This is a genomic window from Gracilibacillus suaedae, assembly GCF_017599345.1.
GTDB lineage: Bacteria > Bacillota > Bacilli > Bacillales > Amphibacillaceae > Gracilibacillus > Gracilibacillus suaedae.
The window spans coordinates 57,672-114,146 of record NZ_JAGFVL010000063.1 but is presented as its reverse complement, the minus strand read 5'-3'; the positions used below and the strand labels follow the sequence as shown (position 1 = coordinate 114,146).

Here is a 56,475-nt window from a genome sequence, read left to right as displayed (position 1 = left end):
TTGGTTATGATTCCCTGACATTTCTGCAATGACAAACGGCTCATATTCTGTACCAATTTTTCGATTGTGGATCGTTACTTCCTTCATTGGGTTCCCCCTTTCCAATCTTCCTTAAGCAAACCTAGTGCCCACACATCATAATATTGACCTTCTTTGTTAACATGTTTACGTAAGATACCTTCTATTTTAAAACCAAGCTTTTGATGAAAGTGAAAGCTTGGTTTATTAGTTTCCATTACTTCCGCACAAACTTTTCGTATACCCTGATCAAAAATGTGAGCAAATGCTAAAGAAGCCATTTTTGTTCCGGAACCTTTTGGTGCATCTAGTTCTCCAATATAGAACCCCCAGTAACACCGCTGATGCTGCTTCTGTTTATCAAAAAATTGTACAAGTCCAAGTGGTTTGTCATGTTGGACATAAATGAAAACATCATAATGAGGATCAGTGGACACTTTCTCATACCACTTTACATGTTCCTGCCAAGTAATCTCTTTACCAGTATACATATACTGTTTAATATGTTTACTATTTCGCCAAGCTAACACTTGTTCCAGATCATTTACTTCCAGTTTTCTCAAAAAACTATCAGTCATCAGTTCCCTCCTTCAGCATAAAACGTGAAACAGAACAATGATCAACATTTTCTCTGAAGTTTGCTAGCCGGTCTGTCATTCGCTGTAATAGTTCAGGTGTATCGCTTAATCGCCTTAATGCTTCTTTTATGTCTACAGGTTTTACCTCTCTATTTTTACCTAAATGATACACAAACCCTTTGGTATGCAAATGATGTAATATTTTAGATTGATTATCCGTTACCTCAAGGGTGATGGCAGGTAATTGCATATAACATCTTTCCCACGTTGTTGTTCCTCCTGCACCAATTGCGATATCCGCTTCCGTCATTAATTCTGCAATACGATTGGTTTGTTCATATAACTGAATATTTTCATGCTGCTCGACAAAATGCCGTAGCTCTTTGATTTGTTGGTTGGACGTCCCCGTAACTGCATCTATCTGCCAACGCTCATCACGAAGCTGCGTGATAGCCTTTAATGCTTTATACGTTTCATTAGTTGGATCACTCCCACCAAAAGAAACAAGAATACGACCTATGGTACTTCTTTTCCTCTCATGTAGTTTCGTCATCACAAATTCTTCTCTTAATAAAAGGTATCGGGGACCCAACAGCAGATCCGTATTTGGTGGAACCAATTGTTGATAGCGTTTCTCTTTGTTTGGAAGCAGATTTTGATCTAGCAAACTGTCACAGTAATGTCTACGGTTTGCTAGATCATCAATTACCATCAATTGGTCTACAAATGCTTTTACTGCAGCCTCCCATCGATAATCTAAATCATAATGATCTACTACAAAGTAATCAAAACAAGGATTTTGTCGAATGAACTCAATCGTTTCTTCTGCATCCTTTCTCCAATTTGCTCGCAAATTGTCGATCGTCGTAGAATGGGATAAAACATGGACTGGGAACCCTTTCGCTTCAATATGGCTAATTAAATTTCCTGGGAAATGGTAACAAAAGAAAATAATCTCTACACCATGTGTTCTTAACTGTTCTGCTAATACTAAACAACGCATGACATGACCAGTACCAATTTGATTAGATGCATCAGCACGAATACCGATTCGCATAAGTTATCTCCAGCCCTTTTGCTTAATGTTCGCATTGATTGTTAGCCAATCTGGATGATTCTCTAATAATTTAATTATATCTTCTAACATATAATATTGATTTTTCGGTTCTAGTGATTGGATGATTTTTTTGATTAATCGAAAGTCTTCTATGGTGTCGACAGTTAAACGGTAGTTACTATAATCAGCATGATGAAGAACATTAACGATATCAAATTGTTCTGGATGATCTCTGATATAGGTAGTAACATGTTCACGATCACTATTACGGCAAGCTACCTTGTTTATTTTCTCTAATGTTTGCCTCGTAAACACTTCGATATCATAGCCTCTCGGATATGTCCTCTCGAGAACATTTGCAACATAATCGACATGTTTATTTGTTACAAAAGCTTTGATAACATGATCGATTGTTTGCGCATCTATGACCGGACAATCAGCAGTTAAACGAACAATTACATCAGCTTCTGTTTTTTTCGCTGCTTGATGATAACGGCTCAACACATCTTTTTCCGATCCTCGGAAATAATGAAGCTTCTCTGACTTGCAAAAATCTACAATAACATCATCTTTTCTGTTGTCAGTTGTCGCAATCACGACTTCATCCAAATAAGACGAATGTCGAATCCGGTCTACCTGATACTTGATCATTGGCTTTCCAAGTACTGTTCGTAAAACCTTTCCTGGTAGCCGGGTAGAACCCATTCTAGCTTGAATGATCGCTACAATTTTCATAATGGCACCTCGTAATGAGATAGGACTTTCATCACAGCAGCAATCACATCATCTACATCCTCGTCAGTCATTTTTGGAAAGAGTGGTAAAGTTATCGTGGCTTGATACAACGTTTCTGCATGCGGGCACAGGCCTTTTTGGTACCCTAACTGTTGATAATAAGGGTGAAAATATACCGGAATATAATGAACATTTACACCGATATTTTCTTTTTGTAATGCTTGAAAAATTTCTGTTCGGGTCGCTTTTAGTTTATCCAATTGTAGTTGCATGACATAAAGGTGCCAACTCGAGTTAGTATCAGCTAACTGGTAAGGTAAAGTAATCTGATCAACCTCACGAAAAGCTTCATTATATTTCAATACAATAGCTCTTCTTTTTTTTAAAAAGCTATCAATTTTATTCGCCTGACTTAACCCAAGAGCTGCTTGCAAATCTGTCATTCGGTAATTAAATCCTGGAGACTGCATTTCATAGTACCAAGGTTGATCTGAAACCGCTAATCGTTTCTGATCCCGTGTTATACCATGGTTTCTAAAATCTCTGAGTTTTTGATAATAAACAGGATTATCCGTCGTAATCATGCCACCTTCACCTGCTGTAATATGCTTTACTGGATGAAAGCTAAACATCGTCATATCAGCTAACGATCCTACCTTTTGTTTATGGTAACTTGCACCAAGAGCATGAGCAGCATCTGAAATAAACGGAATAGAATGCTTATCTGCAATCGCCCGTATTCGGCCATAGTCTACTGGCTGACCGGTAAAGTCCACCGTTATAATCGCTTTTGTATTCTCTGTAATTTCTGCCTCGATTTTCTGAGGAGAAATGTTGTAGGTGTTGGGATCAACATCAGCAAATATCACATTGCCACCCTGATAGAGAATGGTATTCGCTGTAGCAGCAAAAGTAAGGGGGGTCGTGATTACTTGATCATTGTGTTGAATCCCTACTGCAAAACATGCTCCATGAAGTGCAGCCGTCCCACTCGAAAAGGCAACGGCATATTTAGCACCAACATAGTCTGCAATCTTCTGTTCAAACAGCTCGATCGTTGGGCCAGTTGTAAGATAGTCGCTCTTCAAAACTTTTAGAACTGCCTGTGCATCAGAGCTATCTATCCATTGCGTCCCATAGGGCAAATAACTTTCTCTAACTGGCTTTCCACCATAGATTGCTAACGTACGCTCAGACATAAATCATCCTTCCCTTTAAATAAGATTTGTTGATTGAATCCATTCTTCTGTTTTCTGAATCCCCTCTTCCAAACTGAACATTGGCTGCCAACCTAATAATTTCTTCGCCTTATCATAGTTACATAGTAATTTTGGGATCTCGCTTTGCGGATGAATATGGGTTACATGTTGTATGCGGCTTTGATCTTTAGTAATTAATAGTGCCAGCTCATTGATACTGATATCTTTTCCTAATCCTGCATTGATAATTTCGCCATTCGTTTCATCTGCATAACCCGATTCCACTACAAACCGAGCACAATCTTCGACGTAGAGTAAATCTCGTGTTTGTGTTCCATCTCCGAAAATGGATAAAGACTTGCCAGTTAATTTATTTTTTATAAAGATCGCAACTACCCCACCTTCGCCACCTGTTTTTTGGTAGGGGCCATACGTGTTAAACGGACGAATCACTGTTACTGGCAGACTGTAGGCGTAATAATAAGATAACACCATATTCTCAGCAGCTAATTTAGAGCCCGCGTATGGAGAAGCTGGTTTTATCAGGTTGGTTTCACTAATACCGTTGTCATCACTCGCTTTATCATAAACCATACATGTGCTCATAAACACGATTTTAACGGAATATTTTCGGCATGCTTCCAAAACGTGAAACGTGCCTATCACATCATTATGAAAAGTCGTTTCTGGATTATCAATACTGTCCTGCACATTGATACTTGCTCCTAAGTGGTAACATATATCAAATTGTTCCTTAAACAGCTCCTCCAATAGCTGCTTATCTTTGATATCACCTTCTATTAATCCATGAAAATGTGGATGTTGCTCAAACTCCATTACATTTTCCTTTCTGCCGTTAGACAAATCATCAAACACCCACACATGATGTTGATCCTCTATTAGTTTGGCTACCACCCAGCGACCGATAAAGCCTGCTCCGCCTGTAACGAGAATATTCAAATTCATCACCTTCCTTCAACATTTAAGGAATCATATCCAACATTGGCTTCATTTTGTACTGTCATAAAACATCAATTTTTGCTAAGGAATTTTTAGTTGCTTTAAAAACTGAAGTTAATTCTTCTATCGTTGATCCATCGCATTAGCTGGTTCTTCTCGTTGAAAAATTGACTTCAACTGATCCGTTTCAATAGGAAAAATTCCGAAAGAACACTTGCTGATATCGGAGAAACAGAATACTCCAGTCCATTGATCGTTTCGAAAATATCCTGTTGATCGTCCATCCTCAGCTAAAAGCAAACTACGCAAAAACCAAATATATACGTGTAATCGAAAGTCCTACGTGTAAATCAATATTCTTATAAAAATCTAATTTACCTGAGCCACCTGATAAGTCAATGACATCAATCGATGACTCTGGCCATTTCTCGACATTTGTTACCGTTTCTAGAATAACTGGATAAAATTAATAATTCATTTACAAACTTCCATCATTACTTCAATGGATCCATTCAGACCGTATGAAACTATTTCTTCTTGAAAATACGCAGTGTATAATTGGGTAGTTTGATGCTTTCGCCGGTTGATTCTTCCATTTGTTTAAAACCTAACCCTTCAAATATGTCACGATAATTACGGGGAAAAATACGCCAATGTTCATCAGTCTCCGCTTCAAGTGTGATCAAATAAGATTTAGTTATCCTAGCTATATGATTAAATATCCATTCACTGTCTGGATGAATATGTTCCAGAACTGCCATCGTAAAAACAAGGTCATAATGATCTTTCTCCATATGCTTTAAAACAGATTCAACAGGTGCATGAATAATATCTGTATTTTCCGCTAGTTTTGGATAAACTCTATGGAGCTCTTCTACTGCTTCCTGACTAATTTCAATACCTGTTAACTCTTGATAATCATTTTCGAATAAATGATGCAAGTTTCTCCCTACATTACATCCAATTTCCAAAATACGTTCGTTTGGTTGTATATACTTCTCAACATAACTTAATAAAAAGCTACTTCGCTCTGTTTTTAAATTGTACTTTTCTGGATGACTATTTTGCTTCCAGTACTCATGAATTTCGCTTAATGATTTTTTCACTTTATATCTCCTCTCCTTAATTGGTCCACTAAATCTCGCAGTCGTTGACTTGAAGAACTTTGATCTGGATAGGCATAAGCAAGAAATTGAGTTTGATTCTTTTGGACAAATTTTTGCCATTTAGCCTGTTTGAAATACAATTGAATCATGTCTGCTAATTTCATTGGATCGTGATGGACTTGCGAATGTACCTTGTTGTAATATCCCGTATAACTTGGTAGCTTTGTATGCAAAATAAAGACTGGCTTTCCAAAAAGCATCGCTTCTAATGCAACCGTAGATGCATAAGAAACAACGGCATCAACATTTGGAAGAACATCGTAAAGTGTAAGGTTTTTGGTAGATTTTATTGTAGAATAATCGAGTAATAATGGATGCCGTTCATCATTCGGAAAATCTCGCAATATGAGATTAAGATTTAATGTTTCTTCTAATTGATTTACTACCATTTTCCACTCCTCTATATCGCGTTGACCTCGAACAATCAGCAGTAATGTTTTTTTTCGTTTATCTAAGTCTAAATGTTCCATCATTTGCGCTTTAGTAGTAGCAGGTTTTTGTAAGCTTTGGTCAAATCTTGGATGACCGATTATTTTTACATCACCTTTCGGAACTCCGCTTTGCACGTACCAATCTTTTTCAAACTGACCATAAACAGCATCAACTGTTGCTACTTTTGGTAAATAACCGAACTCATTGCCAATAATGCCATGTTGCATACAGATTGTAGGAATGCCATGCTTTTTCGCTACAAAAGCCATCACTCTGCCAAAATGATTCGGACTTGACATAACTACAACAGAAATAGTAGTTTTTCTAATCAATTTTTCCATCCTATCTATTTGATCGATGACAAAGTTGATTTTTTTATGAAACATATATTGAAACACCTGATCCTGATAGAGATGGTGAGCCGAGAATCGCTGCAAGAACGTTTGTATTTGCTGTTTAATTTTTGCTTTGGGTTTATCTATATGACGTGATAAAAAATCCTGCAAATAGTAGATATTTGATTGAGCTTGATCATGAGGATATTTATAGGTTTTTATAAATATAGTTTTGTCTTTCTCGAAATATCTCTCATATGCTTCCGTTGGTATTCGAAGTAGTGAATCTGCTAAGAAAGCGATCTGCCCATTTCTCACCTTCTGTGGTGTCTGCCATGTTGCTAGATAATTGGTGAAAACAGCTTGCACTTGCTCACGGTTTGTTACATCATGATGCAATACTTGTTTGAAAGATTGCTTTGACATTCTCCCCCATATATCTGTGTGATGACGGATAAGACTAGGAAAATGAACGAGATAAGATAGTCGATAGCCTCGATAGACTATTTCTTTAAAATCCTCGACAAAGTCTAAATATAGCGACCAATAATTTTCCCTGTAAATATTCATCCATTATCCTTCCTTTACTATTATCCGATTAACTAATTCATTCAGACGATCGATCGATTTCTGCGTACTTGGATAGGCATGGTGAAGAAATTCTATTCGCTTTTTCTCTGCGTAATGCCGGGAGTCAGCTTTTGTAAAATACGCAATCACTTTCTCAGCTAACTGTTGAGGCTCATATTGCATAAGGTCTCCTAGTCCTTGATAATAACCAGTTGCTCCAGGGAATTCTTTGTTCAGCACAAAAGTTATCTTATTACTTAACATAGCTTCTAAGCCTACCGTTGAAGAATAAGTTATCACAGCATTCACATGTGGGAACAAGTCGTAGATTCCAAAACCTTTCGTATCAAAGACATTAGAAAACTCTTTCGTTAATTGATGTGGTTGCTTACTAGGATAGTTTTTAATGAGAATATTAAACGTTTGCTTATTATTTAGAGTTTGAATTAATTTCTGCCATTGAGCAATATCATCATTTCCCCTGACAGCAATCATAATTGTTTTTCGATTATGGTTTAAACCTAATTGTTGATAAAATAAATTTCGTTTTATTCTAGGTTGTCTGTATTTTTGATCAAATCGGGGGTGGCCAATGATCTCGAGCGCATTTTCATCTATTCCAAGCTGTTGATACCAATCTTTCTCATATTGGCCATATAGCGCATCTACGGTAGCGATTTTGGGAATATAACCTAGCTCGCTTGATATAATACCATGCTGCATACAAATCGAAGGTATGCCTTTACTTGAACCAACAACCGCCAGAATCCGACTGATGAAACTATGCGTAGTCGATACAACAATACATGAGATTTTCACCTGTTCCAGCAACTTTTCTACCTTTTCCATATAGATGATGACAGATGAAATATTTTGCAGTAACCATTTTTGAAAAGTAGATCTGCTGTATAATGGATGGTCTTTATGATTAGCTAATATCTCTCTCGCTTTTTGCTGTACTTGTTTGATTTCTAACTCTACATTTACTTCCATTTCACCAAAATAATATAACGGGATGTGTTGAATTTGAGTTATCTTATTTCTTTGTTTTGTCATTACTACTGTTTGGTTGAGTGGTCGAGCACGAATTTTCTTTTTTGCAGAACGTTTTTTATTTTTCTGATTGGATCCATTCGTTATCATAATCGTATTAGCCGGTGAAAATTTTTTTTGTAAACTTAAGTTAGGAAACCGGAGTAATTTATCTACATGTATTGCAATTTTACCACCGGATCTAGGTTGGTTCGCTTTATGCTTTGCCGTAAAAGCATTAAATTTATCTTGAATATCTTTCGATGACATCACTTCTCGTTTCGCATATTTTGTATAGAAGCCCTCTTTCAGTTGATTCATTAAATTTTCGTTAGGCAAGACATAAGCTGGCAAATGACAAAAATGAACAATCTCATAATCTCGGTAAGTTAAGGATTCAAAATCATGAAGAAAATCGAGATACATTGACCAATAATTCTTTAGGAATTTGTCCATGATTTCCTCCTCTTAAATCAGATTTGCTCCAGTTAACAGTTGATAAAGCTCCTCTTGACTTATTACCTGCTGATCTGCAGAACTGTAGGTACCTTGTTTTGTTTTTTTTGCATTGACATAGCTGACACCTGTATCTATCGGAATCACAAACATATTAGAAAATTCCCATGCGTGTAATGATTCTTCATATGTCATAAGTTCTTCATACATTTTTTCACCTGCTTTTAAACCAATAATTTCAGTCGTCACTTGTTGCTGCGATTGTTTGATTAATATTTCAGCTAAATCTCCTAATCGAATAACAGGCATTTTCAAAACAAATATTTCTCCTCCTTTTGCTTCCTTTAATGCCTTAATGGTCAGTTTAGTTGCTTGTGATACAGTCATCATAAACCTTGTCATATCAGGATCGGTTACAGTTATTTTCTGATGTGACCGTATTTGTTCCTGAAAAAGTGGTATAACTGAACCTCTTGATCCCATTACATTACCAAAACGGACACTTGCAAAAACGGTGTTACTTTCTCCTGCTGCTGTTATTAAACGTTCACCAATTAGTTTAGTAGCACCATATGCATTTGTTGGAGAAATCGCCTTATCTGAACTGGTGAAAATGACTTTTTTCACTTTGTTTGCTATCGATGCTTTCATTACATGGTAGTTTCCGATAATATTCGTTTGAACAGCTTCGATTGGATTTTGCTCACAGGCATCAACTCTTTTCATTGCAGCTAGTTGCAGCACATAGTCTACATTTGTCATTACCTCTTCTACTCGATCTTCATCTCGAACGTCTCCGATTACAAATTCAAGTGTGTTATGATGGTTGAATTGTTCTTTTACGACATTTTGCTTGTATTCATCGCGACTAAATATTTTAATTTTTTTTGGTTGGTCTTTTAACAGTTCTGCAATTATACTTGTTCCAATTGTGCCAGTACCTCCAACAACTAAAATCGTCCTATCTTTAAAAAACACAGCTGTCCCTCTTTCCTATTTACATAAGGCTTTATTAAATGGTACTTGTATATGTATATTGAATAGTCGGAAAACAGTAACGACCGCAGCCTATTCAGAACTACCCATTTATATAATAGCTAGAAGAAGAGCGCCCGCTTAAAAACGTAGCGGCTTTAGAATCAACTGAGATAAAGGAATCACTGAGAAAAGCGTACCGATGATGACTTTCACCTAAAGGTATAAGTGCGACTAAGCCTCTGGTTTAACCAATCGGCAAGTCTTCTTTATCGTAGGGCGATTCGTGAAGTCGCCTAGTTTTTGGCACTCGAAGCTGGACGCGGCTAAACAGGTTGCCTACATGTTATCCACATCCGAAAAATTTATAATTTCCTGGTAATATTTCCGAACTAGCCAGGGAGCATCAATATAGAACAATATGCGAGGGGCGTATCATCCGGTAACGTTACCTAATAAAAATATAAATAAAGCAACCCGGCAAGTTGCTTAACTATTATGTAATTTTTTCCATAAGGTCAAGCTTATTCGGCATGCCTAAAAACATAAAATTAAATATATATTTACTATTGACATAGTACGGCTAGACAACAAAAAAGAGAGGGTTATTCCTCTCCTTTTGTCTCTGTTGCTTCTTCATTTGTTGGGGCTTCTGAGTGAGTTGCTTCATTTAATAGTTCTTCATTTAATGTTAATTCCTGATTTGTTAGTTCATTTGACTCGTCTTCAACAGCCGTTATTTCGTTTGATTCCTGTATGGTATGTGTCGTTTCTTCTACTGATTGTGGTTCTGTGCTCATCATTCCGAGCGAATTTTTATTACTTGGTACATGTTTTTTCTTTTTACTTATTTCAGGCTCTACTGCAGGAAAAACAACTGGGCATTGTGCCGGGATCGTTGGTGTTGGGCAAGGCGGAACTGGTAACATATCACGCGGCTGACAAAAATCAGCTTCTAACTCAATTGTAACCTCATGTGTTGATTGAATGCTTTGACATATCCGAACTGTTATTGCCACATTTAATTCATCGATTTCCGTCGTTGTACCTGTATCACAATTTACCGAACACACAAAACAATTTAAGTCTGTATAGGATACATTAATATCTGTTCCTTCTGGTGCACAAAGTATCACTTGCTCACAACGCGAAAAAGTAGCAGTACCAATTTCAATTGCTCCCCCACCAAGCTCTGGTATCAATTGTGCATACACGATGACATCAAAGCATTTACGGATGTTCACAACTTGTAAAGTGACTTCTGCTCCGTCTATTATAAATACTTGATCTTCACGATCTAACACAACAATTGAATCTTCCTCCGCTGGAATAACCTCACAAGATATGGTATTTAGGTTAATATCGTCGCATTCTAATTGGGCACCAGTCACCGTATTAATTGGCAACTCCAATCCATCTATATTTAAATCAAATGTTGCCTCATTTAGAACCCAGTCATATACTTTTTCGGTATTGATACACAATAACTCCTGCCCACCCATTATGTGGTTAATTGCCATTTCACTTTCACACCTCCATATGATCGTCATCTCCCTATAGACTATGAAACTAATAGGTAAAACGTTAATGTTATTTCACGGTTTATCGAAAGCATCATACATTAGATATTAGGCGATAATCACAAAAGGAGGTTTCAAAAAATGAACGAAAAAAATGATCAATTAGATATCGAAAGCCTAAGCGAAGTGCTTGTGGAACTACAACAAGAGGTACAGTCCATTAAAGGGGACGTGGAGAAATTACGAATAGCGAAATTGATTGATAGGTTAGAGCTATTTATTAATGAAATGAATGGTGTCAAACAGAACGTCGATCAGCTACAGAAAGGCTTAACCGAGATGAGAAAACCAGCAACATCTAAAAAGACAAATTATCAGTCATCAGAATACAGTAAGTTGCAAAGAATGCTCCAATCAGTTCAAAAAGATAGCTCTAACCATACAAATAGAAAGTGGAATAACCCAACGACTGAGATAACAGCTATTCACAGTAATAAACGATAAATACCTAGTTTTTCGCCAACACTTTCATTCGTCCAAACCTTTTTTAAAACATACCAATATACTGAAATGGACAATAAATAAAGGAGATGTCTTAATGAAAGCTAAACAAATCACAAAAAAAGTAGGCAATTATTTTAAATCATCAAATGAACCAATCGTGATCACCTCTCAGATTAAAAGAAAAGCTATAAGAAGAAGCAAAGGCGGCTGCTGTATGAAATAATTCATATTGGTTTAATATGGAAGAGATTTCGCGAAATTTGCTTGATCGTCCGCTTTGGCGATTGATCCTCTATATCATCTAACTTTTGATAAAAGGATGTAATTTCTTCTACAGACAATGAAAATTTTCGCTTTTGCTTTCGAAGGTTTTTTTTCTGTTGAATCTTATGATTCGAACGGCTATCAGGTGGTGATGGCAACGAAATCGTATTACATAAATCTAAAATATGATCAACAGCATAACTATTTTTTTCCCAGCTACAATAATGATACAACCTATCATCACCTGGAATAACAGCTTGATGATCTAATAGCTGATCAATGTTATCACGTAACTCAGTCAGACTTGTTGCCTTAAAACCTAATAGATTTGGCAGCTCTATCTCATTTGTTTCAAAAGGTTGATAGACAATCACTGGCTGATCCAGAAGAAATGCTTCAATACCCGATGTACAACCATTATGGATCACGAGTTTTGCTGCTAATATCCATTTAATAATGACGCCTTCATGAACCACATGTACATTTGATATATTTCGGAACTCTCGACGATACGAATTAAAGTTTTCAGCTGGGTGAGGACGAATAACTAAATTCACATGAGGGAAATCTCTTGCAGTCTGATGAATCATTTTTAAAAAAGCTTCATAAAGTGCTTTGATATGTTGGGCAAAGAACGTATTGTTTTTGCCTTTTACGGTATTATATAAAGAGAACCTGGTGTTGATTAAAATAAAATCTCCATAATGTTGTTGCAGGCTTTTTACATCATCCTGATACAGAGATCGAAATTTAGGCTTTAGTAGATCAAGTCGTGGATTACCTACAACATGACATTTATCAGCCATATCAGGATATGTATCACTAATGATTTGTTTTTGGTGCTCACCCCAGCAATATTCTTGTTCTACAAGCTTTAATGTATCTTTTCTCATTCGGTCACGTATATATTGATTTTTTTCAATTAATAATCCTTCTTCATCCAGTTCGACAACAGTTTGGCCATGTTCAATAGCATTGGTGACCATTCGTTTCCGAAATCCTTTTGGTCCACCTTTTGCGAAATAAATGCCTGACGGATTATTAGCTGCTGCTTTCGCTACTAATAGAAGGTCACCAATAATTACTTGATAGCCTTGGCGTACTGCGTAATAAGAAAGAAGTAATTTGGCATCCAATTCACGCACTTTCACTTCTATCGGTAAATATAACCATCGATTAGTCATTTTCGCTACTTCCTTGTACCCGATCTTTTAATAATTGAATCAATTCTTCATAACCTTGACGATTTTCTTCAATATGACGATCTAATATCTCCGTCAGCTCTGATAAATTAACATGAGTACTATCGATATGTTTACTGTTATTATTCATAAACAAAAACATGAGCAGCATATGCAATGTTTCGTTTTCCAAATATACAAAACTATTATTCTTTTTATAATCCTCCTTATGGATACGGTCGATATAATCTTTCATATATTGGCTTATTATTTGGTTGATATCGAATGATTGTTGGTCTCTTTTACTTTTTTTCATGTAGATCGCCCTCCTGTTGCCGATCTGCTACCGAACCGTTCAAGTTAATCTGATTCAATGCATTCACACCATCAGGTAACTCATTACCATAAGTGAATCCCTGGATCGTTCCTGAGTATTTACCTGTTGGAATCCATTTAATTTGGAAATTGGAAAATGTTAATGTCTCACCTGGTTCAATTGTCTGTTGTTGGGTCGGCCTTAGCCAAATTTCATTTTTGTCAGATGGTTCATTAATTCGCTCCCATGCATTTGAGAGCATTCTTGCTTGTTTGGAATTTTGGTAGAGGTATTTTCCCGAAAATTGAAAGTCAATGTTGGCTGTGATCTTCAGTCCTATATGTGGGTTAGTTAAGGCTTTATTTCCAACATTCTGAACATGAAAGGAACCTATGCCATAATTCTCTCTATCCTCTTGGTGTGCCAGTTGAAAAGAAGAGGTAAAATAGCAAATAATCTTTAAATGTTCCGTAACACCTAAATCTTGAATTAAACCTTTTATTTGGTCTAAATAAGATGACTGCTCCTCTTGCCAGTCAATTAATTTTTGTTGTATTTCCTGATGATCAGACATAAATACACCTCTTTCGTATGCCTTTCTGGTTGAGAAAAAAAAAGAAAGAGAGGATTTTCCCTCTCTTTATCCCTATGTCGTTGAATTATCCGTTATTCCCGTTACTAGGGAAAACTACAGGGCATTGTGCTGGAATAGTTGGTGCTGGGCATGGTGGGAATGGTAAAATGTCACGTGGTTGACAGAACTCTGCTACAAGTTCTAATGTTACATCAAAAGTAGATTGGATACTTTGGCATAGACGTACAGTTACCGTAACATCTAATTCATCTGCTTCTGTAGTAGTACCTGCATCACATGCAGCAGTACACACAAAGCAATCTAGATCTGTATACGATACATCTATGTCTGTTCCTTCTGGTGCACAAAGAATGACTTGCTCACAACGAGTAAATTCTGCCGTACCAACTTCTACCTGAGTACCACCAAGTGCTGGTACCAAATTAACGAAAACAGTTACCTCGAAATTTTTACGAATGTTAACAATTTGTAATGTTACTTCTTCATCATCCACGATAAATACTTGATCTTCTCGGTCCAATACAACGATTGGATCCGTTTCAGCAGGAGCAACTTCACAAGTTACTGTGTCTAAGTCAATATCATCACATTCTAGCTGATCACCTGTAACAGGGTTGATCGGTAATTCTAAGTCTGGCAAATTCAAATCGAAAGTTGCTTCGTTTAAGATCCAGTCATATACCTTCTCTGTATTAATACACAGAAGCTCCTGCCCTCCTGTAAGATTATCCATTTGCATCGAGCAAACACCTCCAAATAAGATTACTGTCCATATAGCCTATGACAACACACCAAAAAATGTTTTAGTGAATTTGCGGAAATATCATGATATTTGGGAAGTTAGGCGAATATCATATGATAAAAAGAGTCCGCAATCGCAAAACAAGTGTGAGTTTCATCAGTAACAGTTATAAAATCTGAATAAAACAGCACATTTGTCACGAATTGGTGTTTCACCAATATTATATTAATGTGCAGTAAAAAGGGTGAATCGTCATGTATCAATATAGGCTCTATAATTATGAAGAAATTGAAAAATTAAATCGTGATCTAGAAGTTTATAAAAAAGCAATAGAAACATGGAATCAAAGTGAATCCGTTTTATATATGGAAGCCCAGCAAGAGCTAGAAGCAACGAAGAAAGAATTAGCTAAATATAAAGGAGAAATGAAGGCTATGGAAGAAACCTATCAAAAGCAAATACAAGGTTATGCACAGAAGGAACAGAAAATAGCTGCTCAAATTCATGCAATTAACCACTCGATCCAACAATTAAAAAAAGACGTTCACAGTATAAAGGATGATGTGAAAGAAATACGTATTAATGAATTACTCGAAAAAGTAGATCAAATAATCGGAAATACAGATACAGAATTACATGAAGTAAAAAAACAAATAGATGAGCAGCAAAATATATTTACTCAAGTTAAAAATCAGCCGCAACCTGAAAAACAACAGCAGCGAACAAGAAGACATACGAGTGAATACCGGCGATTGCATAACATGTTGAAAGCAGCAAAGCCCAAAAGCCATGTAACTCCACCACCAAGTAATAGTACGATGACAAACCCAAAACGGCGCCGTCCATCTGCTGATACGAATATGATCACTGTCCAGAATGGTAAGAAGATATTCCACAATGCCAAATACGAACTAAACAAAAATATCATTGTCAAAAAGAAAACAGCAAATAAGGAACCAAAAAATGAAACGAAAAATAAAGAAAAGGTTAAAGAAGAAAACGAGAATAAAAATATAGTCGAAACTGAAGAGAAAAACATCCTCCTACAAGATCAGCAAGTAGAAGAACAAAAAACAAGAGTATCCAATCTTCCTTCTGAACCAAAAGCGCAAGAATCAGCCGGTTCTCAAGAGCCAAAAATACAAGAGCCAATTGTTGAGCCTAAACCAAGTAAACCAGAACCAGCCACAGTTGAGCCAGAACCAAAAAGTGTTTCACACAAACAAGAAACAAAAACTACTCAAGAAGAAAATAGCACTCCAAGCGGCATTAAAAAAACATGGTTATTAGCAAAATCATTATGGAAAAAATAATTACTTTACCAAGTAGCCTCTATCAAGCGTTGATTGTAGAAGGAGAAAGTCAGCTACCTTATGAAGCATGTGGACTATTAGCTGGTTTTCAAAAACAAGTAACGTCATTTTGGCCATTGCAAAATCAAGTAAAATCAAGCAGTCGTTTTTTTGTTCCTAAAGAAATCGTTACTTCAACAGTTAAGAAGATTCAAAACAGGAAGGAACAGGTTTTAGCTATTTTCCATACCCACCCTTCAACTAAACCTGTTCCTTCACAATTTGATTTAAAACATCACCCAGATGACGAAGTTGATATGGTGATAATATCCTATAAATATGGCATACCACAATTAAAGTGGTATCAGATTCGACATAATACCTACACTGCATGTAAACTTGTTATAAGTTAATGACTAATTAAAAAGTATGTGCAAGGAAATCATCTTTTTTCTAAAAAAGGTAACCCATATATACAGCGGATAAATGATGTAGGTAGTTATTTAGTATCCGTTTGATTTATTTTAACTAATTCCTTCAGTACACGGTGGATATTTTGCAGGCTGATTAAAATTAAGCCTAACATCACAAAAGTGACTATTTCACCTGTTACAATCGATATGATTCCAAGCACCAAAGCGTACAAGACATATGGCCAATTACTCAATTGTATTCACCTTCCTTTTAACGACTGTTAAGTTTTAATTTTAAGCCTTCATGTGTTGCTTTGAAACCAAGGTTTTCATAGAACCTTAAAGCATCTGTTCTTGTTTTATCTGTTGTTAGCTGAACCAAGTGACAATTTCGGGTTTTGGCATGCTCAATTGCCCATGTAATCATCTTCGTTCCGATCCCTTTGCCTCTTACAGACTCATCAGTCCGCACCCCTTCAATCGTTGCTCGCCATCCACCTTGATGAGTTATGTAAGGTATAAATGTAATTTGTAATACGCCAATAATATCTTCTTTCAAAACAGCTACAATTAGCTCGTTATTTGGATCTGATTGTATCGCTTCAAACGCTTTAATATATCGATTTGGTAGAGGATGTCTATAATTTTCACGTGTTTTACCTAATGGATCATTCGCTAACATTTTTACAATTTTATCAACATCTTTTTCTTCTGCTTTCCTGAATAACAATTCATTTTTCAATACACATCAAACTCCTTTTATTCATTGCAGGTTAAAATAGTTTCCATTTTCTTCACGTGAAAATCGTCTTGTCACTCAAGATAAATTTTAATTCTTTTTTCACCATCATGATCGCCTCTTCCGTTAACCACGCTTTATTTATATGCTCTTCCTTACCATTATTCTGCACCAATAAAAACATATCGTCCATCTCCACTATACGCTCAACGTTAAGAAATTCAATTTTTATTCTGGTTAACAAATTTGGTCGGTACAATGAGATATAGTCTTCTTCCAACCGTAAATATACTTTATTTGGCATTTTATAATAAAACATAACCCGAGTTATACCGAATAAAATAATTAACAATTGCAAGATAAGGACGATAATTAACTGGATAATGCCTATCTCTAACATGTTAGAAAATGTGCTCACCACAGTCACAACAACCGCGATTACATATAGAAACCAATTGACACTGTATTTCTTCCATTTAACATCAGGATTAAATGTAAACTGCAACTAATCCCCCCTAAGCTTAAGTTTTGTTGGAATAGTCTCCCCCATTATTATACAGTTCTTCTATATTTTCAATAATCTTATATTAGATTATAATGAAAAGTATTGATTGAAATTTACATACTTATTGAGGTGCAATAAAATGAAACAAATTTATACAGATGTGATCCAATTTCGTGGTTCGCATTATGATCTAGGGTATATGCAAGGTCAAAAATTAAAAAACTCTTTTCTTGTGCAAAATCGAAATAGACAATGGAAAGTAAGAATTCCTCGATTTCGGATTGACGAGAATGCAACAAAAGCCATATTTAGACGTTTTAATTCCTCTATTTGGGACGAAATGGAAGGGTTAAGAGATGCACTTGGCTGGCCAATGGAACGCGTTTTGTTAGAGTTTGGCGGCTATCGCTTGAAAGTACAGCAATCCGGTTGTTCTATTTTTGTCGGAAAAGATTATATGATCCGTAATTATGATTATCACCCGAAAACCTATGATGGACGTTACGTAGTATATCAACCAACAGATCATGGTTATGCGACAATCGGTGTCAGTCAACGTGTTTCAGGAAGATCGGACGGAATGAACGAAAAGGGACTTACTTTAGGCTATACGTTTATTAACCGAAAACGTCCTGGTGACGGATTTGTTTGTCATATGGTTGGAAGACTTGTTCTAGAATTATGCGCTAATGTGGAAGAAGCAGTTTCCTTATTAAAAGAACTTCCGCATCGTGGTTCATTTAGTTATGTACTCTACGATGGAAAAAGTAATACGACTTCGATTATAGAAACGTCACCTCGAGGTGTAAAAGTACGTCAAGGAAATACTTGTACCAATCATTTTGAAATGATGACTAAAGAAAACCGCCATTTTTTAGATGATTCCAACAAAAGATTAGATGCAATGAATAACAAACGGAATCATGATTTATCCGGACTAGAAGCTTTCCGGATGTTGAACGATTCTGATCAAGAGTTGTTTTCGAATCAATATCGCAGCTGGGCTGGAACGATTCATACATCGGCTTACTTTCCTCGGTCATTAACTTCATGGCTTGCATTAGGTGGTGATCAAAAGCCGATTGAGTTTGATTTTGCTGAGTGGTTAACTGGAACCGATTTTTCCAATGTACGAATCGAAGGAAATGTTGATACAGATATTCCGTTTTTACATATGGAAAAGGCGGATTGGTTTAAAAATTAGAATAAGAAACCAGTTATTCTATGTTTTGAGCGAATAACTGGTTTTTATTTCACACGAAAGCAGAGTAATTCAACATAGCAAAATTTCCCTGATTACCGACAGGCAAGTGCTTGTCCCTGCGTTTTCTATTTATAATTTCTTTTGGGAAATAATCGGTTTTCAGTACAAGCTCAAACTCGTTGCATTTACATGAGCATTCCTTTGGACAACTTATCATACTTGATTGATGAAAATAGTAATATTTGTTATAATTTAATACAATTATACCATTTTATTCAAAAAGAATAGGAGGGGGATTGTTGCGAGACATTATAAAATCATTAATTGAGTTGCTCCTTATTTTTCTTCTTTTAACTGGCATTGATACTCTTATTCAAATAAGTTCTATTGCTTTAAAATTCAATTCTATATTCACGAACATCTCCTTGTACTCTGTTGTATTTATATTATTGGGATTCTTTTTATTCCGTGTAATAAAAAGACATCAATTAAATAAATTAATTCTATTAATAGCAGCTGCTGTATTTTTATTTTTATCAACGATAATACCGGATCAAACACCCACATTACTTCATACAACAAAATATGCTTATACTTTTGGTGTTCCATTTCCATTTATTACAATATACAGTGAAAATAATTCTGGCTTCCTTTTACAACATCTTTCTATAAACAATTCATACTCAGTTAACATGTTCGCGTTCATTGCAAATATAATGTTAATGTATTTTGTCATAAAGTGGATTTGGAATATTTATCATAAACCACAAATACCAACTACTATTTCTCAAATCAATTCCTAACCACAGAAAAAAGACGCTTAGATCCTTTAGCGCCAATCACTTACTTTATATTTTTTTGATGTTCAAAACAATATATATTTCCACTAAATTTTTTATTAGATAAACAGTACGCTTTCACTTTTTCTGAAACGTTTTTTTCACAAATTATACACTTTGCCTTTTCCGTCGATGATGTCGAAGATTTTGTATTTGCCGTTATATTTCCATTCTTTAATGTTTCTACATGCTGCTTTCTGAGAGTTGGATCGGTTATATTAACATTGTTTATTTGATCAAAAATCTGTAGGACTTCATCTTCTGTTAAAAAAGGTTCTACATTTTGATGTTTATTAATAGCAACTTTTCTGCTAATATAATCCGATAATTCAACATCATAGACAAGTAATTCATTGGAAGTAATCTTCCTTAGATCCATATCTTCAATTTTGAAAGTGCAGCGTTTTGTAAAAGAGACCATTGAGATAAACAATGAATGATATTTTTTATTAATAAACGTTTGCAATGCTTGTATATGACCATAATTTTGAATAAAAGGATTCATCATTTTAAACTTACCATTCACTGACCATACTTTCCTGTCTTTTCCACCATATACTGTACCTTGATAGTTTTTTGTTTCGATTACAAAAATCCCGTATGGTGAAACAACTACGTGATCAATTTGAGAATACCCTGATTTTGCTTTAGAATTTTTCACCATAACATCTTCTAAATGCTTATAATCATTTGGAAGTTGATCTAACTGAATATTAATTTTATACTCTCCAATTTCACCTTTTCGGACTGCTACTTTTTCCTTATCCTTCCTATTTGGAGTTGGATTTTTTTTAGTTGTCTGAACTCTGTCGTTATTACCCTGTTTTTCTTTCTTGCCTAATATTTTTGATAAAAAACGCATAGTAAACTCCTATCCCTGTTTAATTATTGAGTTCATCTTATCATTTTCTTTTTTCTATTTCTAGTATTTTTTACCTATAAAATATTCAGTTGAGGAGAATTTCAATATTTCACTCTTTTTCACCAACAGAAAAACCAGTTATTCCTTTGTAGAATAACTGGTTTTCATCTAAAGCTCTAACTCGCCCATTCGCAATAACTCCACTACAGCTTGTGAGCGCCCCTTTACACCCAGCTTCTGCATGGCATTTGAGATATGTTGTTATTGCGAACTAAAAAGAATATTTTTTGACTAACTCACTTTTCTTCCATCATTATAGTGAATTAAAGTATAAATGAATTTCAATCTTTAATTTAAACTTTTTATTAGTTAGAACTAATGCTATAATTAAGTCAGTTTTGTGATCTGAATGGAGGTAAGTATGAGTAAGCTTGATATATTAATATATAATTACACTAACATACAGGAACTTATACGTTTTATGGATCAAAAGGCTGGTGCACTATTAGTTGTATATGGTTTTTTATTTACAGCTACTATTGAATTTGCAAAGAACTTAGATTTTATAAATCCCTTTACTTATAGTAACGATTTTAAGATAGTTATATCGATTTTTACATTCCTTGTTGGGTTTTCACTTACCATTTTATTAACTTATCAAGTTTATATAGTAATTTTCAAAGTAATAAAACCACGGGAAGCGATAGGCTATACACAAGAAGAAAATTCAATTATTTATTATAAACATATATCAACACTAAAGAAAAACGAATATTTAGATCATATTAAACAGTTGCCAGAAATAGAAAGTGACTTAGAAGATACACTACAAAAAGAACTTTCTTCCCAAATTCATGAAATTTCCCGTATAATGGCTTATAAATCTGAAAAATTCAATTTTGTATTAAACATTCTTTTTCTATCAATCTTTTTATTATTATTATTCATTTTACTTTCAAATTTTCTATAAAAGTTTAGAGTTCATTAGTAATCCAATCATTAAATTCATTTACAATAATGTTGCCATGATAATAACTACCTATTTTAAAATCAAATTCTTGTTTCCACCAATTTTCAACATCTTTATTGCTATTTTTTTCTTTTTCAATTTCAATATAATTTGTGAAAAAAATGTCAGACATAACAATTGGTCGAATACCATTTTTATTACCTAAATCAGAAAGTTTTGATGCTTTTGCAACTGCTTCACCAATCCATACTAAATTATTTATTCCTGAAGATTTTCTTCCTGCTTTTACTGCCAATATTTTATTTAAACCCAATCCAATTCCAGCATTAATTGTAGGAAGATTTCTTTTTTTTAATAACTTATTTAACATATTCATATATGTATTGACATAAACAGCCCTAGTCGAAACATCATATAGGTCGTTTAAAACTGGAGTAGAATAAATTGCGAATACGCAATCTCCCCTTATACCAATTTCTTTCAACTGATTATTAGTATCTTTTCTCAATATCTCTATTATTTCAGATGTAAATCCACGAATCACTTTTGCTATGTCTAGTTCTTCATGTTTAGTAAATAAGTTAGTAGAATCTCTCAAATCAATAAATATAGCACTTACCCAAGCTTTATATCCATTTGTGTAGGTAAAATTATCTTCAGATGGAAGCTTGTCAACCTCTTCTATTTTGTCAGTGTTATCAAGTATTTCTTCTACCTTTTTTTTTCTTTCCTTATAGTCATAACTTACAAAATTCATTATTTCTCACCCCTATTATAGAATATATAGCTAATATTACCATATTATTCAAAGAAAAATAACGCTTGAATTTTTGTCCAAGCGTTATTTACTTTAAACTATTGAAGCTAAATTTTAATTCAATTAATCCATCTTTATATATAGTCCCATTTTCAATTAATGTATTGAAAACATTATACAAATCTTGATTTTTATTATTCAACTGCTCTATTGCTTCTTTAATTGTTTCAATATTCATTTCCCGTTTCTCTTTAGTGTTTAACAAAAATAAATCGTCTTCTAATCTTTCTATTTTTTTCTCTATCAATTCTCTTTTACTTTCATACTCATATTTATTTAAAATGCCTTCTAAATAAATATCTAATAACCTATCTATTTTTTGTTTAAAGTTATCAATTTCTTTTTCTAGCTTTTTAATTCTTGCTTGATCGTTTATTGTTAAGTTATTTTCTAGATTAAAGCTTGCTATTTCTGTTTCTTCTTTTAATTTATGTAGCACTAATTCACGAAAGCTCTCATACGTAATAGGTGGATGATTCACACATTTATTGGATCGTCTATATTTGCTGCATTTTAGATACTTCCAGTGAGTTTTTGATCCGTCCTTCTTCTTTTTCCAACTTTGCATTATAACCATATTACTACCACAATGGCCACATTTGAGAAGCCCCCTAAACTCATTCCATGGTGTTACTTTTTGCCTTTTATTCAGAACTTCTTTATTATTCGCTTTCTCAAATTCTTCTCTGGATACAATAGCAGGATGATGATCTTTAATTACAGTCCATTTTGATTCTGGATTTTTTATTTGCTTTTTCCTTCCGTCCACTTTTATGTTGGTATATTGATTTAAAATAAAATCGCCACAAAATGTACGATTTTTCAATATTCTTTGAACAGTTGTAAGCTGCCATGCTCCACCTGATTTCGGAGGTAATATTGATCCATTTTCTACTCCTTCGTTTAACTTATTTGTAATTGTTTTCTGTCCATACCCTTTGTTATTGTACCAGTCAAAAATTTTCCTTATAACTGCTGCTTCGTCTTCTTTTATAACTAGTTTCTGATCAACTCGGTCATAACCGTATGGAATTTTACCGATATGATGCCCTTTTCTTACTTTGGCAGCAAGTGCAGCACTGATTGATACCGATTGTGTTTTAGGATATTGTGCTGCAAACATAGAGAACATTTCAAATTTCATATCATTTTTGCCTTCAAATTCGCTATCATAGCCTTCTTCAATAGTTACAACACGTACACCATGACCTAATAGAACCTCTTTGATTTCTAGTGCGTCTTTTAAATCTCTGGCAAGCCTATGTATTGATTTAAACACAACCATTTTAATTTCTCTGTTTCGTGCTTTTTTTAGTATTAGCTGCATAGCTGTTCGTTCGAGAAACATTGTACCTGACTTTGCTTTATCTTCTAAAATGGATCTGTCATTCCATTCAAAATGATTTTGTTCTAACCAGTAGCGGCAAATATCAACTTGATTGGTTAATGAATCCTTTTGCTCGTCTTTATCTGTAGATACCCTGGCATAAACTAAATAAGGGTATTCACGATAAGTTGTAAGTTGTTCATCCTTCTCCACTTATAACACCTCGCTTTATACATATCATATTAATGTGATAACAAAATAATTATAGAACATTTGTTCCTTTTATTCAAAAATTATTTAGACCGTATTAATGTACTCTTACTTATACCGGTCATTTCCTCAACTTGTTTGTATGAGTAAGATTTCTTTAACATAAGAGCATGTTCAATTTGTTTCTTGCTGTACTTTTTTGGGCGACCTTCCCGAAAATCATCACGTTGCTTAGCGACCTGTTTTCCTTCTTGTGTACGTTCAACAATCATATCTCTTTCAAACTCTGCAAAAGCACTCATCACATTAAAAATAAGCCTTCCTGTTGGGGTATCCTCCACCAATCCCATATTTAACACATGTACCTTAACACCTTTCTCAAATAACTGTTTAATCGTACTGATTCCATCTACTGTAGACCTAGCAAACCGATCTAATTTCGTAACAACTAAGGTATCATTTTTAATTAAGACCTGGAGCAATTCACTAAATGCCGGACGATCCCTTTTAGTTCCAGTAAATTTATCCTTATATATTTTCTCGCAACCTTCTTCATTTAGCTTTTGGATCTGACCTTCTAAATCTTGATGAACAGTAGATACTCTCGCGTATCCGTATTTCATTTTTATCCCCCCACTTATGACACTAAGTTTTGATACCTCTTAGAATACCGATCTATTAACCACTTTATAATTGGTTCAATACTTGTAAGTTATGACACCACTAATAAAAAAGAAAAGGCTAATTCTAGCCCTATTTAAATAATCTTTTTGCTGCAAACTTACCAACAACTCTATTTTTGATACGCTGTTTTACTTTTCCTCTTCGTATTGCATTAACATCTCCTAAAAACTTTGCTAGCTTGTATAAGATCGTTCTTATTTTACCTATAGTCATTCTCTTTCCTCCTGGTAATTGTTTTTATAGTATTCTTGTTTCGACATCACTTCTAAACCATACTGTGTAGAGTGATTGTAAGCCCACAATGCACTCTTTATATCTCCTTTGGCTGCTCCGGTTGCTGCTAAGTAATTGGCAGCCGAAAAAATAGCGTCCTCTATCTCAAAAGGATCTCTTTTACCGTTTCTGTTTGCGTCTACACCGTAATGCTCCCACGTTCCAGGCATAAATTGCATATGCCCTAATGCCCCGGCGCTGCTTATCATAGTTGCATGACTAGAAAAGTTAGTCTCCTGGTCGTGAACAGCAGCAAGTAAAGTCCAATCTATGTTGTATTGTGCTGCTGCTTGCTTGTATAAATCAATGTATTGCAGATCCTGGCTAGTATTGGGATTATAAACGGCTGTAAACGTGTTTTCTTGCGTATATTCTATTGCTTTACTATAAGCCCTTTTATAAGCTGCTATTTCGCTTTTTTTCCTGGTTAACTCTATTGATTCCTCTTTGTCTTTCGTCTGGTCTATTTGCTTTTCAATCTCTTCCAGTTCTCTTTTATATTTTTGTTCCTGGTCGTGTAGATCAGTAGCAGCAACTGGGAAAACATACAACAAAAAACCGATAATAGAAAGAAGAAATGTTTTATACAACGCTAGCACCTTCTAACAGCTTGTAAGTTTGCTCTTTGATCTTTTCTAGTGCTTCTATTTGTTCCTTGTCTCCGTCCTTTACTCCAGCTTTCTTGACTGTATCGGATATCAAAGGAATATAACTGGCGAGAAAAGAATAGATCATCTTTATTTCTCTTACGTTAAAATAAAAATCGTACACTTGGTCGCTTGCTGCTTCTGAATTCTCTATGACGTGCTCCAGGTTTGCTTTTACCTCGTCAAAAGATTGCAACAACTCTTTCTTTTCATTCTTATGGTTTCTTTTGAAAGTGTTTCTAGCACTTTTTCTTGTCATAGCCATATGAGCCAATAATAAGGCTGTCTCGCCTTGATCTAGTCTTAATAACATCTATAAAGATCCTCCTTATGCTTTTAAATCTTCTATATACATCACTAATTTTCGTTTCTCGCCTTTTGTAAGTTCATCCGGCTTCATAAGAAAAAATGATCTTCTGCCAATTTTAATTTTTCGATCTGCACCGTAATTTTTGGCTCGTTGCCAATGGATACAACCAAACGGAAGCAAGATAAAACCCTGGCGCTTTGCTAAATCCTCGGCTACTTCTAAAGTCTGATAAAACGTAAACCGCTGTAAACTTCTAGCATAAGCAACAACATTTAATGTCTCCGGGTATAAATACGGAAGCGTTCTAGGGTCTTTTTTCTTGTAACCTTTCGGAACTATGCTAATCTCTTTAACTTCTAACACGTATTTTCCCCCTTGCTTCGTCGTGAATGTCGTTTAACGTTTCAAAAAATTCTTTTCCTTCTCTTTCAGTGCTAGGCAAAGGAAAACCTTGCACCATGTTCCAGGAATCATATAAATTTAATTTAAAAAATCTTTTAGCCTTCCACATAGGTATAAATTGTTTGTGTAAAAATTCCCTGGTTTGATAGTCCATGAAATGCAATGAGAATCCTTTATCTCCAATCTTTCTAGTTGTAATCAACACTTCTACAATCTGCCTTATACGGCTATCTACGTTGTTTATAGAAGGGCTGCAATAAAACTGCACTGATTGCATTTTTCTAGTAAACATCATAGTTTCTGTGGCTATTCCTTGACCGTATTTGCTCCACTTACGATTACTGAAAGCCATTTGCGCTTCGTCCCAACAACATATAGAGCCTTGCGCTTCGGCTACCTTGTACCAGTCTGTATAGTGTGTCATGGGGTAACTGTCTGCAAGTTCATAGTTGCTAAACAATTCCACATGACCGCCCTGGGCTTCCGTTTTCGCTTTCCAATGATGTGCCAGGAGCGACATTAAAAAGGTTTTACCGCCCCCAAGTGGTCCTTGTATGAAAAAGTGGTGCGCCATTATCGTTTTGCCCCCTTTCCATCCGGAGCCATTACGATCGGTTTCGGTGGTTTCGGTATTAATGCCTCGATCGTATCCAGGTAATATTCCGGGTTTGCAACGTCTGTCTTACCTTGTTTCTTGATATATTCAATTAGTTCTTTATAGGGGCTGCCTTCTTTGTGTAAATATTCGTTTTGTCCTAATCGTTCCAGGAAAAGCAAAGCCTTGACTTGCGGTTCTCGTAAGTTCTGTGACTTGCCTTGCATTTCCTCGATTACTTGTTTTACGTCTGATATGTGCTGCACCTGGGGGAAAAGATCATCACTTATAACAGATTGCAGCTTATCGGCATTTGAATGTGCATTTTGTTGCTCTGTATTTTGCATTGAGTGACCAACTACCTTTCTATTTCGATTTCGTTAAGCCTAAGAGCCTTCTAGCAACACGCTTTTACTCGGTTTTTCTATGTGATTTACAATCTCGTTTACTTGGCACTGCACATTTTCCAAAAGTGGGTTATCAAATTGTTCATCATAACTTGCAGCGTCACTTAAACTATTTACAATTCCTTTTAGTTCATAGATCATGCAATATAACTTTTGTGTCTCGTCCATGTTTTTCCCTCCTGGTTATTAAGTTGCTACAACTGCAATAATGATAAATGCAATAAAGATCAAAGCTATTAATAATCCTTTCGTCCAATCTAGGCTACTAGGTAAAGCCGGGGGCTGATATGCTGTAATCTGACTAAGTACGGTATTCATTTCTAATTGTGCAAGTCGTTCTGTTTCTTCGACAGATCGAGAAGGAGCACGATAAAAGAAATTGCGCCCCATTTCGCCTACTGTAATCTCACAATCTGCCAGGGGCACTTTATAATACCCCATACAAATAACGGAATCGTCTGTAATATCTGTTACATGCTTAATATCACTCGTTTTCTTATCGTTATCGAAAACTATTAGTAAGTCATCCGTTTCAAGGTTAAATTCGTCTTCCGTCTTATTCCGGTTAAATAATCCCATTTATTACACTACCTTTCGTTTTCTTTTTGGTTGTTTATTGGCTGATCGTTGGTATACCTTCCAGGAGACAAAGACAACACTTGCAACCCCGGCACTTGTCCCGGCTCCAACAACAAACATATAGAAAAATGCGTCTACCATTTATTTTCGCTCCTTTATTTTTTTGATTTGATAAGTCAATTTGACGCAGATAACAAACATTAGATAAACAAACATGCAAATAACCGCAAATTTCAACGCTATAAAAATAGGCTCCAACACGCCTACCACCACTTAACACCTTCTTTCACGCTATAGTACATTCTCATAACTGACCTAAAGATTAATAGTGTGCCTAACAGCACAGTGGAGAGCAAAATAGAAGAGACTACCATTTGCCATACACCAGGCAAGTCTCCAAATACTGCAAAATATGAACCTATATCTATGCCCTGGGCTGTCACTAACTGAACGCTCTGGATTCTTTCAATAGCAAGATCAAGAAAGCCTATAGGGGGTTGGAATATCTTATCTATAAAGCTTTTAATGGTTTCTAATACGTCCATCTAATCGCCCCCAACTCGTATACTTGAGATTAATTTCATTGCTCCGATTGCTGTAGTAAACCATATAGCAAATAATAAAATGTAAGCTATCGGCTCAAGCTGTAACGGTGTGAGATTATCAAATAATCGCCCCACCATATCGGAATAACCATGACCGCCACTAGATTGTGGACTATAAGCTAAACTTCCTAATGTTCGAGCAAAGCCAACCGCAAGCGACCACAATAGCCCTCCGGCTTCTAGTAACACTTGAAACAACTTAACGGCTATTACACCAATCATATAGAGCAAATAAAGCAAGCCCTGGATAAGATCATAAATAACTTGGAAAAAGGCTACGATAATATCTATTAGCGTTTGAATAAAGTTTCCTATGCCCTCTAACAGCCATTGAATAGCGCCCCATATTAAATTACCTATCCAGGATAAAACATCACCTATAATCCCCATTAGTAACCTGTCCTTTTGCTTGCTACGATCGATTTAATAAAGTCTACAATCCTATCAATAAACAAAATCGACATCATAAGGAGAAGAAAGGGGGCAACATACATCATATGCCCCATAAAAACCACTTCTATTGTCGCTTGTAATAAATCGCTATTCATAGTTATGTCCTCCCTTGTCTCGGTTCCCTCGGTATACGTGGCGCTCTCGGTTCTCGTTGTTTCTGACCGGTCACTATCTTTTGTTGTCTTTCGGTTAACCTGGTTCCTGGTGCTGCTGTTTGTGCTGCTCCATTACTACCGGAAAAGGATTGCCTTATAGCTGCTATTACTTTCGGTACAAAGATAAAAGCTAATGCCAATAACACAAAGCCCCCGATCAATAGTAATAAGCCGTTACCACTTTCTATTAATCCCTCTACACCAAAAGGCAGCGTCATATCGGAAGTGTCAACAAGTGGAGGTTCCGGGATAGTTGTTTGCACCGTTACCCCACTACTTTCTATGCCTTCATAGGTGTTAGTCACTTTATACTCGTATTGATCGTTTTCGTTTACGCTAAGATCGGCAAAGGTTGTTCCATTTGTCTCAAATAACGGTTCGTAATCTTCGGCAGCATAAACCGTTTGTGCTGCAAAAGGATTCAGATCATTTATATTGAAACTTGTAACGGTTCCGGTCGTTTTCCGGTAGATCGTCGCTTTTCCAAAATATTTTGGTGGGTTGTTCCAGGACAAGTCTACCCTTTCCGGTGTTGCTTCAATTTCTAAGTTTTCTACTTCCGGCACTTCTTCGGCGTTTTCCGGTGGTGGTGTGTTTTCCGGGTCGTCCGGGTATTCGTCTTCATGATCGGGTATGCCGTCGCCGTCACTATCCACAATTTCTAGCGTTGTTCCTTCTATTGTTTTTCCTTCTGATTCATTCCCGAATATGTCTACAGTAGTAATTTTAAATTGATAGGTTGTGTTATCTCCTAAATCATTTAATTTATAGGATTGATTATCTTTTAATCCTTCCTTGATCAACACATCATCTTGATAAATATTAACACCGGAAAAATCATCATCATTAGGGTTTGACCAACTTAAATCTAAGCTGTTGTATCCTTCATTTATTGTTAAATTACTAACCTCTCCTGGTGGTGTTAAATCGTCCGTAGGAGCAGAAAAGAAATCAACTTCTTTAATCAGGTTATAAGAGCTACCATCGTGTTCAATCTCTATTCGTTCAACCCCACTAAAGACTTGATCAAATTCAAAATAACCATACTTTGCATAATCATTCAAAACTATTTCTGTTCCGTCATGAAAGTAAAACCGCCACGCACCATTACCACCAGTACCTTCGATATAATAAGCAATAATATCAACCGGGTTGACAAATTCAATAAACCATTTACCGCCGTATGTTGTACCTGTTCCGGTGTTTAGGTCGTTATCATACCCGCCTTTTGGAAGGTCGGTGTCTGCAATGTTTTCGCTATCGTCTAGCAAGCCATCATGATAGTCATAGGTGCTTGCAAATACGTTGCTTAATGGAATAAGTGATAGTGTTAATGCCACCGCAAGCATAAACATTATTTTTCTCATAGGTTCGCTCCTTTCTTTTACGGCATAGGAAAGTCCCCGTTATTTCCTCCCGGCATTGGATAACCCCCATCACTATCTCCAGGCATTGGGAAGTTTCCTTCTGTTTCTCCTGGTGTTGGGGCTTCGTTTTCCCCTTCCTCCGGTATCGGTGTTGGGTTGCCTCCTTCTTCCGGTACAGGAGCCGGGTTGTCCGGTTCGCTTGGTGTTGGTGCTGGGTTTTCGGGTTCTTCCGGTTCTCCTGGTATCGGGTTTTCCGGTTCCTCAGGTGTTGGTGTTGGGTTCTCCGGCTCTTCCGGTTCTCCTGGTCTTGGGTTGTCGGGTTCTTCCGGCTCAAATACTTCTTGCTCCGGCATAGCGTCTATAGGATTGTCAATATCAAACCCTCCACTATCGTCTTCTCTGAAATCTACGTCCGGCGCTTGGTCTTTAATATCGCTATCGTCGAAACCTTCAAGCCCTGAGTTTTCTTGTCCGGTTGGCTCTTGTAAATTACCGTCGTCCATGTCTGACGGATAACCAGGAGCAGACATTTGTCCGGGCGGGCTTCCTAGCATGTTCTCTATACCGCCTATTAAACTCGGCACAATCGAATCCCTAAACGTATCGGCTACATTTCCCCAATTGGGAGCCGGGGGAATCGCTCCTATAACGTCGTCTATTTTATCCAGGTATTCTTGCCATCCTGGTGTATTGAATATGCACCCACAATTACTGCCACTTCCATCATTGTTGCTACCGTCGTCCTCGTCACCTTCACAATCCGCATTCTCATTTTGGATTAATGAAGCCCCTACGCTTTCCGTTGCCACCACATTTTCGGATGAATCGTAAAACGTATAAGTATATGAACCGTTGCAAGTTAGCGTTGTATAGTCACCGCCTGGAACAACGTCATAATCAAAACTTGCTCCGGTATCATTGTGTGTAATATTGAATGAGGAAACCCCGGATAAGTCCAGGTACACATAATAAATATCCTCGCTGCTGTTGTATTCGCTGCTAGTTATTCCGGCAGCAAAAACATTAACTGGTAAAGCTATAAATATTAATAGAAACAAAGGTAAAATCTTTTTCATGATCTATTACCTCCGAAACCTCTTTTTTGCTGAATAAATTCTATCTTCAAACACATTTGTATATATAGCCTCTGAATATCTTCTTTTATGTCTAGGGCTATCCTTATTTATTTTGTTATCTTGAAATGTCCTAATACTAACGAAAATCATTTCAATAACTAGGGGAATAAAAACAAATGCTAAACCAACCAACACAAAAGCACCTACAAACCCCAAAAGACCGCTACCACTTGTTATTAGTTCCCCCACATCAAAAGGTAACGAAAGACCTGACCAATCAATTCCCATTACATTAAACCTCCTTCCAAAGCAAAAAGCCGGGAGGATAGCATTTAAAACTATCTACCCGGCTTTTTGCCATCCACTCTTAAAACTATTTACCTCTTGCTGCTGAAAATGATTGACGAATAAGTGTAATAACTTTCGGAACGAATATGAAAGCTAGTGCAACTAACACAAAGCCCCCGATCATTCCTAATAGTCCGTTACCACTTGTGATTAAATCTCCTACATCAAACGGTAAGGAAAGACCCGACCAATCAATGCCTGTAGTTCCTTCTTCCATGTTGTATTACCTCACTTTCTTAAAATAGAATTAAAGGATTATTTACCTCTTGCTGCTGAAAATGACTGACGAATAAGTGTAATAACTTTTGGAACAAAGATGAAAGCTAGTGCAACTAATACAAAGCCCCCGATCATTCCCAATAGTCCGTTACCACTTGCAATTAAATCACCTACATCAAACGGTAATGAAAGACCTGACCAATCGATACTCATTATAAAATTCCTCCCTTATTAAAATTTAAAATTATATAATACCGGGTAAACCCCGATTATTAACGATTAATAGCGCCTTATTTCATAATCTCGATCGTTGTTTTCGTCATCTTCGGTCTTTTTGAAAGACCTTACGACAACCCCGACCAATGCACCGGCTAAAACAATTGCAACGGTTAGCATAATGCCTGGTTGAATAGTTTCGAGCAACATCTTAACGTATCCCCAAAACTCTGACATGCTCTCATTAGTCCAAAAGGTAATGCTATAAAACATTATGAATCCCTTCCGTTTCTGACGGCTCTAATAACTACTAACAGCAATAAACCAACTGCCACCACCGCCACAATTAACATAAGGAACGGCGCTACTGTTTTCATAAAAAACTCGAAAGCGTCCCAAAAAAACGACCAATCCCAAACACCTTGCATTAGTTTGTTACCTCCTTTAACCTTTAATAAATTTATATATACTAACGGCTGTGAAAAGGAGAGCAACAAAGACAGCCCAACTTATAATAACAGCCATTATGTCCGGGTTTCCTAGTAAAACCTTGAAGGCTTGCGCCATTAAACCGCCTACCTCCATAGACCAGATCCCCTTTCAAATGCTGTTAATACTAGACGAACAATCGGGAAGATCAAAAGGCAAGCTGATAAAAAAGCTATGTAAACCAATACTATTTCTAAAACGGAATAGTCTACGACCTCAAACACCTTTAAAACCTCCTGATAACGTGACTAATTAACATAAATATCAGTAGCAAAATAATTAATGTCGACGTTATTAATTCGCCTAGTGTGATTTCATGAATGATATGAATAACACCTGAATCTGTTTCAAACAACGTCATTTCACGTGTATCTACTGGAACTACTACTTGTGGATCACTAGACATAGAATCTATTATTTGGTCATCTTGGGATTCTTCGTTATTCATGCGTTCACCTTCCTAAAGCAATGAGATTAAATTGCTTTAACTACATTCAAAGTTATCACGATTTTTAAGCATTACATATGATAAAACCAAACATATGTATGATAAAACTTTTTCTAAAAATATTTTTCAAAACAAAAAAATCGCTCCAAACTCAGAAGCGATTTTTATTTCATTTAACAAAAATATAAGGTGCATTATCTTGGTGACTCATTCAAAAAGGCGTGCAAAAATTAATATATATATTTATATTAATAAACAGCACGGTTTCATTTGAATTGAATGGAAATCACTTTGTGAATTCATAGATATTTTGTTGATGAATAAATGATCTCCCTGACCTTTTATGTATGCCAGATTCTAACGTGTCAATCCAATTTAATAAATCTTTTTTGGTGCAACCTTGTTGTTTTAATTCTAATGGAAAGCTAGAAAAGTCATTTTTCCATTCATACATCTTGCTTAAAGCATTATCTATTCTTCCAAATGCGTAAATAATCGTTGCATTTGCTTCATAGTTTTCTCTTATACAATACTTTTTCAAATATAAATACGTTTTTCCTTTTGCTCGCACTCTACCAAGAAACATCTTGAATCACTCCTAACCTATTTTTCGTCTTTTCTTTAGCCATTGGATAAATCCAGCTGCATCATTAAAACCTCGTTCAAAAGAACAGTTTTCGCGGATAATTTTAGCCTTGTAGGGTTTTACACCCCCTTTAAAGTAATTAAGCCTATAGACGCTAACCAATTCATTCTCATGCCTTTCTATATATAAATAAGAGCCATAGCCATAGCGAAACTCATAAAGATCGCCATGACCATAGATATTGAAACCAATGTCATATGCTTTTTTGTTCTCTTGTAATCTAGTGATTATTTTTAATTTATTATGTTTTATTTTTTGTTTTAATTTTTCTATGTTATTATTTTTGTTATATATTAGTTTTAATTTTTTATTGTCATGTAGTATTATTTGTATATTATTTACATATAGTTCATCTAAGAGGGTATTTAACATATATTTACCTCCTCTAGTTACTTTTGAGTTACTTAGTTACCAATAGTTACTTAATTTGTTGTTACTCTCTAATAGATTTTTCTATTGGTGGTTATCGTAAAATAGATAACTTTAGGTAACTAAGTAACTTTAGATGATATCTTCATCAAAATCAGAACGTAAACCAACACCAAAAAAATACAATTTATTACCTGTAGACTTACGTTTCTGAAAACCTTTCATGACTAAACGATTATTAAACGAACGCTTTTTCATGGGATACTCCCCTACTGATTCAGCCCAAGTTAAATACTCTTTGTGCAATTCATTAGCCTGGACTTTAGCTTCTGAATTAATTACACAACATTCATTTAAAAAACTAGCTAAGAGATCCATTTCCTCTTTATATTCGTCTGTTGCGTTCTTAACTTCTTCTGGTTCTCCTAACCCTTCCTGTTGCCATTTCAAACAGCCATCAACAGCCCATTTTAAAATGCCTGGAAGTTCATCATGTAATTTCTCTGGTAAATCCTTGTCCACTTCTTCTTTAGGAATAGTACGATCAAAAGGTATCAGCCTAATTCTTCTCCAAATCCCTTCATCATCACCTTTTACAATTGGCTTGTGGTTGGTTGTAAAGAAAATCTTGAATTCAGGCATAAACTCAAAAAACTCTTTTCTTAGAAAACGTGCTGTGATCGGTTCACCACCAGTTAATTGCTTAATTAGGGCTTCCGATAACTTTTGACCATCCTCACTTTCTACTGCGGATACAAAACGTGAGCCATGCAGCCTAGCTATATCGTTATTAATGCCCCCCTCATTAATACGAGTAGTAAACGTATCGGCATTTGTTTGCTTGCTGTAATCTCCAAGTAAGTCCTTTACAATGTTAATTAGCGTACTTTTGCCATTTCGACCTGTTCCCCACAAGAAAAAGGCTACTTGTTCGCTTGTGTCTCCAGTTAAGGCATATCCTATTGATTTTTGAATAAAGTCAATCAATTCAAATTTGATCTCGTCATTTTCCTTTTTGAAAATGCTTTGTAAAAAAGCTAACCAGTTCGGACATTCAGCGTTCTGATCATAAGTAATGTGTGTATTTTTCGTTATTAACATATCTCGCTCATGATTAAGTAGTTGCCCCGTTTTTAGATCCACAACACCATTAGCACAATTTAATTTAAATTTGTCTTTGTTCAATTCTTCCTGTGATACTGGCAACATTGCTTGTGCTCTAGCGATACTATTAAGAAAAACAGAACTGCGCTCACTGCTTTGCGCCCATTTCCATAGGTTTTTCCGTTCATCCGTATCTGTTAAGTCTTGAATTTCTCCATACATTTCACGAAATGTCTTAATAGCAATACGTTCTATCCTTCTCTTTCGATCTTCAATCCATGTAGATCCATTCCAGATCAACCATTCTTCAAACTCAACACAATATTTTAAATCTTCACCATTCCGATAAACCAACCGTTCAGCATTCCCCATCTCCGTTAGATTAAATCGTGGCTTATTCTCATTAGTTACAGCCTGTAATGGATAGTCTTTTGGAGGTGCTGCTCCATTAGTTTGATAGTTCGTTCCGGATGGTTCAAATTGAAATGCGCTGCGTAATGTATCTGTAAATTCTGATTGATCGATAGATGGAATAAAGAAGTATCGATTTAAAAAACTAACAATGTATAATACATCTTTTTGCGAATACCCAAATTCAATCAATCGGCAGCAATGACTATAAAGTGTGTTATTACGTGAACCTTCATTAACTGGAAAATAGAATGGACGATCGTTTTCATTACTTAACTTTTTTAATCTTTCAAAAAAGATTGGCATTTCGTCTAACTCACCACTGGCAATATGTACCCACTCACGACCTTCTGTATTTTCACTAGGTAAAACAACTTGTCCCCTACCAGAAAGGCGATAATCACCTACAAAGCCACCTGCCATTAGTACCTTTGCATCTTGACCTCTCACTTTACCTGTAGACTTAAAAAAGAACTGATAACCTCTAACAGTTTTAATCGCATGAAATTGAAAATCAGCTGCATTAAGTGCTTCGAAGATAGCTTGTCCTTCCTGTGGATCGTCTATATCAATCACATCATATCCATCTGGAATAACTAAGCCTGTCCATCCTTTTTGATTAAGCCATTGAGTTGTTTCATGTTCATCTAAACCTGGCACATTCAAATCTTGCCATTTCTTCATAAAGGGACGTTTTGCAACGCTATATTCTTGTTTTTTATTTATATAGGAATAACCAATCAGCTTAATGACTTTGAATGGTTTTTCTGCTGATGGAAAGAGTGTTGATAGACTTGTTACATTCAATGGTGCAATTGCTAAACTCATGTTTTTCCCCTTTCTTTGTAAAAAACTAGTAAAAAGACTTTTAAAAATAGGAGAAGAATGATAAAGTAATAGTGACTAATTTACCTTGTAGTAAGTGTGTCCGCACTTGCTACTTTTTTTATTTCTTTATCATTCAACCCTCTCACCTACTTTTCGATAAACTTCACTGCAAAATCGATTTTGACTCCTTGCTTCTTTAAATCTTTCACTAAATTTATTAAATGTTGTTTTTTCTGACAGTTTTCTAATTTCATATATTTCACCGCTTTAGTTAAATTGTTTTCATTTTATAGCCGATTAGCTTTGCGTTTAGACCGAATAAATCAAAACCTCTTCTCGCAACTTCATTTTTCGGTAAGGTCACATCTGATTCAAAAGTTTTCTCTATCGTCCATTCATCAACTTCGGCAACTACAGTATATAAATATTTTTGAAATTCTAGCATTAAGCATTCATCACCTTTTCACGTGGATTATCTGGAATAACTTCTGGTGTAAAATACGGCTTTAAAGCTTTTTCAAATGCTTCCTCTCTTGGCATATCGCCATAAGTAACCTTTCTGATCTTATAAGTGACTTTTCTCTTGGTTGTTTGCTTTGCCATTTGCATCACCCCTGTTCTTAACATATGCAGCAGTAATATGTGGACTAACCATATTTTTGTTATTGGTAGAAATTTAAAAATGTAGTAAATTAGCTATACTACTACTGACTAGAAATGTACTTCACTCACATCAATTCAAGAGCACATTTCGTGTTCTTGATTTTCAAAAAAAATTGTTTGAACTGAAACTTCATAATAATTAGAAATTCTAATTTTAATTTCATCTTTTGGTACACGTTGTCCATTTTCGTACATCTGAAGCGCACTAATACTTATTCGAAGATCCTTTGCTACTTCATCACGAGTAAGATTTCCCCTTAAATCAATTAAACGCTTTGCAATTAATGCTTTGTTCATAAGATACCTCCTGTCCACGTAATGTGTTCTATATTTTTAATAATAAACTACAATTCGTGTTTTGTAAACACTTTTCGTGCGATTAAATAAAAAAGCACACATTTTGTGTTATTCTTTAATTAAGAAGGTGATAAAATGGAAAAATTCGGTGACCGATTGAAAAAATTGAGACAGTCTAAAAACTTATATCAAAAAGATTTAGCTCAGCATTTGAATATTAGTAAAAGTGCAGTAGGAATGTATGAAAGAAATGAGAGAGAACCTTCGTTTGAATTATTAACTAAAATTAGTGAGTATTTTGATGTTTCTATTAGCTATCTTGTAGATGGAAAAAAACATAAAAAAGAGGAGAATGAAGAAAGTTTATTCTTTTTTGATATGGAAGGCTTAACACAAGAAGAAATTGACGACATCAAACGTCATATCGATTATGTGAAGTGGAAAGCGCAACAGGAGAGAGGTGATTAAAGTTTGAAAAAAAGTGATAGAGACACAATTTATGGACTTATAAGTTGTTCTATTATATTAATTGGTTACTTTCTGCTATGGGATACGTTAACTTCTGTAATTCCGAGTTACATATATGTTTTTGCAGTTCCAATAGTAGCTGCAGTAATTGGAGGATTAATAATAAGACAAATCCCTATAAAAAAACAAACAAAGAAAAAGAAAACTCCAATTAACAAGTCCAATAGTAAAGGCAAGAAAACCATACATAAAAAAGACATTCCACATAATTTATTTAGATCAGAAAAAGAAATCCTTACATTGCCTATTGAACAAATATCATGGCGGGAGTTTGAAGAAGTATGCTACCTTTATTTTAAAGCAAAAGGTTGCAAACCAAGAAGAACTGGTGAAGGTGCTGACGGAGGAGTAGATTTAATTATATATTCTAAAGAAGATCAAGCAGATGAAGCTGTACAAATAAAACATTATATTAATTCAGGTAATCAAATTGATGTAAAACCAATTAGAGAATTGGATTCGGCAAAGAAAAATAAACAATGTATGCTAGCTAGATTTATAACATCATCTACTTTTACAAACCCTGCAATGGTTGAAGCTGGTGACAGAGGAATTACAACTAATAGCATTCATTGGGTAAAATCGAATCTTGATCCATGGAGAACAAAAGAAGCTAAGAAGAAAAAATACATATAATCCAAAATCTTTTGAAACAGTAAATTTTGCTGTTTCTTTTTTGTCTTGATAAAAAGAACGTTTGTTCGTATAATGTAACGGAGGTGATTAAAATGTCCTACACATATAAGCCATTCGATCTAGAAAAATGGATAGCTAATCATTATTTAAAGAAAGGAATTACTACCCCTTCACAAATGGATATTCACAAGATTGCTAGATCATTTGAAATTCAGCTAGGATTTAGGGAGAAACGTTCTTATTCTTTTACATATGGTAGAAGTAAAATCATCAGTATTGATTCTAGGTTAACAACCGAGGAACAACACGAACAATTCTTTCATGAGCTCTGTCATATTCTAAGACACTGTGGATCGCAACTAATCATGCCTAAAGCATTTCGTGATCTCCAAGAATGGGATGCAAAACGATTTACACTTTATGCAGCTATTCCGTTCCATATGCTAAAATTATTTGATTTAAAAAGCGAATATATTGTAAACGAAATGGCTGAGGCTTTCAATTTAGATCTATACATTGTTAAAGAGAGATTGAACGGTATAGCAAGAAACATGGTAGTTATTAATTCCACACTATTTCATAATTAATTAAATATTTCCAAATATTTAATGTAAACTTCTTCTATTTATAGTAAAATTGTATCATAGTTAATAATTTTGTAGGAGAGGATTATTTTATATGTCAATAACTCTATATTTTTCTAAAATAAATATCAATTCTCATATATTCAATGTTTATAATGACAGAAAAGAAATGCAAAAAATATTTGAAAAACTATACATAAATATTAAAGATGGTATATTATATGGAAATGAAACTGTCGGTTTTGATGAAAGTGGCAAGGAATACCACGATACTACTGTTTACAAATTTTATTCTATTTTGAAATTTTCTGATTTAGACTACACTATAACAGGTAAAATAGTAAAGAAGATGACAATTTTTATAAATGATTTAGATGAAGAAACTGGTGAAATGATAAATAAACCAACAAGTCATACAGAGGTTATTGATTTCTATTTTGATATTCTTAAAGAGATAGTTTGTTTTCACACTACTAACCGATTTGGATTCAAGGAATTCAATGATGTATTTAAGGAACTTATTAACAGAAGTATGTTTACAGAAGATGAAGAATATTATTTTAAGGTTTCTTTGTGGAGGGAAGGTCTAGAATTAAATGATATTAAAAAGCAACTTAAAAAGATAGGTAACATTGAATCTTTAAAAATAGATATTACTCCACCAAATCCTGATGATGAAATATTAGACAATATACAAGAAAACGGAGAGGAATATCTTGAAAGTATAAAGGAAGGAAATATCACTCAAAGAAGCATTTTATTTAACTCTAAGGCTCCACAGGGGCTTAAATTAAACTCAAAAATGGTAAATCAAGAATTAGATCGGGTAGATAATGTTCATTCATCTATATCAAGTGAAACTGCAATTCAACGAGGATACATTCATCTTAGTGCAACAAGTAAAAACGGAAGAACTTTTACAACTGAAGACAGCAGACCTGTAAAGGATACGCTCACTGAAAAACCGTCAAGTCAACGTGATTTTGCTCTTGCATGCAAAGATAAAGTTAATGCACTTTTAACTTACTTTACTTAGGAGGTATTATGAAACAAAAGATTCTAGATCGTTTCGCAGCTAATAAAAAATGGAAGGATTACATTAGTTTTAAAAGGTTTGAATGTAAGGCTGCTCTATTAGCAACATTATCTTTACTGATATTTTCAATGTATATTGATATTTACGATAACTTTAATAATTATATTATTGCGTTTCAAAATTTAACAATTTATATTGTTCAAGCACTTTTAGGGCTTCTAGGGATTATTTTAGCTGGAGTAGCAATTATAATCAGTGTCTTTAACAAAAATACCCTTAAAAAAATTAAAGAAATTGGGGAAGATAAAGATTTTATTAATAAAATTCTTATCAGCTTTGAATTTCTCGCCTTCAATACTGGTATAGGAATTCTACTTTTCTTAATTATGCATTTAAGTTTATATTCACAAATACAGCTAGTTGGTAAATTCAATTTATATCTTATTTTTTCAGTTCTTACGTATTTTCTATTCTTTGTGATTTTCTATGCAATTAGTCTAATCGGAAATACTATAAGACTATATTATATTTCAAATTTATATAATGATATAGAGACTGTGGAAAAAAGTGTGTATATCAAAGCAAACGAGATGAGAATCGATTTTATTTTAAATACAATTATCGCGGATGCAAATATCACTCGAGAAGAATTTATAGAAAGTTTGAATGCCTATGTTGAAGCTTCCAATATAGAGAATAAAGATGAAATAAAGGAATATTTCAAAAAATATTACTAATCATTTTATACCTGGAATTGATTAATATTCCAGGTTTTTTTACTTGCAATCATTATGCATTACATTTGAGATATGATTCCTCACAGTTTTTTGCGAAATAAATAACTCTTCGGCGATTTCCTTTGTTGTTTTATCCTGTACTAGTAGCTCAAATACTTCTCTTTCCCTTTTCGTTAGTAATTGCTTCGGCTTGTAGTCATTATCTTTCAAATGTGAACCCCTCCTTGCTAACTTTAGGGCGTTGAAAATAAGAGGGTAATTACTTAGTCAATCTTATAATATGTCAACCACAGTGAAGTTGTGCTCTACAAACGTCTAAATTGGCTACAAGTTTTTATGGATAGTTATTAGCTTAAAAAGGTACATGCGACATCTAGATCGTTATCTTTATTCCCTCACACCTTCTACTGGTACATAATAACTTATGATTGACACTTGAACTTTGCAATCAACTGTAGCCCATTTATTATTAACTAAAGGATTTTTACTAGCAAGTTTATGGTTTTACTGGCAACTCCGGGGGCTACTGGCAACTTTTTGATTTTATTGGCAACTCCGGGGACTTTACTGGCAACTTTTTGATTTTACTGGCAACTCCGGGGGCTTTACTGGCAACTTCACAGCTCCTAAAAGCAACAGAAAACCCTTCTCCATCTCTGGAGAAGGGTTTTGAACAATGATATTAGTGTGCGTTGTCACTTCCGAAGAAGTTTTTGAATGATTGGATGTTGGTATCGCGGTTTAGTGCTGCGATGGAAGTTGTTAAAGGAATACCTTTTGGACAAACTTGTACGCAGTTTTGTGAGTTACCGCATCCTGCTAGACCGCCATCTTCCATTAGTGCTTCTAAACGTTCACTCTTGTTCATCTCACCAGTTGGATGAGAATTGAACAGACGTACTTGTGACAGCGGTGCAGGTCCGATGAAATCGGACTTGCTGTTCACGTTTGGACATGCTTCTAAACAAACACCACATGTCATACATTTGGATAATTCGTATGCCCATTGACGTTTCTTTTCTGGCATTCTTGGTCCAGGGCCAAGATCGTGTGTTCCGTCGATTGGAATCCATGCTTTTACCTTTTTTAAGGAGTCAAACATACGACTACGATCAACGACTAAGTCACGAACAACCGGGAATGTCGACATCGGTGCGATACGGATAGGTTGTTCCAATTTATCTACAAGCGTTGAACAAGCTTGTCGTGGTTCCCCATTAATTACCATCGAACAAGCACCACATACTTCTTCTAAACAATTTGATTCCCATTGAACTGGTGCTACAGACTCTCCGTTTGCATTGACTGGATTTTTTTGTGTTTCCATTAATGCGGAGATGATATTCATATTTTTACGGTAATTTACCTTGAAAGTCTCCTCATAGGGAGCTGAATCTGGACTATCTTGACGAGTTACTATTAGTGTTAATTTCTCCTCTGCCATTTCGCGCTACCCCCTTTATTTTTTCTTACTGTAGTCACGTTTTCTTGGCTTGATTAATGACACATCTACATCTTCATATTCGAATTTCGGTGCTTTATTTTGTTTGTCAAAAGATGCTTTCGTTGTCTTTAACCATTCTTCATCATTACGATCAGGGAATTCTGGTTTGTAATGAGCTCCACGGCTTTCATTACGGTTATATGCCCCTTGCGTAATAACGCGTGCTAAATGAAGCATATTTTTCAATTGACGAGTAAACATAACACCCGAGTTATTCCAACGTGACGTATCGTCCATATTGATGTTTTCCCATCGTTCTAATAATTCCTGGATTTTTTCGTCTGTTTTTAATAGTTTTTCGTTGTCACGTACAACGGTTACGTTATCTGTCATCCATTCCCCAAGCTCTTTGTGGATCTGATACGCATTCTCGTCACCACGCATATTCAATAACGCTTCAAATTGGTCTTTCTCTTCTTTTAATTGGTTATCAAATAAAGTGGATGATACGTCTTCAACTGTTTTTTCCAGGCCATCCATATATTTAATCGCATTAGGTCCGGCAACCATACCACCATAAATAGATGATAGTAATGAGTTAGCACCTAGACGATTGGCACCGTGTTGTGTGTAATCACACTCACCAGCAGCAAAAATACCAGGAATATTAGTCATTTGATCATAATCAACCCACAGACCACCCATGGAGTAATGTACTGCTGGAAATATTTTCATCGGTACTTTACGAGGGTCTTCCCCAACGAACTTCTCGTAAATTTCAATGATACCACCAAGTTTTACATCTAATTCCTTTGGATCTTTGTGTGATAGATCCAAGTAAACCATGTTTTCACCATTGATACCTAATTTTTGGTTGACACAGACATCGAAAATTTCACGTGTTGCAATATCACGTGGTACAAGGTTACCATATGCAGGATATTTCTCTTCTAAGAAATACCATGGCTCTCCATCTTTATAAGTCCATACTCGACCACCTTCACCACGAGCAGATTCACTCATAAGACGAAGCTTATCATCACCCGGGATTGCAGTTGGGTGAATTTGAATGAACTCACCATTTGCATAAATTCCACCTTGTAAGTAAAGAGCTGCAGCGGCTGAGCCAGTATTAATAACAGAGTTGGTAGATTTCCCAAAGATAATACCAGGTCCACCAGACGCTAAAATAGTGGCATCCGCTTTAAATGCTTTTAGTTCATGAGATTTGATGTTTTGGCCGATGATACCTCGTCCAACACCCTCATCATCAATAATAGCCGAAATGAATTCCCATCCTTCATATTTCGTTACAAGTCCTTGTACTTCATAACGACGAACCTGTTCGTCTAATGCATACAATAACTGCTGCCCTGTTGTCGCACCGGCATATGCTGTACGGTGATGTTGTGTACCACCGAAACGACGGAAGTCAAGTAATCCTTCTGGCGTACGGTTAAACATAACTCCCATACGATCGAGCATATGTATAATTCCTGGTGCAGCTTCACACATTGCTTTTACCGGCGGTTGATTGGCTAAAAAGTCACCACCATAAACTGTATCGTCAAAGTGTTCCCAAGGAGAATCTCCTTCCCCTTTCGTATTTACTGCACCGTTAATTCCACCTTGTGCACAAACAGAGTGAGACCTTTTTACAGGTACAATTGATAACAAATCAACGTGTACGCCTGCTTCTGCTGCTTTAATTGTGGCCATTAAACCTGCCAGACCACCACCAACAATAACAATATTGCGATCACTCATTTATACTCACTCCCTTTACTCCCTACTACTTATTAAACAAACGCGAACAATGCGCGAATACCGATATATGTTACTGCTAAGAAAACTAAAAGTGTTGCATATGTAGCAATTTTTTGTGAACGTGGTGTAACGGTAATACCCCAGCTTACTAAAAAGCTCCACAATCCATTTGCGAAGTGGAATGTAGTGGAAACTACACCAAGTACATAAAACCAGAACATGACAGGATTAGCCAAAATGTTTTCCATTAAGCTATAATCTAACTCTTCTGTACCCATTCCAATTTGAACTCGTGTCTCCCAAACGTGCCACACAATAAATACGAGTGTAATGATACCTGTGATACGTTGCAGATAGAACATCCAGTTACGGAAGAAACCATAACGGCTGACATTGTTTTTGGCAACAAATACGATATACACACCCAATACTGCGTGGAATATTATAGGAAGAAAAATAATAAAGATTTCAAGCACTATACGGAATGGTAAATCATGCATAAAGTGTGCCGCTTTATTAAAGCTCTCAGGACCATAAACTGCAAAATGGTTGACAACCAAGTGCTGAATTAAAAAGATCCCGATTGGCACAACCCCTAATAGTGAATGTAACCTGCGATAAAAAAATTCCCTATTCTCCACCTTTTGTGTACCCCCCTCTAGTTCATCATAAATTCAACATACGACTCTTTTTTTGCGCTAAAATTTTAAAGCGCTTTACATCTCGTTGTACGGATTCTATCTTTCATTTCCTACCTCTGACGAGACATCCCATCCAAAGAATTTCGTATATTGGTACCACAACTATTGTACTTCTATCAGGAAAAAGCGTCAAGAAAACGAATTCTTTTTCTTCAAATATTTGTCGATTATAAATGGAAAAACAGAGAAAGTTACTTTTGAACGATTGCAGAAAACAGTAAAAAAGGTGATAATAGTTGTAAAGCGTTAGGTTTTGATTGAGGTAAGAGAGGGGACAATGAAGTGACAAATAAAAAGACAAACATCGCTACAGTACTTGCCAACCTTCAAACAACAAGCAGTGGCTATGATTTACTTCGCTATGTCGGACTACCTGATATGTTGGGACAGGAATCCGATCTTATTTTATATGTCATGGGTAAAAATTTGGCCAGACAAGCGGAATGTGCAACAACAGAAGAAATACAGGAATTTTTTCAACATGTTGGCTGGGGAGAGTTAGCTTTAGCTCACGAAAAGCGGCGTGGTTTTATATATGAATTGGGTGGTAGCTTGGTTAAAGCACGACTGCAAACTTTAAAAGAAATTGATTTTCAACTGGAAGCGGGGTTTTTAGCAGAAACAATGTTCCATTTAACGGACAAAAACTGTGAGTGTGTGCCTGAAGTCAATAAAGACCATGTTATTTTTCACGTCCTACATAATTAATGCCCCTTATTCCTATTAGTCGGCATTGGCCACAGGACGTGGCCAATGCCGACATTTGATTTTAGGAACGGGGTTTTATTCATCTTCCTGAAGATGTTCTAAAATATTCTCTGCAACAGGTTTTGGTATTCCCAGTTTTACAATCGAGTCAACAGATGCCTGTTCGATATCCTTAATTGATTTAAAATGAGTAAGTAATAATTTCTTCCGTTGGGCTCCTACACCATCAATTTCATCCAATTTAGAATGGAAAGCACTTTTTCCTCTGAGCTGACGGTGGAAGGTGATTGCAAATCGGTGTACTTCATCTTGTATCCGTTGAATAAAATAAAATTCCTGTGAACGCCGATCTAATTCGACTACTTCTGGGGGATCTCCATACAATAATTCACTTGTCCGGTGTTTATCATCTTTTGCTAAGCCACATAGTGGAATATCTAGACCTAATTCATTCTCCAATACGTCTATAGCAGCTGACATCTGGCCTTTAGCACCATCGACAAGAATTAAATCAGGCAGTGGTGCTCCTTCTTTTAGTACTCTCGTATATCGCCTGCGGATAACCTCACGCATAGTTTCATAGTCATCAGGACCATCCACTTGTTTAATTTTATATTTTCGATATTCTTTTTTTGCGGGTTTACCATCAATAAAAACGACCATCGCTGATACCGGATCTGTCCCTTGAATATTCGAGTTATCAAAGGATTCAATCCGATGTGGTGTCTCAATATGGAGTTTTTCACCTAATGTTTCGACAGCACGTATAGTACGTTCTTCATCTCGTTCAATTAAGCTGAATTTTTCCTGTAAAGCAATTTCTGCATTTTTCTTCGCTAATTCTACCAATTCCTTCTTTCGACCTCTCATAGGAATATGCACATCTACATCTAATAATTGCTTTAGCAGATTGACATCCGTTGGAATCGGTACGAGAATTTGCTTTGGTTTTGGATGATGGTGATGCATGTAAAAACTGCCGATAAAACTTAGGAAGGTTTCCTCTGCTTCATCATAAAACGGAAATAATGATACATCACGTTCAATTAATTTACCTTGACGGATAAAGAATACTTGTACACACATCCAGCCCTTATCATAGCTGAAGTTAAAGACGTCTCTGTCGACCTGATCCTTCATCGTCATTTTTTGTTGTTCCATGACTGACTCAATATGCTGGATCAAATCACGAAATTCTTTAGCTCTCTCGAAATTTAGATCCTCAGAAGCTACTAGCATTTTTTCTTTTAATTCCGCTTTTATTTTTCTATGTCCACCATTTAAAAAACTCGTGACTTCTTGGGTAATGGTTCGATATTCTTCTTGAGAAGGCGGATGGTCAGAACATGCTAAGCATTGCCCCATATGATAGTAGAGACAATGACGTCCTTTTTGATTATTGCATTTGCGCAATGGATATAAACGATCTAACAATTTTTTCGTTTCCTTTGCTGCCAACACGTTAGGATACGGTCCGAAATATTTCCCCTTATCCTTTTTGACTTTTCTCGTAATAATTAAACGCGGATGTCGTTCATTGGTAATTTTTAAAAAAGGATAGGATTTGTCATCTTTCAATAGTACATTGTATTTTGGATCGTATTTTTTAATTAAGTTCATTTCCAAAATCAATGCTTCAATCTCTGAACTCGTGACAATATACTCAAAGTCTCTTATCTCACGGACAAGACGCTGTGTTTTTTGATCATTAGCCCCAATAAAATAAGAACGGATCCGGTTACGAAGGATCTTTGACTTGCCAACATAAATAATCGTTCCATGCTTATCCTTCATTAAATAACAACCAGGTTGCGCTGGCAACACTGCTAATTTCTCCTTAATATGGTCGTTCACCATTTCACCCCCTGTATTTCAAGTTGATTCTCTCTAGTCTTTGTTTTTCGGTTTAAATATTATTATAGTACAAAAAAAGACGCTTGACGTAAAGAATCCCTTATTATAGGTACTCTATAATAAGGGATAATCTTGTTTTATTAAGCATGTTTGTTGATGAGTTCTACAAGTGCTTCTTTTGGTTGATAACCAACTACTTGGTCAACTACTTCTCCATCTTTGAAAAGAAGAAGTGTTGGAATACTCATTACACCGTATTTTCCAGCTGTTTCTTGGTTTTCATCTACATCAAGTTTTACGATTTTAACTTGATCACTCATTTCACCATCTATTTCTTCTAGAACTGGTGCAATCATTTTACATGGTCCACACCAAGTAGCCCAAAAATCAGCTAATACTAATCCCTCACTAGTTTCATTACTAAAAGTGCTATCGCTAGCTGCTACAATTGCCATTATGAAATTCCTCCTTCATTATTCCGATTTCTTTACAAGTATAACATTGACAAAATAATCAGCCTAATACTTTGCTTATCGTTATTATATGTTGCCAAAATAATGCTATACAGTCATGACATAATAGATTCCTACAGCTAAAAAGATGACTGCTATAACAAGTAAAACATAGGCTAATGTTTTCACGACGCCACTCCTTTACTGAATGCTTGACCCAATAACATAAGATAATCCAACGGAAATCACTAGCGATATAAAGCCTACAGCTCGATTATCGTTGGCAATTTCCTGATCGATTTTATAGGTGGGTGTTAAAAATTCAAAAATAAAGTATCCAAACAACAGTAACAGAAACCCATATCCACCCCATGCAATACTTTCTAAAATCGTATCATTATGTTGTATGGAATAGCGGATAACATTAGCAATCCCAAAAATTTTCCCACCTGTTGCCATCGCAACACTGAAGTTACCCCGTTTAATTTCTTCCCAATTTTTATAAGAAGTGACTAATTCAAATATAACAAGAAATAAAACTAAACATAACACTGCTACACTATAACGGGCTGCGGTTTCGACAAAGATATTTTCCCAAAAATCAGACATGTCATGGCCTCCTTCTATTTTAATTCCATTACTGTGACACCAAGACCACCTTCACCCATATCACCATCTCGCGCACTGGCAACTTTAGAATGGTTCCGGGCAAAGTTTTTAACTCCTTTTCTTAGTGCTCCAGTTCCTTTCCCATGGATGATCGATACTTTGTTATAACCTGCAAGCAAGGCATCGTCAATATATTTCTCTAGTTGTTGTACAGCATCTTCAAACCGTTCCCCACGCAAGTCTAACTCTGGTTTGACATGGTATGCAGAACCTCTGACTGTTGCTAATGGTTTTTCCATTTTCGGCTCTTCTCTTCTAATAAATAAAAGATCTTTTCGTTTTGCCTTCATCTTCATGATACCAATTTGGACCTGGAATTCATTTTTACCTGTCTGTTCTATAATGGTTCCTTTTTGATCCAGTGTTAATAATCGTACTTCATCACCAGGCTTCAACGTTTTTGCTTTGTCTTCATCAATGGACGGTGCATGTTTTTCCTGTTTTTTCGTTAACTCAGGCCTTGCTTCGTTTAATAATTTCTTCGCTTCGATCCATTCATGCTCTTTTAATTCTGCCTCTGTCTGCATATTGCGCAGCTCAGATACAATGGTTTCAGCTTCTTCTCGTGCTTTAGCGACTGCTTTTTCTGCCTTTTCTTCTGCTTTCTTATATAATGCTTCTCGCTCTTTTTCGAACTGTTGCCATTGTTTTTCCAGATCACGTTTTAACTGTTCTGCTCCTTCTAAAATAGCTTGTGCATCGTCATAATCGGTTTCCGCCTTTCGACGCGAATCCTCTAGAGAAGCGATCATATTTTCCACACTTTTCGAATCCGTTCCGATATGTCCTCTAGCATCTTCAATAATGGCTTCATTTAGGCCTAGACGCTTGGAAATTTCAAAGGCATTACTCCGTCCTGGCACACCAATTAGCAGGCGATAAGTTGGCTTTAATGTTTGAATATCAAATTCAACAGATGCATTTGTCACGCCTTCGCGGTTGTATCCATATGCTTTCAATTCCGGATAGTGGGTAGTTGCGATAACCCGAGCTTGTTTGCTCATGACATGATCAAGAATAGACATGGCTAATGCTGCCCCTTCTTGCGGGTCTGTACCAGCACCAAGCTCATCAAATAATAGCAATGATTTTTCGTCGAAAGTATTCAAGATGTCTACAATGTTCGTCATATGCGAGGAAAAAGTACTTAAGCTTTGCTCAATCGACTGTTCATCACCTATGTCTGCGAATACATCCGAAAACACGGCTAACTCACAACCGTCTAGTGCGGGAATCTGTAATCCCGATTGGGCCATTAAGGTACAGAGTCCTACCATTTTTAAGGTAACGGTCTTACCACCCGTATTGGGACCTGTTATGACAATTGCCGTGAAGTCTACACCTAATTCCACATCATTTGCTACGACTTCTTCTGCGGGAATCAGCGGATGGCGCGCCTGTTTCATCTTGATGACCCCACGATCATTCATAGCTGGCCTGCTCGCTTTCATTTGATGACTTAATTTTGCTCTCGCAAAAATAAAATCAATCTTAGCAAGTGCTTCAACATTTTGTATTAAGAATCCTTCATCAGCAGCAATTCTTTGTGACAAATCTTTTAAAATTCGTTCCATTTCTCTTTTTTCTTCGACTCGTGCTGCTTGTAGTTGATTATTTAATTCCACAACTGATTGTGGCTCCATAAACAATGTCTGCCCTGATGCAGATTGATCATGAACAATACCGCCAACAGCAGAGCGATACTCTTGTTTTACTGGCAGCACATAACGATCATTACGAATTGTAATAATGGCATCTGACAGCATTTTTGCTTTCGTTTTTGTAACATTATCTAAACGATCTCTCACCTTATTTTCATTAGTACGAATTTTAGATCGTAATCCCCGTAATTTATCACTTGCTCCATCCATCATATGTCCATGATCATCAATACAGCTTTTGATTTCTCGTTCTAGTTCATTTAAGGGGACAATTTCATCTGCTAAGCTCTGAATAATTGGTATTTCGATATCTTCTAATTTATCAATAAAAAGCTTTAACTGTTTACCACCATAAATGGTACTAGCGACATCCAGACATTCATGGGTAGTCAATATCCCTCCAATAACAGCTCTTTGTACACTAGGTTTGATATCGGAAATGCCACCGAGTGGGACATTGCCTTTTAAGCGAATGACATGATAGGCTTCATCTGTTTCCTCTTGCCAATTCACAACTTGATCGAGATCCGTTGATGGCTTCAAGTTACGTATTTTTTCGATACCTAGAGACGAAGCAGCTTTTTCAGCTAGTTGATCGATAATTTTATGAAATTCTAAAACATGAAGAATTCTTTCGTTCATAAACGGACCTCCTTATTGTTTATTTCGTTAAAAATTCGATTAATTGTTCTTTCGTCCATGTATTTACGACGGTTTGTTTTTTTAGTTTACCTCTTCTGGCCGTTCCTACCCCTGTTGTCATGTCTTCTAACATAGCATAGCTGTGGGCATCCGTATTGATCGCAATAGGAACACCTTGTTGTTGGGCAAGCTCCACCCACTTAGCTGCTAAATCAAGACGATTTGGGTTCGCATTTAATTCTAATATGGTGTTGGTTTCTTTTGCTTTTTCGATCAACCATTCTACATCAACTGGATATCCGTCTCTTCTGCCTAGAAGTCTTCCTGTAGGATGAGCAATCATATCGACATTCGGATTCTCTAACGCATTTAGTAAACGTTCATGAATCTTTTCTTGTGATTGCTGAAAACTAGAGTGGATCGACGCGATCACAAAATCAAGTTTTTGTAGAAAGTCATCATCAAAATCCAAGCGTCCATCAGGTAAAATATCCATTTCAATACCAGCAAAAATATGAATATCTGGATGTTTTGCTTGTACTTGATCGATTTCTTTCCGCTGTAATCGTAAGCGCTCCTCGTTTAAGCCATTTGCAACACGAAGATATTTGGAATGATCAGTGATGGCAATAAATTCATAGCCTTTTTCTTTTGCACGGATCACCATCTCTTCTAAAGATTGTGCACCATCACTCCACGTGGTGTGCATATGCAGATCTCCGCGAATCGCTGCTTCATCCACTAAGTCTATCTCTGCTTTCGCTAGTTCTATTTCATCTTTTCCTTCACGGATCTCTGGAGGGATGTAGTGAAGTCCAAAACTTTCATAAAATGCTGCTTCCGTATCAAATGTTTCAACTTCACCTGTATCTACATCCTCTACACCATATTCACTAATTTTTTTACCTTGTGCTTTTGCCAGCTGTCTCATCAAGACGTTATGGTCTTTCGAACCAGTAAAATGATGTAGTGTTGTCGGGAACTCTTTTTCTGTAACTAAGCGGAAATCTACACTTATATCGAAACGCCCTTCCACAACAATCGAAACCTTCGTATCTCCAGCGGCAATTGTGTCAATGAGGTCTTCAAAACGTAATAACTTTTCACGTACAATTTCCGGTTCATCAGTTGCAATGATAAAATCCAGATCTTTGACCGTCTCCCGAAAACGTCGCATACTACCAGCAATAGAAAACTGCTTAATCTCTTCAATCGTATAAAGAAACGCTTCAATCTTCTCAACAATGGCTACTACTATTGATACTGGTAAACGTTCCGGCCGAGCTCCAGCGCTATTTAATGCTTCTAAAATTTTTTCCTCTGTCTTTTTACCAAAACCTTTTAACCCACGAATCTCCCCTTTTTCACATGCTTCTCTTAATGTTTGTTCATTGATAATATTTAGTTCTTGATACAGCTTAGCTAATTTCTTACCCCCAAGTCCTTGTAGGTTTAACAGCGGGATTAACCCTTGCGGTACCTCTTTCTCTAACTGTTTTAAAGTATCTGATTCACCCTTGTCAATAAACTCATTCATAACCGTTGCCGTTCCTTTGCCGACTCCTTGTAATTTAGTAAAGTCGTCTATTTCCGTTAGAGAACGGTCATCTCGTTCCAGTGCTTGTGCTGCTTTACGATAAGCAGAGATTTTAAACGGATTTTCACCTTTTAATTCGAGATAAGTGGCTATTTTTTCTAGTAGCTTGATGACATCTTTTTTGTTAACAGACATCTTGATTCCCTCACTTTTTTTATTCTACATGTGAAATACCCTTGCTTACTCCAATGGCAAGGGTATATGATGGATTAACCATTATTGAATGGATCATTTTCAAACCAATACGTTGTTAATTTATCCGTTAATACTGGTGTATGTTCAATAATATAAGTGGCAATACTTGAACCATCAATATAGTCCTGAATAACGGAGACAGGTGCAAGTGCTAAAATATAAAGTGTAACAAAAATAAGTAAATAAACTTCTATAAATCCTAAAATAGCTCCAAGCCAACTATTGATAACATTCAACAGTGGTAAATCCGCAACAAAATCAAGCATAGTTGCTACGATTTGCAAGATAATTTTAGTTACAAAGAATAAAGCACCAAACGCAATCGCATTATAATAGGCTGCTTCTAAAGGTAATGACTCTAAAAAGACAGCCCATGAAGAATCAGACATTACCTCAGGATATGGTATCCATAATTCTAATTTTGAAGCAACATCATCGTAATATGTAGCTGCTACAATAAAAGCAATAATAAACGCAGTAAGATGAAGTACTTGCAGTATAAAACCTCTTCTCAGACCAACAAGTACCCCGATAATTAATAAAACAATCAATATAAAGTTCACCATGACAAAATTATTCCTCTTTCTCCTCTAGTAATTTTTGTAATACTTCAAACTCTTCTTTCAGTTTCATATAATCATTCATTGTATTTACAGCTGTCAGAACAGCCAAGTTAGTGGAATCTAATGATTTATTCACAGCATGAATTTCACGCATTTTTTCATCTACTAAATTTGCTACAGCTCGGATTTGTTCAGGTTTTTCATTTCCTACAATATTATATGATCTTCCATATATATCAACGGTTGTTCGTGATTTTTCTGGCTGGGACACCATGATTCCCCCTTCTAGACAAATAACCTTAAAATTAATATTAACATGAAGCAACCAAATAGAAAACTATTCTGATAAAACCTATCTCTGTTATACTTATAGAAAAAGGAGTGCGCCCAGTTACAGCCTCCTCTTTTATACTCTTATGTTAAAGAAAGGACGAATGTTGTTGTCAAATATCGTATTACAATTTTCCAAAAGTGAGTTATCTAAGGTTAAAGAATACTACGAAAAATATATTACCAAAATTCCGCCAAATAGTCTTTTCTTAGCAAAAGTTAACCATGTAACGGTTACTGCCTACAAATCCGGAAAGGTTATGTTTCAAGGTGATCATGCTCAACAAGAAGCAGGGAAATGGAATGCACAGTCTATACAGCAATCTTCCCCCAACCGCGCTAAAGATTCGGTTAACGAGCATGAATATCAGCCACCTGAAACACTTTATAGACATGCACATATTGGCACAGATGAAGCAGGCACTGGTGACTATTTTGGCCCGATCACTGTTAGTGCTGTTTATGTCCCAGAGGAAAAAGTCCAGTTACTCCAATCCTTGGGCATTACCGATTCCAAAACATTAACAGATGCCAATATAGCCTTACTAGCGAAAGAAATTGTCCGAGAGAAGATTCCTTACACTTTGTTAACATTAGATAATACAAAATATAATAAATTGCAGAAAAAAGGCTGGAATCAAGGCAAAATGAAGGCCATGCTCCACCAGCATGCCATCCAAAAATTATTGACAAAAATCGGGCAAGCACCTAGCCATGGTATCCTAATCGATCAATTTTGTCAGCCATCCTCCTACCTAAAACATATCGGTCAAGAGGGCATGAAATTAGAGAAAAACACCTTTTTTAAGACGAAAGCCGAAAGTTATTCCACTTCTGTTGCCGCTGCCTCGATCATTGCACGTGCTAAGTTTGTGAAAGAGATGGATCAAATGTCCAAGCAGTACGGCTTCACGATTCCAAAAGGGGCTTCCAGTAAAGTCGATGAAGCTGCAGCATACTTTATTAAAAAAAATGGGTTAGATACATTATCTCAAGTCGCGAAAATGCACTTTGCTAATACGGATAAAGCTTTGAAATATATAAAAAGTTAAGTTGCTTTATTCTAAATGATATCAATTTACCTATGTAATAGTTTTGAGATTTTTATACAGTAACACCACCACTCCGGCTGCCCACTTCCCTTTCCGTGGGGGTTGTCATTCAGCTAACTTTTTCGAGCCAAAACCGCTCGAAAAAGTGGATCTTCAGGCCAAACAATTCCCACAGGAGTGAAAGTGGGCGGCCTACGCTAAGTACTACTCTACAACATATGTCAGAGCTAGAAACTTGGATTATTATTCCATAAAAGCGCTAAAATATAGCATGGAAACCTCTAAAAAAGTTATGATACCAATGTTTATATACTTTCCTTACAAAGTGAGAAAGGCTGCAACTATTCAACGTTGCAGCCTTTTATTTACCCTCTTAATTCCGCATTATGTTCGTTTGCTACTGCATCTAGAATCGCTTGGTAAGAAGATTCTACTTCTTCATCTGTTAGCGTTCGTTCAGGGTCTTGGTAGAATAAGCTGAAAGCAATCGACTTCTTACCTTCTGCTAAATGCTCGCCTTGGTACACATCAAATACTTGAATATCTTTCACCAATTCTCCGCCAGCATGTGCGATCGCTGCTTGTAATGCACCTGCCTGGACAGATTCATCGACAACTATTGCAATATCTCTTGTTACACTTGGATAACGAGGTATCTTGGCAAAGCTAGGTTCATTTTCATGGATGCTAAGAATGTAATCAAAATCGATATCAAACACGAATGTTTCTTTCAAATCATATTCTTTTTGTAATTGCGGATGCACCTGTCCAACAAAACCTATTGCCTGATCACCTATGAATAATTGAGCTGTTCTACCAGGATGCATTCCGTCCACTTTTGCCTGAACAAAAGTAACATTAAGATTTAATGATTCAAATAAAGCTTCTACAATTCCTTTCACAACAAAGAAATCTACTGTTTTTTTCTCTTGTTGCCATGGATGTGTGAGCCATTCTCCTGTTAGCGCACCAGCTAATCTTACTTTTTCATCCGGTTGTCGTGTCACTTTTTCTTCTTTTGAAATGAAGATACTACCTAATTCATAATAAGCTACATTTACTTGCTTACGAGCTAGGTTATAGGCAACAGATGATAGCATTTCTGGCAAGATGCTTAAACGTAAAGTACTGTGCTCTTCACTCATCGGCATTGCTAGGGAGACAGAAGAAACCATTGCTTCAGCTACTTCAGGACTAACAAGTTCAGTTGCTCGCTCCTTACTTGTTAATGAATAGGTTACCGTTTCAGATAGGCCGGCACCTTCTAAGAATCGTTTAACATAGCGTTTTAGTTCTTGCTGTTTTGTAAGACCTCCTGCTTGTGCACCTCCACTTGGTAATGTGAAAGGTAAATTGTCATAGCCATAAATTCGTGCTACTTCTTCTAACATATCTTCAAAGATAACAATATCCTGACGACGAGTTGGTGCATAAACAGTAAATGTCTCACCGTCCTGCTCATAATTAAAATTTAATTTTCGTAAAATATCAGCAATATCATCATTAGAAATATTTGTTCCCAAGCGATCATTAATCGTAGATGTCCAAATCGTTACAGTTTTCTCTGAATAATCTAAATGATCATACTCAAAAACACCATTTAACACAGTTGCTCCTGCATATTCTTGTAGCAATTTACAAGCTCTTTCACCAGCTTTCTGAACACGATTAGGATCTACTCCTTTTTCAAATCGATTGCTTGCTTCACTACGTAAGTCAAAATCTTTAGCTGCTTTACGGACGGTTTGCCCTTCAAAATATGCTGCCTCTAATAATACCGTGGTAGTTTGCTCAGAAACCTCTGAATCGGCACCACCCATCACACCTGCAAGTGCCACCGGTTCTTTTCCATTGGTAATCACTAAATGTTCACTTGTTAATGTACGTTCCTGATTATCTAGTGTAACAAGTTTTT

General features: G+C 35.9%; 74 protein-coding genes and 1 pseudogene (2 of these 75 running past the window's edge). 13 read left to right on the top strand and 62 right to left on the bottom strand.

Features of this window, described 5'->3' with window-relative positions:
* The 11 genes from pseI to J5J03_RS21110 form a co-directional block, all read right to left on the bottom strand.
* Positions 1-87 carry the 5' portion of a pseudaminic acid synthase gene (gene pseI, locus J5J03_RS21160; RefSeq protein ID WP_208592374.1) on the bottom strand. 963 nt of this gene lie to the left of the window's left edge, so the window shows 87 of its 1,050 coding nt (coding positions 1-87); it begins with the start codon at positions 85-87; its stop codon lies beyond the left edge, outside the window.
* Complete coding sequence (gene pseH / locus J5J03_RS21155) at positions 84-596, bottom strand: UDP-4-amino-4,6-dideoxy-N-acetyl-beta-L-altrosamine N-acetyltransferase (RefSeq protein ID WP_208592372.1); 513 nt, start codon at positions 594-596, stop codon at positions 84-86. Before pseH ends, pseI begins: the two co-directional genes overlap by 4 nt.
* Entirely contained in the window at positions 589-1,653 is a 1,065-nt protein-coding gene (pseG, locus tag J5J03_RS21150; protein WP_208592370.1) for a UDP-2,4-diacetamido-2,4,6-trideoxy-beta-L-altropyranose hydrolase, read from the bottom strand. Before pseG ends, pseH begins: the two co-directional genes overlap by 8 nt.
* Before the next feature lie 3 nt (positions 1,654-1,656).
* The gene (locus J5J03_RS21145; RefSeq protein ID WP_208592368.1) at positions 1,657-2,388 is read right to left on the bottom strand and encodes a cytidylyltransferase domain-containing protein; all 732 of its coding nucleotides are present in this window, start codon (positions 2,386-2,388) and stop codon (positions 1,657-1,659) included.
* Entirely contained in the window at positions 2,385-3,587 is a 1,203-nt protein-coding gene (gene pseC / locus J5J03_RS21140; protein WP_208592365.1) for a UDP-4-amino-4,6-dideoxy-N-acetyl-beta-L-altrosamine transaminase, read from the bottom strand. The genes J5J03_RS21145 and pseC overlap by 4 nt, the downstream gene beginning before the upstream one ends.
* A gap of 15 nt (positions 3,588-3,602) precedes the next feature.
* A complete protein-coding gene (locus tag J5J03_RS21135) occupies positions 3,603-4,547 on the bottom strand; it encodes a dTDP-glucose 4,6-dehydratase (protein ID WP_208592443.1) in 945 nt (314 codons plus the stop codon).
* Between the two features lie 527 nt (positions 4,548-5,074).
* Positions 5,075-5,653, bottom strand: coding sequence for a class I SAM-dependent methyltransferase (locus tag J5J03_RS21130; protein WP_208592363.1), 579 nt, complete (start codon positions 5,651-5,653; stop codon positions 5,075-5,077).
* Positions 5,650-7,050, bottom strand: a complete 1,401-nt coding sequence (locus J5J03_RS21125) for a glycosyltransferase family protein (RefSeq protein WP_208592361.1) — start codon at positions 7,048-7,050, stop codon at positions 5,650-5,652. Before J5J03_RS21125 ends, J5J03_RS21130 begins: the two co-directional genes overlap by 4 nt.
* A gap of 3 nt (positions 7,051-7,053) precedes the next feature.
* On the bottom strand, positions 7,054-8,538 hold the full coding sequence (locus J5J03_RS21120) for a hypothetical protein (RefSeq protein ID WP_208592359.1): 1,485 nt from the start codon (positions 8,536-8,538) through the stop codon (positions 7,054-7,056).
* Positions 8,539-8,550: 12 nt separating this feature from the next.
* On the bottom strand, positions 8,551-9,516 hold the full coding sequence (locus tag J5J03_RS21115; RefSeq protein ID WP_208592357.1) for an SDR family NAD(P)-dependent oxidoreductase: 966 nt from the start codon (positions 9,514-9,516) through the stop codon (positions 8,551-8,553).
* 602 nt (positions 9,517-10,118) lie between these two features.
* Complete coding sequence (locus J5J03_RS21110; RefSeq protein WP_231710867.1) at positions 10,119-11,033, bottom strand: BMQ_0737 family morphogenetic spore coat protein; 915 nt, start codon at positions 11,031-11,033, stop codon at positions 10,119-10,121.
* Positions 11,034-11,174: 141 nt separating this feature from the next.
* On the opposite strand from J5J03_RS21110, the gene J5J03_RS21105 reads away from it, so the two are divergent.
* Both J5J03_RS21105 and J5J03_RS22215 read left to right on the top strand, forming a co-directional pair.
* On the top strand, positions 11,175-11,537 hold the full coding sequence (locus J5J03_RS21105) for a hypothetical protein (RefSeq protein ID WP_208592355.1): 363 nt from the start codon (positions 11,175-11,177) through the stop codon (positions 11,535-11,537).
* Between the two features lie 94 nt (positions 11,538-11,631).
* Positions 11,632-11,760, top strand: coding sequence for a hypothetical protein (locus J5J03_RS22215; RefSeq protein ID WP_267463671.1), 129 nt, complete (start codon positions 11,632-11,634; stop codon positions 11,758-11,760).
* Between the two features lies 1 nt (position 11,761).
* On the opposite strand, the gene J5J03_RS21100 is transcribed toward J5J03_RS22215, so the two are convergent.
* From J5J03_RS21100 to J5J03_RS21085, 4 genes are all read right to left on the bottom strand, one after another.
* Positions 11,762-12,985, bottom strand: coding sequence for a surface carbohydrate biosynthesis protein (locus J5J03_RS21100; protein WP_208592353.1), 1,224 nt, complete (start codon positions 12,983-12,985; stop codon positions 11,762-11,764).
* Complete coding sequence (locus J5J03_RS21095) at positions 12,978-13,298, bottom strand: hypothetical protein (protein ID WP_208592351.1); 321 nt, start codon at positions 13,296-13,298, stop codon at positions 12,978-12,980. Before J5J03_RS21095 ends, J5J03_RS21100 begins: the two co-directional genes overlap by 8 nt.
* The gene (locus tag J5J03_RS21090; protein WP_208592349.1) at positions 13,285-13,872 is read right to left on the bottom strand and encodes a hypothetical protein; all 588 of its coding nucleotides are present in this window, start codon (positions 13,870-13,872) and stop codon (positions 13,285-13,287) included. Before J5J03_RS21090 ends, J5J03_RS21095 begins: the two co-directional genes overlap by 14 nt.
* 85 nt (positions 13,873-13,957) lie before the next feature.
* Complete coding sequence (locus J5J03_RS21085; protein ID WP_208592347.1) at positions 13,958-14,632, bottom strand: BMQ_0737 family morphogenetic spore coat protein; 675 nt, start codon at positions 14,630-14,632, stop codon at positions 13,958-13,960.
* 257 nt (positions 14,633-14,889) lie between these two features.
* Here J5J03_RS21085 and J5J03_RS21080 point away from each other — a divergent pair, with 257 nt between their 5' ends.
* Positions 14,890-15,948 carry a hypothetical protein gene (locus J5J03_RS21080; protein WP_208592345.1) on the top strand — a complete coding sequence of 353 codons (1,059 nt, stop codon included), beginning with the start codon at positions 14,890-14,892 and terminating at the stop codon, positions 15,946-15,948.
* Positions 15,936-16,340 carry a Mov34/MPN/PAD-1 family protein gene (locus J5J03_RS21075; RefSeq protein ID WP_208592344.1) on the top strand — a complete coding sequence of 135 codons (405 nt, stop codon included), beginning with the start codon at positions 15,936-15,938 and terminating at the stop codon, positions 16,338-16,340. Before J5J03_RS21080 ends, J5J03_RS21075 begins: the two co-directional genes overlap by 13 nt.
* 86 nt (positions 16,341-16,426) lie before the next feature.
* Here the strand turns inward: J5J03_RS21075 and J5J03_RS21070 are convergent, their stop codons facing one another.
* Genes J5J03_RS21070 through J5J03_RS21060 form a run of 3 tightly spaced genes read right to left on the bottom strand, consistent with a single transcriptional unit; the run spans position 16,427 to position 17,584 of the window.
* Positions 16,427-16,594 carry a hypothetical protein gene (locus J5J03_RS21070; RefSeq protein WP_163583348.1) on the bottom strand — a complete coding sequence of 56 codons (168 nt, stop codon included), beginning with the start codon at positions 16,592-16,594 and terminating at the stop codon, positions 16,427-16,429.
* A gap of 17 nt (positions 16,595-16,611) precedes the next feature.
* Positions 16,612-17,082 (bottom strand): GNAT family N-acetyltransferase, encoded by a 471-nt coding sequence (locus J5J03_RS21065; protein ID WP_208592343.1) that lies wholly within the window; start codon positions 17,080-17,082, stop codon positions 16,612-16,614.
* A gap of 52 nt (positions 17,083-17,134) precedes the next feature.
* Positions 17,135-17,584, bottom strand: coding sequence for a hypothetical protein (locus tag J5J03_RS21060; RefSeq protein ID WP_208592342.1), 450 nt, complete (start codon positions 17,582-17,584; stop codon positions 17,135-17,137).
* A gap of 139 nt (positions 17,585-17,723) precedes the next feature.
* Between J5J03_RS21060 and J5J03_RS21055 the strand changes: the two genes are divergently transcribed.
* On the top strand, positions 17,724-18,788 hold the full coding sequence (locus J5J03_RS21055) for a C45 family autoproteolytic acyltransferase/hydolase (protein ID WP_208592341.1): 1,065 nt from the start codon (positions 17,724-17,726) through the stop codon (positions 18,786-18,788).
* A gap of 843 nt (positions 18,789-19,631) precedes the next feature.
* Here the strand turns inward: J5J03_RS21055 and J5J03_RS21050 are convergent.
* Positions 19,632-20,489, bottom strand: a complete 858-nt coding sequence (locus J5J03_RS21050; protein ID WP_208592340.1) for a nuclease-related domain-containing protein — start codon at positions 20,487-20,489, stop codon at positions 19,632-19,634.
* 168 nt (positions 20,490-20,657) lie between these two features.
* A pseudogene (gene gerE / locus J5J03_RS21045) lies at positions 20,658-20,747 on the bottom strand (spore germination transcription factor GerE); the annotation flags it as partial.
* A gap of 163 nt (positions 20,748-20,910) precedes the next feature.
* Here gerE and J5J03_RS21040 point away from each other — a divergent pair.
* A complete protein-coding gene (locus J5J03_RS21040) occupies positions 20,911-21,459 on the top strand; it encodes a hypothetical protein (protein WP_208592339.1) in 549 nt (182 codons plus the stop codon).
* Positions 21,460-21,463: 4 nt separating this feature from the next.
* Here the strand turns inward: J5J03_RS21040 and J5J03_RS21035 are convergent, their stop codons facing one another.
* The 30 genes from J5J03_RS21035 to J5J03_RS20890 form a co-directional block, all read right to left on the bottom strand.
* Complete coding sequence (locus J5J03_RS21035) at positions 21,464-22,216, bottom strand: adenylate/guanylate cyclase domain-containing protein (RefSeq protein WP_208592338.1); 753 nt, start codon at positions 22,214-22,216, stop codon at positions 21,464-21,466.
* Between the two features lie 88 nt (positions 22,217-22,304).
* On the bottom strand, positions 22,305-23,816 hold the full coding sequence (locus J5J03_RS21030) for a recombinase family protein (RefSeq protein ID WP_208592337.1): 1,512 nt from the start codon (positions 23,814-23,816) through the stop codon (positions 22,305-22,307).
* A gap of 80 nt (positions 23,817-23,896) precedes the next feature.
* Positions 23,897-24,436, bottom strand: coding sequence for a recombinase family protein (locus tag J5J03_RS21025; protein ID WP_208592336.1), 540 nt, complete (start codon positions 24,434-24,436; stop codon positions 23,897-23,899).
* A 130-nt stretch (positions 24,437-24,566) separates the two neighbouring features.
* Positions 24,567-24,710 (bottom strand): hypothetical protein, encoded by a 144-nt coding sequence (locus J5J03_RS21020; RefSeq protein WP_018931357.1) that lies wholly within the window; start codon positions 24,708-24,710, stop codon positions 24,567-24,569.
* A complete protein-coding gene (locus J5J03_RS21015; RefSeq protein WP_231710866.1) occupies positions 24,707-25,360 on the bottom strand; it encodes a lytic transglycosylase domain-containing protein in 654 nt (217 codons plus the stop codon). The genes J5J03_RS21020 and J5J03_RS21015 overlap by 4 nt, the downstream gene beginning before the upstream one ends.
* Complete coding sequence (locus J5J03_RS21010; RefSeq protein WP_208592335.1) at positions 25,353-25,730, bottom strand: hypothetical protein; 378 nt, start codon at positions 25,728-25,730, stop codon at positions 25,353-25,355. The genes J5J03_RS21015 and J5J03_RS21010 overlap by 8 nt, the downstream gene beginning before the upstream one ends.
* Positions 25,731-25,745: 15 nt before the next feature.
* A complete protein-coding gene (locus J5J03_RS21005; RefSeq protein ID WP_208592334.1) occupies positions 25,746-26,090 on the bottom strand; it encodes a hypothetical protein in 345 nt (114 codons plus the stop codon).
* Entirely contained in the window at positions 26,077-26,703 is a 627-nt protein-coding gene (locus J5J03_RS21000; RefSeq protein ID WP_208592333.1) for an ATPase, read from the bottom strand. Before J5J03_RS21000 ends, J5J03_RS21005 begins: the two co-directional genes overlap by 14 nt.
* Positions 26,703-27,071 (bottom strand): hypothetical protein, encoded by a 369-nt coding sequence (locus J5J03_RS20995; RefSeq protein ID WP_153789876.1) that lies wholly within the window; start codon positions 27,069-27,071, stop codon positions 26,703-26,705. Before J5J03_RS20995 ends, J5J03_RS21000 begins: the two co-directional genes overlap by 1 nt.
* Positions 27,072-27,110: 39 nt before the next feature.
* Positions 27,111-27,299 (bottom strand): hypothetical protein, encoded by a 189-nt coding sequence (locus J5J03_RS20990; RefSeq protein WP_208592332.1) that lies wholly within the window; start codon positions 27,297-27,299, stop codon positions 27,111-27,113.
* 18 nt (positions 27,300-27,317) lie between these two features.
* Entirely contained in the window at positions 27,318-27,710 is a 393-nt protein-coding gene (locus tag J5J03_RS20985; protein ID WP_208592331.1) for a hypothetical protein, read from the bottom strand.
* Between the two features lie 3 nt (positions 27,711-27,713).
* On the bottom strand, positions 27,714-27,851 hold the full coding sequence (locus J5J03_RS20980) for a hypothetical protein (protein WP_208592330.1): 138 nt from the start codon (positions 27,849-27,851) through the stop codon (positions 27,714-27,716).
* A 122-nt stretch (positions 27,852-27,973) separates the two neighbouring features.
* Positions 27,974-28,255 carry a hypothetical protein gene (locus tag J5J03_RS20975; protein WP_208592329.1) on the bottom strand — a complete coding sequence of 94 codons (282 nt, stop codon included), beginning with the start codon at positions 28,253-28,255 and terminating at the stop codon, positions 27,974-27,976.
* A complete protein-coding gene (locus J5J03_RS20970; protein WP_208592328.1) occupies positions 28,256-28,705 on the bottom strand; it encodes a hypothetical protein in 450 nt (149 codons plus the stop codon). It lies immediately after the preceding gene.
* Positions 28,705-28,863, bottom strand: a complete 159-nt coding sequence (locus tag J5J03_RS20965; RefSeq protein WP_018931347.1) for a hypothetical protein — start codon at positions 28,861-28,863, stop codon at positions 28,705-28,707. The genes J5J03_RS20970 and J5J03_RS20965 overlap by 1 nt, the downstream gene beginning before the upstream one ends.
* Before the next feature lie 2 nt (positions 28,864-28,865).
* A complete protein-coding gene (locus J5J03_RS20960) occupies positions 28,866-30,290 on the bottom strand; it encodes a fibronectin type III domain-containing protein (protein WP_208592450.1) in 1,425 nt (474 codons plus the stop codon).
* Positions 30,291-30,307: 17 nt separating this feature from the next.
* Complete coding sequence (locus J5J03_RS20955) at positions 30,308-31,255, bottom strand: hypothetical protein (protein WP_208592327.1); 948 nt, start codon at positions 31,253-31,255, stop codon at positions 30,308-30,310.
* A gap of 117 nt (positions 31,256-31,372) precedes the next feature.
* Positions 31,373-31,654 carry a hypothetical protein gene (locus tag J5J03_RS20950; protein WP_208592447.1) on the bottom strand — a complete coding sequence of 94 codons (282 nt, stop codon included), beginning with the start codon at positions 31,652-31,654 and terminating at the stop codon, positions 31,373-31,375.
* 85 nt (positions 31,655-31,739) lie between these two features.
* Positions 31,740-31,931: a hypothetical protein gene (locus J5J03_RS20945; RefSeq protein ID WP_208592326.1), complete on the bottom strand. Its 192-nt coding sequence runs from the start codon at positions 31,929-31,931 to the stop codon at positions 31,740-31,742.
* Positions 31,932-31,969: 38 nt separating this feature from the next.
* The gene (locus tag J5J03_RS20940) at positions 31,970-32,146 is read right to left on the bottom strand and encodes a hypothetical protein (protein ID WP_208592325.1); all 177 of its coding nucleotides are present in this window, start codon (positions 32,144-32,146) and stop codon (positions 31,970-31,972) included.
* Between the two features lie 66 nt (positions 32,147-32,212).
* The gene (locus J5J03_RS20935) at positions 32,213-32,422 is read right to left on the bottom strand and encodes a hypothetical protein (RefSeq protein WP_208592324.1); all 210 of its coding nucleotides are present in this window, start codon (positions 32,420-32,422) and stop codon (positions 32,213-32,215) included.
* Positions 32,422-32,577, bottom strand: a complete 156-nt coding sequence (locus tag J5J03_RS20930; RefSeq protein WP_208592323.1) for a PTS ascorbate transporter subunit IIC — start codon at positions 32,575-32,577, stop codon at positions 32,422-32,424. The genes J5J03_RS20935 and J5J03_RS20930 overlap by 1 nt, the downstream gene beginning before the upstream one ends.
* A 147-nt stretch (positions 32,578-32,724) precedes the next feature.
* Positions 32,725-32,862, bottom strand: coding sequence for a hypothetical protein (locus J5J03_RS20925; protein WP_208592322.1), 138 nt, complete (start codon positions 32,860-32,862; stop codon positions 32,725-32,727).
* A gap of 2 nt (positions 32,863-32,864) precedes the next feature.
* Complete coding sequence (locus J5J03_RS20920; protein ID WP_208592321.1) at positions 32,865-33,086, bottom strand: hypothetical protein; 222 nt, start codon at positions 33,084-33,086, stop codon at positions 32,865-32,867.
* A 286-nt stretch (positions 33,087-33,372) separates the two neighbouring features.
* Positions 33,373-33,672 carry a hypothetical protein gene (locus J5J03_RS20915; RefSeq protein ID WP_208592320.1) on the bottom strand — a complete coding sequence of 100 codons (300 nt, stop codon included), beginning with the start codon at positions 33,670-33,672 and terminating at the stop codon, positions 33,373-33,375.
* Between the two features lie 12 nt (positions 33,673-33,684).
* On the bottom strand, positions 33,685-34,104 hold the full coding sequence (locus tag J5J03_RS20910; protein ID WP_208592319.1) for a hypothetical protein: 420 nt from the start codon (positions 34,102-34,104) through the stop codon (positions 33,685-33,687).
* 129 nt (positions 34,105-34,233) lie between these two features.
* Positions 34,234-36,444, bottom strand: a complete 2,211-nt coding sequence (locus tag J5J03_RS20905) for a phage/plasmid primase, P4 family (protein ID WP_208592318.1) — start codon at positions 36,442-36,444, stop codon at positions 34,234-34,236.
* Positions 36,445-36,715: 271 nt separating this feature from the next.
* The gene (locus J5J03_RS20900) at positions 36,716-36,889 is read right to left on the bottom strand and encodes a hypothetical protein (RefSeq protein ID WP_208592317.1); all 174 of its coding nucleotides are present in this window, start codon (positions 36,887-36,889) and stop codon (positions 36,716-36,718) included.
* Complete coding sequence (locus tag J5J03_RS20895) at positions 36,889-37,047, bottom strand: hypothetical protein (RefSeq protein ID WP_208592316.1); 159 nt, start codon at positions 37,045-37,047, stop codon at positions 36,889-36,891. Before J5J03_RS20895 ends, J5J03_RS20900 begins: the two co-directional genes overlap by 1 nt.
* A 135-nt stretch (positions 37,048-37,182) precedes the next feature.
* A complete protein-coding gene (locus tag J5J03_RS20890) occupies positions 37,183-37,404 on the bottom strand; it encodes a helix-turn-helix transcriptional regulator (protein WP_208592315.1) in 222 nt (73 codons plus the stop codon).
* Positions 37,405-37,539: 135 nt separating this feature from the next.
* On the opposite strand from J5J03_RS20890, the gene J5J03_RS20885 reads away from it, so the two are divergent.
* The 5 genes from J5J03_RS20885 to J5J03_RS20865 all read left to right on the top strand — a co-directional run bounded on the left by J5J03_RS20885 (position 37,540) and on the right by J5J03_RS20865 (position 40,925).
* Positions 37,540-37,872 (top strand): helix-turn-helix domain-containing protein, encoded by a 333-nt coding sequence (locus tag J5J03_RS20885; RefSeq protein ID WP_208592314.1) that lies wholly within the window; start codon positions 37,540-37,542, stop codon positions 37,870-37,872.
* 3 nt (positions 37,873-37,875) lie between these two features.
* Entirely contained in the window at positions 37,876-38,568 is a 693-nt protein-coding gene (locus J5J03_RS20880) for a restriction endonuclease (protein WP_208592313.1), read from the top strand.
* A 92-nt stretch (positions 38,569-38,660) separates the two neighbouring features.
* Positions 38,661-39,155, top strand: coding sequence for an ImmA/IrrE family metallo-endopeptidase (locus J5J03_RS20875; protein WP_208592312.1), 495 nt, complete (start codon positions 38,661-38,663; stop codon positions 39,153-39,155).
* 91 nt (positions 39,156-39,246) lie between these two features.
* On the top strand, positions 39,247-40,188 hold the full coding sequence (locus J5J03_RS20870) for a DUF4747 family protein (protein WP_208592311.1): 942 nt from the start codon (positions 39,247-39,249) through the stop codon (positions 40,186-40,188).
* 8 nt (positions 40,189-40,196) lie between these two features.
* On the top strand, positions 40,197-40,925 hold the full coding sequence (locus J5J03_RS20865; RefSeq protein WP_208592310.1) for a hypothetical protein: 729 nt from the start codon (positions 40,197-40,199) through the stop codon (positions 40,923-40,925).
* Positions 40,926-40,964: 39 nt separating this feature from the next.
* Here the strand turns inward: J5J03_RS20865 and J5J03_RS20860 are convergent, their stop codons facing one another.
* The 4 genes from J5J03_RS20860 to J5J03_RS20845 form a co-directional block, all read right to left on the bottom strand.
* On the bottom strand, positions 40,965-41,135 hold the full coding sequence (locus J5J03_RS20860) for a helix-turn-helix domain-containing protein (protein ID WP_208592309.1): 171 nt from the start codon (positions 41,133-41,135) through the stop codon (positions 40,965-40,967).
* Between the two features lie 472 nt (positions 41,136-41,607).
* Positions 41,608-42,369, bottom strand: coding sequence for a succinate dehydrogenase iron-sulfur subunit (sdhB, locus tag J5J03_RS20855; RefSeq protein WP_208592308.1), 762 nt, complete (start codon positions 42,367-42,369; stop codon positions 41,608-41,610).
* 15 nt (positions 42,370-42,384) lie between these two features.
* Entirely contained in the window at positions 42,385-44,136 is a 1,752-nt protein-coding gene (gene sdhA, locus J5J03_RS20850; protein WP_208592307.1) for a succinate dehydrogenase flavoprotein subunit, read from the bottom strand.
* Positions 44,137-44,168: 32 nt separating this feature from the next.
* A complete protein-coding gene (locus J5J03_RS20845) occupies positions 44,169-44,777 on the bottom strand; it encodes a succinate dehydrogenase cytochrome b558 subunit (protein WP_208592306.1) in 609 nt (202 codons plus the stop codon).
* Between the two features lie 342 nt (positions 44,778-45,119).
* Here J5J03_RS20845 and J5J03_RS20840 point away from each other — a divergent pair, with 342 nt between their 5' ends.
* Positions 45,120-45,545: a DUF2507 domain-containing protein gene (locus tag J5J03_RS20840; RefSeq protein ID WP_208592305.1), complete on the top strand. Its 426-nt coding sequence runs from the start codon at positions 45,120-45,122 to the stop codon at positions 45,543-45,545.
* A gap of 75 nt (positions 45,546-45,620) precedes the next feature.
* Here the strand turns inward: J5J03_RS20840 and uvrC are convergent, their stop codons facing one another.
* The 7 genes from uvrC to zapA all read right to left on the bottom strand — a co-directional run bounded on the left by uvrC (position 45,621) and on the right by zapA (position 53,449).
* Positions 45,621-47,402, bottom strand: a complete 1,782-nt coding sequence (gene uvrC, locus J5J03_RS20835; protein WP_231710865.1) for an excinuclease ABC subunit UvrC — start codon at positions 47,400-47,402, stop codon at positions 45,621-45,623.
* A 137-nt stretch (positions 47,403-47,539) separates the two neighbouring features.
* Entirely contained in the window at positions 47,540-47,854 is a 315-nt protein-coding gene (trxA, locus tag J5J03_RS20830; protein ID WP_018931318.1) for a thioredoxin, read from the bottom strand.
* 198 nt (positions 47,855-48,052) lie between these two features.
* Positions 48,053-48,460: a DUF350 domain-containing protein gene (locus tag J5J03_RS20825; RefSeq protein ID WP_208592303.1), complete on the bottom strand. Its 408-nt coding sequence runs from the start codon at positions 48,458-48,460 to the stop codon at positions 48,053-48,055.
* A 14-nt stretch (positions 48,461-48,474) separates the two neighbouring features.
* The gene (locus tag J5J03_RS20820) at positions 48,475-50,823 is read right to left on the bottom strand and encodes an endonuclease MutS2 (RefSeq protein WP_208592302.1); all 2,349 of its coding nucleotides are present in this window, start codon (positions 50,821-50,823) and stop codon (positions 48,475-48,477) included.
* 19 nt (positions 50,824-50,842) lie between these two features.
* Positions 50,843-52,555 carry a DNA polymerase/3'-5' exonuclease PolX gene (gene polX / locus J5J03_RS20815; protein ID WP_208592301.1) on the bottom strand — a complete coding sequence of 571 codons (1,713 nt, stop codon included), beginning with the start codon at positions 52,553-52,555 and terminating at the stop codon, positions 50,843-50,845.
* 74 nt (positions 52,556-52,629) lie between these two features.
* On the bottom strand, positions 52,630-53,181 hold the full coding sequence (locus J5J03_RS20810; protein WP_208592300.1) for a CvpA family protein: 552 nt from the start codon (positions 53,179-53,181) through the stop codon (positions 52,630-52,632).
* Between the two features lie 7 nt (positions 53,182-53,188).
* Entirely contained in the window at positions 53,189-53,449 is a 261-nt protein-coding gene (zapA, locus tag J5J03_RS20805) for a cell division protein ZapA (protein WP_208592299.1), read from the bottom strand.
* A 169-nt stretch (positions 53,450-53,618) separates the two neighbouring features.
* Here zapA and rnhC point away from each other — a divergent pair, with 169 nt between their 5' ends.
* Positions 53,619-54,560, top strand: coding sequence for a ribonuclease HIII (gene rnhC / locus J5J03_RS20800; RefSeq protein WP_208592298.1), 942 nt, complete (start codon positions 53,619-53,621; stop codon positions 54,558-54,560).
* A gap of 365 nt (positions 54,561-54,925) precedes the next feature.
* On the opposite strand, the gene pheT is transcribed toward rnhC, so the two are convergent.
* On the bottom strand, positions 54,926-56,475 hold the 3' portion of the coding sequence (gene pheT, locus J5J03_RS20795) for a phenylalanine--tRNA ligase subunit beta (RefSeq protein ID WP_208592297.1). Its footprint extends 877 nt past the window's final position; only the last 1,550 of its 2,427 coding nucleotides appear in the window; its start codon lies beyond the right edge, outside the window; the stop codon is at positions 54,926-54,928.

Bases quoted from the DNA above. Each gene is read 5' to 3' on its own strand.
- J5J03_RS21100 (WP_208592353.1), bottom strand. From the start codon at position 12,985: ATGACTAATCGATGGTTATATTTACCGATAGAAGTGAAAGTGCGTGAA.
- J5J03_RS20980 (WP_208592330.1), bottom strand. From the start codon at position 27,851: ATGGTAGACGCATTTTTCTATATGTTTGTTGTTGGAGCCGGGACAAGT.
- J5J03_RS20905 (WP_208592318.1), bottom strand. From the start codon at position 36,444: ATGAGTTTAGCAATTGCACCATTGAATGTAACAAGTCTATCAACACTC.
- J5J03_RS20875 (WP_208592312.1), top strand. From the start codon at position 38,661: ATGTCCTACACATATAAGCCATTCGATCTAGAAAAATGGATAGCTAAT.
- J5J03_RS21050 (WP_208592340.1), bottom strand. From the start codon at position 20,489: ATGCGTTTTTTATCAAAAATATTAGGCAAGAAAGAAAAACAGGGTAAT.
- pseG (WP_208592370.1), bottom strand. From the start codon at position 1,653: ATGCGAATCGGTATTCGTGCTGATGCATCTAATCAAATTGGTACTGGT.
- J5J03_RS21010 (WP_208592335.1), bottom strand. From the start codon at position 25,730: ATGTTATTAAGACTAGATCAAGGCGAGACAGCCTTATTATTGGCTCAT.
- trxA (WP_018931318.1), bottom strand. From the start codon at position 47,854: ATGGCAATTGTAGCAGCTAGCGATAGCACTTTTAGTAATGAAACTAGT.
- J5J03_RS20910 (WP_208592319.1), bottom strand. From the start codon at position 34,104: ATGTTAAATACCCTCTTAGATGAACTATATGTAAATAATATACAAATA.
- J5J03_RS21125 (WP_208592361.1), bottom strand. From the start codon at position 7,050: ATGAATATTTACAGGGAAAATTATTGGTCGCTATATTTAGACTTTGTC.
- J5J03_RS20930 (WP_208592323.1), bottom strand. From the start codon at position 32,577: ATGCAAGGTGTTTGGGATTGGTCGTTTTTTTGGGACGCTTTCGAGTTT.
- J5J03_RS20820 (WP_208592302.1), bottom strand. From the start codon at position 50,823: ATGAACGAAAGAATTCTTCATGTTTTAGAATTTCATAAAATTATCGAT.
- J5J03_RS21000 (WP_208592333.1), bottom strand. From the start codon at position 26,703: ATGGCGCACCACTTTTTCATACAAGGACCACTTGGGGGCGGTAAAACC.
- sdhB (WP_208592308.1), bottom strand. From the start codon at position 42,369: ATGGCAGAGGAGAAATTAACACTAATAGTAACTCGTCAAGATAGTCCA.
- J5J03_RS20995 (WP_153789876.1), bottom strand. From the start codon at position 27,071: ATGCAAAATACAGAGCAACAAAATGCACATTCAAATGCCGATAAGCTG.
- J5J03_RS20895 (WP_208592316.1), bottom strand. From the start codon at position 37,047: ATGGCAAAGCAAACAACCAAGAGAAAAGTCACTTATAAGATCAGAAAG.
- J5J03_RS20865 (WP_208592310.1), top strand. From the start codon at position 40,197: ATGAAACAAAAGATTCTAGATCGTTTCGCAGCTAATAAAAAATGGAAG.
- J5J03_RS20990 (WP_208592332.1), bottom strand. From the start codon at position 27,299: ATGGACGAGACACAAAAGTTATATTGCATGATCTATGAACTAAAAGGA.
- J5J03_RS20960 (WP_208592450.1), bottom strand. From the start codon at position 30,290: ATGAGAAAAATAATGTTTATGCTTGCGGTGGCATTAACACTATCACTT.
- J5J03_RS20885 (WP_208592314.1), top strand. From the start codon at position 37,540: ATGGAAAAATTCGGTGACCGATTGAAAAAATTGAGACAGTCTAAAAAC.
- J5J03_RS20945 (WP_208592326.1), bottom strand. From the start codon at position 31,931: ATGGAAGAAGGAACTACAGGCATTGATTGGTCGGGTCTTTCCTTACCG.
- J5J03_RS20915 (WP_208592320.1), bottom strand. From the start codon at position 33,672: ATGTTTCTTGGTAGAGTGCGAGCAAAAGGAAAAACGTATTTATATTTG.
- J5J03_RS20825 (WP_208592303.1), bottom strand. From the start codon at position 48,460: ATGTCTGATTTTTGGGAAAATATCTTTGTCGAAACCGCAGCCCGTTAT.
- J5J03_RS20920 (WP_208592321.1), bottom strand. From the start codon at position 33,086: ATGAATAACGAAGAATCCCAAGATGACCAAATAATAGATTCTATGTCT.
- J5J03_RS21110 (WP_231710867.1), bottom strand. From the start codon at position 11,033: ATGGCAATTAACCACATAATGGGTGGGCAGGAGTTATTGTGTATCAAT.
- J5J03_RS20940 (WP_208592325.1), bottom strand. From the start codon at position 32,146: ATGAGTATCGATTGGTCAGGTCTTTCATTACCGTTTGATGTAGGTGAT.
- pseC (WP_208592365.1), bottom strand. From the start codon at position 3,587: ATGTCTGAGCGTACGTTAGCAATCTATGGTGGAAAGCCAGTTAGAGAA.
- J5J03_RS21085 (WP_208592347.1), bottom strand. From the start codon at position 14,632: ATGCAAATGGATAATCTTACAGGAGGGCAGGAGCTTCTGTGTATTAAT.
- J5J03_RS21105 (WP_208592355.1), top strand. From the start codon at position 11,175: ATGAACGAAAAAAATGATCAATTAGATATCGAAAGCCTAAGCGAAGTG.
- J5J03_RS21080 (WP_208592345.1), top strand. From the start codon at position 14,890: ATGTATCAATATAGGCTCTATAATTATGAAGAAATTGAAAAATTAAAT.
- J5J03_RS21120 (WP_208592359.1), bottom strand. From the start codon at position 8,538: ATGGACAAATTCCTAAAGAATTATTGGTCAATGTATCTCGATTTTCTT.
- J5J03_RS20890 (WP_208592315.1), bottom strand. From the start codon at position 37,404: ATGAACAAAGCATTAATTGCAAAGCGTTTAATTGATTTAAGGGGAAAT.
- J5J03_RS21145 (WP_208592368.1), bottom strand. From the start codon at position 2,388: ATGAAAATTGTAGCGATCATTCAAGCTAGAATGGGTTCTACCCGGCTA.
- J5J03_RS20970 (WP_208592328.1), bottom strand. From the start codon at position 28,705: ATGGGGATTATAGGTGATGTTTTATCCTGGATAGGTAATTTAATATGG.
- J5J03_RS20985 (WP_208592331.1), bottom strand. From the start codon at position 27,710: ATGGGATTATTTAACCGGAATAAGACGGAAGACGAATTTAACCTTGAA.
- sdhA (WP_208592307.1), bottom strand. From the start codon at position 44,136: ATGAGTGATCGCAATATTGTTATTGTTGGTGGTGGTCTGGCAGGTTTA.
- J5J03_RS20810 (WP_208592300.1), bottom strand. From the start codon at position 53,181: ATGGTGAACTTTATATTGATTGTTTTATTAATTATCGGGGTACTTGTT.
- J5J03_RS22215 (WP_267463671.1), top strand. From the start codon at position 11,632: ATGAAAGCTAAACAAATCACAAAAAAAGTAGGCAATTATTTTAAATCA.
- J5J03_RS20965 (WP_018931347.1), bottom strand. From the start codon at position 28,863: ATGAATAGCGATTTATTACAAGCGACAATAGAAGTGGTTTTTATGGGG.
- J5J03_RS20950 (WP_208592447.1), bottom strand. From the start codon at position 31,654: ATGGGAATTGATTGGTCAGGTCTTTCGTTACCTTTTGATGTGGGGGAA.
- J5J03_RS21075 (WP_208592344.1), top strand. From the start codon at position 15,936: ATGGAAAAAATAATTACTTTACCAAGTAGCCTCTATCAAGCGTTGATT.
- pseH (WP_208592372.1), bottom strand. From the start codon at position 596: ATGACTGATAGTTTTTTGAGAAAACTGGAAGTAAATGATCTGGAACAA.
- J5J03_RS21095 (WP_208592351.1), bottom strand. From the start codon at position 13,298: ATGAAAAAAAGTAAAAGAGACCAACAATCATTCGATATCAACCAAATA.
- J5J03_RS20870 (WP_208592311.1), top strand. From the start codon at position 39,247: ATGTCAATAACTCTATATTTTTCTAAAATAAATATCAATTCTCATATA.
- J5J03_RS21025 (WP_208592336.1), bottom strand. From the start codon at position 24,436: ATGAAATACGGATACGCGAGAGTATCTACTGTTCATCAAGATTTAGAA.
- J5J03_RS20975 (WP_208592329.1), bottom strand. From the start codon at position 28,255: ATGGACGTATTAGAAACCATTAAAAGCTTTATAGATAAGATATTCCAA.
- J5J03_RS21090 (WP_208592349.1), bottom strand. From the start codon at position 13,872: ATGTCTGATCATCAGGAAATACAACAAAAATTAATTGACTGGCAAGAG.
- polX (WP_208592301.1), bottom strand. From the start codon at position 52,555: ATGTCTGTTAACAAAAAAGATGTCATCAAGCTACTAGAAAAAATAGCC.
- J5J03_RS20900 (WP_208592317.1), bottom strand. From the start codon at position 36,889: ATGCTAGAATTTCAAAAATATTTATATACTGTAGTTGCCGAAGTTGAT.
- J5J03_RS21055 (WP_208592341.1), top strand. From the start codon at position 17,724: ATGAAACAAATTTATACAGATGTGATCCAATTTCGTGGTTCGCATTAT.
- J5J03_RS20935 (WP_208592324.1), bottom strand. From the start codon at position 32,422: ATGTTTTATAGCATTACCTTTTGGACTAATGAGAGCATGTCAGAGTTT.
- J5J03_RS21035 (WP_208592338.1), bottom strand. From the start codon at position 22,216: ATGAATTTTGTAAGTTATGACTATAAGGAAAGAAAAAAAAAGGTAGAA.
- J5J03_RS21020 (WP_018931357.1), bottom strand. From the start codon at position 24,710: ATGACTATAGGTAAAATAAGAACGATCTTATACAAGCTAGCAAAGTTT.
- J5J03_RS21040 (WP_208592339.1), top strand. From the start codon at position 20,911: ATGAGTAAGCTTGATATATTAATATATAATTACACTAACATACAGGAA.
- uvrC (WP_231710865.1), bottom strand. From the start codon at position 47,402: ATGGTGAACGACCATATTAAGGAGAAATTAGCAGTGTTGCCAGCGCAA.